This is a genomic window from Methylobacterium sp. Gmos1 (assembly GCF_053764715.1).
This window is the reverse complement of sequence record NZ_JBSNCC010000004.1, coordinates 1-56,148: the sequence shown is the minus strand read 5'-3', so window position 1 is coordinate 56,148 and position 56,148 is coordinate 1. Positions and strand designations below refer to the sequence as shown.

Below are 56,148 nucleotides of genomic sequence, written 5' to 3'. Positions count from 1 at the left end.
GGCCATCCGCGACAACCCGGCCGCCTTCGACAAGGGCCTGACGAGCCGCGGGCTGGAGGGGCTTTCGCAGGAGCTGATCGGCCTCGACGACGCGCGCAAGGCCGCGATCTCGGCGGCGCAAGCGGCCCAGGAGAAGCGCAACGCCCTCTCGAAGGAGATCGGCGCGGCCAAGAAGGCGAAGGACGAGGCGCGGGCGCAGGAACTGATGGCCGAGGTCGCCCGGCTGAAGGAGGAGGCGCCGGCGCTCGATGCGGCCGCCGATGCGGCCGGCAAGGCGCTTGCCGAGCGCCTGTCGGCGATCCCCAACATCCCGGGCCCGGACGTGCCGGAGGGCCGCGACGAGCACGACAACGTCGAGAAGAGCCGCTTCGAGGGCCGCGGTCTCGCGCAGGAAGGCCGCCAGCACTTCGAGCTCGGCGAGGCCATGGGCCTGATGGATTTCGAGACCGCCTCGAAGCTCTCCGGCTCGCGCTTCGTGGTGCTGAAGGGACAGATCGCCCGGCTGGAGCGGGCGCTCGGCCAGTTCATGCTCGACCTGCACACCGGCGAGCACGGCTACACCGAGGTGGTGCCGCCGCTTCTGGTGCGCGACGAGGCGATGTTCGGGACGGCGCAGCTGCCGAAGTTCCGCGACGACCAGTTCGCGGCGGTCCAGGGCTCGCCCGAGATGGCGCAGGAGAGCGGTGCGCCGAACCGCTGGCTGATCCCGACGGCGGAAGTCCCGCTCACCAACCTGGTGCGCGAATCGATCCTCGCCGAGGACGAGCTGCCCTTGCGCTTCACCGCGCTCACCCCCTGCTTCCGGGCGGAAGCGGGGGCGGCGGGTCGCGACACCCGCGGCATGCTGCGCCAGCACCAGTTCAGCAAGGTCGAGCTCGTCTCGATCACCGCGCCCGAGCGCTCGGCCGAGGAGCACGAGCGGATGCTCGCCTGCGCGGAAGCCGTGCTCAAGCGCCTCGACATCCCGTTCCGGGTCGTCACGCTGTGCACCGGCGACATGGGCTTTGCCTCGACCAAGACCTACGACATCGAGGCCTGGCTGCCGGGGCAGAGGACCTATCGCGAGATCTCGTCCTGCTCGGTCTGCGGCGACTTCCAGGCCCGCCGGATGGAGGCGCGCTACCGCCCGAAGGAGGGCAAGGGCGTCGCTTACGTCCACACCCTCAACGGCTCGGGCGTCGCGGTCGGCCGCGCGCTGATCGCCGTGATGGAGAACTACCAGAACCCCGACGGCAGCGTCACGGTCCCGTCGGCCCTCGCGCCCTACATGGGCGGCCTCACCCGCATCGAAGGACACCGGTGATGCGCATTCTCGTCACCAACGACGACGGCATCCACGCCCCGGGCCTGCGCTGCCTGGAGGAGATCGCCGGGCAACTCTCGGACGACGTCTGGGTCGTGGCGCCCGAGACCGACCAGAGCGGCGTGTCGCACTCGCTGTCGCTCAACGACCCCTTGCGCCTGCGCCAGGCCGGCGAGAAGCGCTTCGCCGTCAAGGGCACGCCCTCCGACTGCATCATCATGGGCATCCGCCACATCCTGAAGGAGCACAGGCCCGACCTCGTGCTCTCGGGGGTCAACCGCGGCCAGAACGTCGCCGAGGACGTGACCTATTCGGGTACGATCGCGGGCGCCATGGAGGCGACGATCCTCGGCGTGAAGGCGGTGGCGCTGAGCCAGGCCTACGGCGCCGGCGGGCGGGCCAACGTGAAGTGGCACACGGCGGCCAAGCACGGCGCCTCGGTGATCCGGCGCGTCCTGGACGCCGGGATCGAGCCCGGCATCCTCGTCAACGTCAACTTCCCCGATTGCGAGCCCGACGACGTCAAGGGCATCGCGGTGGCCGCCCAAGGGGTGCGCAACCAGGCGCTGCTCTCGATCGACGAGCGGGTCGACGGGCGCGGCAACCCGTATTTCTGGCTCGCCTTCGCCAAGGCGCGGTTCGAGCCGGGCCACGGCACCGACCTGAAGGCGATCGCCGAGGGCAAGATCTCGGTGACCCCCTTGCGCCTCGACCTCACCGACGAGCCGACGCTGACGCGCTTCGCCCAGGCCCTGGCGTGAGCGAGGACGGCGCGCCGGACGAGTCCGGACAGGAGGGCGCCGAGGCGACCTCCGGCGCGGTCGAGACCGCGGCCTTCGTGCTGGGGCTTCGCGCCCGCGGGGTGCGCGACGCCGCGGTGCTCGGCGCGATGGAGCGGGTGCCGCGGGAGGCCTTCGCGCCCCTCGCCTTCCGCGACCTCGCCCGCCGCGACCTCGCCCTGCCGCTGCCCTGCGGCCAGACCATGACGGCGCCGAGCGTCATCGCCACGATGCTGGCAGCGCTCAACCCGCAAGGGGCCCGCGTGCTGGAGGTCGGCACCGGCTCGGGCTACGCCACGGCGCTGCTGCTGCGGCTGGGCGCCGCCGAGGTGGTCAGCCTCGAGCGCTACGCCACGCTCGCCCGCAACGCCCGCTCGCGCCTCGACGCGCTCGGCTTCGGCGCCGCGATGGTCGCCCTCGCCGACGGCTGCGCCCCGCCGGAGGAGGCCGGCACCTTCGACCGCATCCTGGTCAACGGCCTGCTCGCCGACCTGCCCCAGGCTCTGATCGAGCGCCTGAACCCGGGCGGGCGCCTCGTCGGGGCGCTCGGCACGAAAGCCGGGCCCCGCCTCGTCGCCATCGCGCAGGAGGCCGACGGACCGTGGCGGCAGGTGCGCGAGACGCCGCTGCGCATCGGCCCGCTGACACCCGGCCTCGCGGCCCGCCTCTGACAGGCCGCTCCCCGCCCCGCCTAAGCCGGAATCCGGCCCTCAGGGTGAAGGCGAATATCCGCCTCGCAACGGAAGCTTAACCTGAATCCGGTTTGAATCCGCCCCATAGGGTTGCGTGGATGTACGGGTGCGTCGATGCCGGATCGCGGGACAGGCAAGGGGATGCGGGCGCTGTCGCGCTTCGCCCTCATCGGGCTGATCGGGGGCGCGTCTGCGGCCTGCAGCACCGATGCGGTGCGGCTCGACCCGTTCTCGAACCCGTTCTCATCGAGTGCGAGCGGGGATCCGGGCGCCACCGGCAGCCTGCCCGAGGGCGGGGCGGTGGCGCCGGCGGTGCGCGCGACGCCGATCCAGTCGCGGCCGCTCTCGGCCCCGCTGGCCGCCGCGCCGCTCTCGAACCGCCAAGGCGCGGCGATGTCCTCGGTTCCGGTGCAGACGCCGCGCGTCGCCGCGGCGGCCCCGGTGACCGGCGGGACGGCCGGCTGGTCGGCCGCCGGCGGCACCACCATCACGGTCGGCGCCAATGACAGCCTGAACCAGATGTCGACCCGATTCGGCGTGCCCTCCGCGGCGATCCTCCAGGCCAACGGCCTGTCGAGCGCCGCGCAGGTCACCGCCGGCCGCCAGATCGTGATCCCGGTCTACCACGCGGGCGGTGCCCCTGCGATGAGCGCCCGGGCGGTGCCGGCGGCGCCCGCGCCGCGGGTGCCGGTCGCCGAGGCGCGTCCCGCCGAGCCGGTGCGCCGCGAGCCCCCGCGCCCCGAGCCGGAGCCCGAGCCGGCCCGCAAGCCCCACGCCCGCCCCGGCCAGGCCGAGGCGAAGCCCGTGGCGCCCGCCGCCGCCGAGCGCGCCGCCAAGCTGAACCACCGCAAGCCCGAGCCGCGGGACGACGACGAGGAGAAGGTCGCCGCCAAGCCGCAGCGGCCCGAGCCGAAGGTCGCCGCCAAGCCGGAGCCCAAGTCCGTCGCCAAGGTCGCCGCGCGTCAGCGGGACGACGACGAGGACGACGCCGTCGCGGCAAAGCCCCAGAAGCCCGAGCCGAAGGCCGCCAAGGTGGTCGAGAAGAAGCCCGAGCCGAAGGTCGTCGAGAAGGTAAAGCCCGAGGTCAGGAAGGTCGCCGAGGCGAAGGCCGAGCCGAAGAAGTCCGAGGCTCCCAAGCCCGAGGTCAAGAAGGTCGAGGCCAAGGCCGAGGTGAAGAAGCCGGAGCCGAAGCAGGCCGAGGCACCGAAGCCCGAGGTCAAGAAGGTCGCCGAGGTGAAGCCTGCGCCGGCGCCGAAGCCCGAGCCGGCCAAGCCGGTGAAGGTTGCGGCGCTGCCCGAGAAGGCGCCCGAGCCGGCTCCCGCTCCGGCCGTCGCCCCGGCGGCGCCCGCGCCCGATCCGCAATCGAGCTTCCGCTGGCCGGCCCGCGGCCGGGTGATCTCCGGCTACGGCTCCAGCGGCAACGAGGGCATCAACATCGCGGTGCCCGAGGGCACCCCCGTGAAGGCCGCCGAGGAGGGCACCGTGGCCTATGCCGGCAGCGACGTGAAGGGCTACGGCAAGCTGGTCCTGGTGCGCCACGCCAACGGCTACGTCTCGGCCTACGCCCATAACGGCGAGATCGACGTGCGGCCCGGCGAGAAGGTGAAGCGCGGCCAGACCATCGCCAAGTCCGGCGCGTCGGGCAACGTCACCTCGCCGCAGCTCCACTTCGAGATCCGCAAGGGCGCGACCCCGGTCGATCCGGTGCCGCATCTGGCAAGCAACTGAGCCTGAGTGGATTTCGCCGAAGTGGTTGCCGGTTCGGCGCCAAAAATCTGCGGCAGAATAAGAACCTAAGCGGACGAAGCGTTGGCCTGCCAATGCAAGTCTGCCGTTCCATCGTGATGAGGGCGGGGCGCGAGCGTCCCGCCCTTTTTGCGTCGGCGGAACACTTCCGGGATCAGGTCCGCTCGCCCCGCACGATCGGCCCCGACCGCCACCTCCCGATGAGGGGTTGCGGCTCGGACCGAAGGAGGCCCGCATTGCGCCGTTCCCGCGTGCCCGACGGGAGCCGCCGCAATGCGGTTTTCCCCAATGCCGCCTTCGATTGTTCTGAGTTTTCTTCCCGTGATCTCAGCTGATCCGATGGCGCCTCGGGCCCGCGGGCCGGCCTGCGGGCCCGACCGCACCGGCGCGACGGCCGGGCGCCGGCAGCGGACGCGACGGAAGGTCCGGGTCCCGGCGCGGGACTCCTGCTTGGACTCCTGTGTCGCCCGCGTGTAGAAGCCGGCTGATCCCAGTCATCGACTTCCGCTCCGGCGCTCCGGCCGGGCGGTCCCCGACGAACCCCGAGGCCATCATGAGCGTGGGCACCGCCGCCACTTCCCGGTCCAACTCGTTCTTCTCCGCGTCGCTGGCCGATGCCGATCCGGAACTCGCCGGCGCCGTCGCCAAGGAGCTCGGACGCCAGCAGCACGAGATCGAGCTGATCGCCTCGGAGAACATCGTCTCGCGCGCCGTGCTCGAGGCGCAGGGCTCGGTGCTGACCAACAAGTACGCCGAGGGCTATCCGGGCCGGCGCTACTACGGCGGCTGCGAGTTCGTCGACATCGCCGAGAACCTCGCTATCGAGCGCGCCAAGCGCCTGTTCGGCTGCGACTTCGCCAACGTGCAGCCGAATTCCGGCTCCCAGGCGAACCAGGCCGTGTTCATGGCGACCATGCAGCCCGGCGACACCTTCCTCGGCCTCGACCTCGCGGCGGGCGGCCACCTCACCCACGGCGCGCCCCCGAACGTCTCGGGCAAGTGGTTCAAGCCGGTCTCCTACACCGTGCGCCGCGACGACCAGCGCGTCGACATGGAGCAGGTCGAGCGCCTGGCCCAGGAGCACAAGCCGAAGGTCATCATCGCCGGCGGCTCCGGGTACCCGCGCCACTGGGACTTCGCGAAGTTCCGCGAGATCGCTGACAGCGTCGGCGCGGTGTTCTTCGTCGACATGGCCCACTTCGCGGGTCTCGTGGCGGGCGGCGCGCACCCCTCGCCGTTCCCGCACGCCCACGTCGTCACCACCACCACCCACAAGACCCTGCGCGGCCCGCGCGGCGGCATGATCCTCACCAACGACGAGGCGCTGGCCAAGAAGCTCAACTCGGCGATCTTCCCCGGCCTCCAGGGCGGGCCGCTGATGCACGTCATCGCCGGCAAGGCGGTGGCCTTCGGCGAGGCGCTGCGGCCGGAGTTCAAGGCTTACGCCCGTCAGGTGGTCGAGAACGCCAGGGCACTCGCCGACACCATCATCTCGGGCGGCTACGACATCACCTCGGGCGGCACCGACAACCACCTGATGCTGGTGGACCTGCGCGCCAAGGAGCTGACCGGCAAGGCGGCCGAGGCCGCGCTGTCGCGCGCCGGCATCACCTGCAACAAGAACGGCGTGCCGTTCGACCCCCAGAAGCCGACCATCACCTCGGGCATCCGCCTCGGCACCCCGGCGGCGACCTCCCGCGGCTTCGGCGTCGCCGAGTTCAAGAAGGTCGGCGAGCTGGTCGTTCAGGTTCTCGACGGCCTGCACCGCGCCGGCGAGGCGGGGGATGCGGGTGCCGAGGAGGCGGCCAAGCGCGAGGTGCACAGCCTCACCGATCGCTTCCCGATCTACGGCTGAGCTGTGAGAGCCTGATCTCCCGGCTTCCCCTTCCGCCGGGAGCGCTCTAGAACACGCCCCTTCCGGGGCCGGTCCCGCGCGGGGCCGGCCCTTTTTCGTACACAGAGGAACGGGCGGCCGATGCGGTGCCCCTATTGCGGCGGCCTCGACACGCAGGTGAAGGACTCGCGGCCGAGCGACGACAGCTCGGCGATCCGGCGCCGGCGCACGTGCTCGGATTGCGGCGGCCGCTTCACCACCTTCGAGCGGGTGCAGCTGCGCGAGCTCGTCGTCGTCAAGCGCTCGGGCCGCAAGGTGCCGTTCGATCGCGACAAGCTCCAGCGCTCGGTCGAGACCGCTTTGCGCAAGCGCCCGGTCGAGCCGGAGCGGATCGAGCGGCTGGTCAGCGGCGTCACCCGCCGGCTCGAGAGCACCGGCGAGGCCGAGGTGACGAGCGAGGCGATCGGCGAGGCGGTGATGGAGGGGCTGAAGGGCCTCGACGACGTCGCCTACGTGCGCTTCGCCTCGGTCTACAAGAATTTTCGCGAGGCCCGCGACTTCGAGGAGCTGCTGGGCCACCTCGCCGCCGGCGCGGCCCAGGCCGCGACCGACGAGGCGCCCCAGCCGGAGGAGGCGCCGCCGGCCCGGCGGCCGCGGAGCCGCGCGTCGTGAGCGCCCCGGATTCCCGTCAGGACGAGATCGACCGGCGCCACATGCGCCTCGCCCTCGCTCTCGGCCGGCGTCATCTCGGCCGGGCCTGGCCCAACCCCTCCGTCGGCGCGGTGCTGGTCGGCGGGCCGCCGGGGGCCGAGCGCATCCTGGCGCAGGGCGTGACGCAAGCAGGCGGCCGGCCGCACGCCGAGCGGGTGGCGCTGGCCGCCGCCGGCGAGGCCGCCCGCGGCGCGACGCTCTACGTGACCCTCGAGCCGTGCTCGCATCACGGCCGCACCAGCCCGTGCGCCGATGCCACGATCTCAGCCGGGGTCGCCCGGGTGGTGAGTGCGATGGACGATCCCGATCCCCGGGTCGCCGGCCGCGGCCATGCCCGGCTGATCGACGCCGGCATCGCCGTCTCGGTCGGGCTCCTCGGCGCGGAGGCCGCGCGCGACCAGCGCGGGCACGTGAGCCGGATCACCCTCGGGCGCCCGGCGGTCTTCCTCAAGCTCGCCCGCACGGCGGACGGCTACGCGGCGGGCGGGGAGGAGCGGCTGATGATCAGCGGGCCGCGGGCCAACGCCGAGATCCATCTGCAGCGCGCCCATTGCGACGCGATCATGGTCGGCGTCGGCACGGTGCTGGCGGACGATCCCCAACTCACCGTGCGCCTGCCCGGGATGGCGGCGCGCTCGCCGCTGCGGGTCGTCCTCGATCCCTGCCTGCGCACGCCTCCCACCGCCGGCCTCGTGCGCACCAGCGCCTCCGTCCCGACGCTGATCCTCGCAGGTCCGCAAGCCTCCGAGGCGGCGGCCGACGCCCTGGGCGCCGCCGGCGCCGAGGTGCAGAGGGTGCCGGTGACGACGGAAGGGCGCATCGATCTCCCCGCCGCCCTGCGCTTCCTCGGCGCCCGCGGGCTGACCCGGGTGTGCTCGGAAGGGGGACCGACGCTCGCCGACGCGCTCGCGCGCGACAACCTCGTCGACGAGTGCCTGCTCGTCACGGGCGATCTGCGCCTCGGCCGGCCCGGCCTGCCGGCGGTCGGCCCGCACCTCGCCGCGCGCCTCGCCTCCGCAGACTTCGCGGTGGCGGAGGACTACCGGATCGGCACCGATCGCTTCACCTGCCACGTACGGAGCCCGTAGATGTTCACCGGCCTCGTCTCGGATGTCGGCCGCGTCGCCGCGGTCTCCGGCGATTCCAAACTCAGGCGCATCGCCATCGACTGCGCCTACGACCCCGCCGGCATCCTGATCGGCGCCTCGATCGCCTGCTCGGGGCCCTGCCTCACCGCCGTCACGGTGACGCCGCGCGCGGGCGGCTGCACCTTCGAGGTCGATGCCGCCGCCGAGACCCTGGCCCGCACCACCGTAGGGGAGTGGGCGCCTGGCACGCGGGTGAACCTGGAGCGCTCGCTGAAGATCGGCGACGAGCTCGGCGGCCACCTCGTCACCGGCCACGTCGATGGCCTCGCCGAGATCGTCGCCCGCGAGGCGGTGACGGGGCAAGGGACAGGCCAAACCGGCGACGTCTGGGTCCCGAGCGAGCGCTTCGTGCTCCGGGCGCCGCCCGCCCTGTCGCGGTTCATCGCCGAGAAGGGCTCGGTCTGCCTCGACGGCACCTCGCTCACCGTCAACGGTGTCACGGGCGACACCTTCACGGTGCTGCTGATCCCCCACACGCTCGCCGTCACCACCTGGGGCGAGCGGCGGGTCGGGGACCGGCTCAACCTGGAGGTGGACCTGATCGCCCGCTACGCGGCGCGGCTGACGGAGGCGCGGGCGGCGGTGGAGGCTGGTTGAGGACCGGGGGTGATTGCGCGGCAGACTCGTGACAGGATGTGGTCTGCCGGTGCGATCAGCTTCCGACTGCTCGACGATGCCTGTGCCGATCCGGTCGGCACGGTCGAAGTCGTCACGCCGACCGGAACGCTGCTCGTGATGGCGGAACCGCGGATCGTGGGGCGGACGTTCTTCGCTGAGCGCATGCACATGCATGGGGTAGGCTTCGGGGCGAACGCGATCGGGCCGGCGGCCTTACGTATGCTGGCAGAGAGTTTCCTGCTGGAGATGGATTGCGATGAACTCATCGTTGAAGGAGCGGTTCGCACGACCGGGGCCAATCCAGGCCATCGACCGCGTCCCCTTCGGTTCACCCGGCGCCCTCGTCCTGCGGACTCATCCGGATCTGACGACAGTTAAAACCGTCTCGGCGGCGCTCTCCCTGTGTCGGCGCGGCGCGTCGATGCTGGAGGCCAAGCGCGCACTGGAGGCGATGCTGGAGGATGGTTGCGCGGCGATCCATCTCCCCAAGGTCGAAGATTCGGCTGTTCTGGCCCAGGAACTGGCTGCCAGCGGCGTGATCGTGACGCCCAACCTTCAGCCGATGGTCGATGTCCGGAGCTTGCGGAGCCAGCTCGGCTTGTCCCTCGATGACTTCTCGCTCCGCTACGGACTCGATCGCGAGACCGTTGCCGACTGGGAGACCGGCCGCGCCATGCCCGATTCGACGGCCCGCAGCTATCTGCGGGTGATCCAGAAGCTTCCGGAGGAAGCACGCAGGGCCGTGGCCGAGGCGAGCTGACCGTCACGCGGTACGGCCCGGGCGGGAGAGCCGCGCGGCGAAGAACTCGGCCAGGGCCTCGACCTTCGCCGGCCGTGCCTGCGCGCTCGGCGTGACGAAGGAAAGCGCGCCGCCCGGCAGGTGCCAGTCCGGCAGCAGCGCCTCCAGGCGTCCGTCGGCGAGGTACTCGGCGGCGATGAAGTCCGGCAGTTCGGCCACGCCGAGCCCGTCGAGCAGCACCGGTATCAGGGCGTCGGCATTGGTCACCCGCAGGGGACCGGCAGGCACGACGCTCGCCTCGGCGCCGGCCGGCCCGGTGAAGCGCCAGACGTCCCGCCGGGCGCGGTAGGCGTAGCCGAGGCAGTGATCCGGCCTCAAATCCTCCGGATGATCCGGCCGGCCGTGGCGCGCCAGGTAAGCGGGCGCCGCCACGACGAGGGCCGCGACTGGCATCAGCCGCCGGGCGACGAGCGCGGAATCCGGTAGGGCGGCGATCCGCAGGCCCGCGTCGAACCCCTCGCCGACGAGATCCACCGTCGCGTCCGAGAGGTGCAGGTCGACGGCGAGTTCCGGGTACAGGCGCAGCAAGTCCGGCAGCAGCGGCGCGACCCAGCGCAGCCCGAACGACATCGGCACCGCGAGCCGCACCGTGCCGCGCGGCCGACGCGACAGCTCGCGCGCCGCGTCCTCCGCCCCTTGCGCCTCGCGAAAGGCCCGGGCGGCGCCCGCCACCACCTGCTCGCCGAGAGCAGTGAGCGCCAGCCGGCGCGAGCTGCGGTTGACGAGCCGCCCGCCGAGCCGCGCCTCCAGCCGGCTCACCGCCCGGGATACGGTAGCGACCGAGACGCCCGCCTCGCGCGCCGCGCCGGCGAACGAGCGCTCCTCCGCGACCTTGGCGAAGAGGGCGAGCCCCTCGAAATCCGGCAGCCTCGACATCGACAGATCTGCAACGATGGTTTGCGACCGTCGCCATATCGCAAGCACTGACGCGGGTCCATGGTCCGGGCCACACACCCGAACGGGAGACATGGATCATGACGAACAGGCTCACCGACAAGGTCGCCGTAGTGACCGGCGGCACCAGCGGCATCGGGCTCGCCACCGCCAGGCTGTTCGCACAGGAAGGCGCCCGGGTCTTCGTCACCGGCCGGCGCCGGGCGGAGCTGGACAAGGCCGTCGCGGCGATCGGCCCCGCGGCCACCGGCGTGCAGGCCGACGCCTCGACGCTCGCCGACCTCGACCGGCTCTACGCGCAGGTGAGGGAGGAGGCCGGCCGCATCGACGTGCTATTCGCCAATGCCGGCGGCGGCTCGATGCTGCCGCTCGGCGAGATCACCGAGGCGCAGTTCGACGACACGTTCGGCCGCAACGTGAAGGGCGTGCTGTTCACGGTGCAGAAAGCGCTGCCGCTGCTCGCGCCCGGCGCCTCGGTGATCCTCACCGGCTCGACCGCGGGCACGGAGGGCACGGAGGCCTTCAGTGTCTACGCCGCCTCGAAGGCGGCGGTACGGGCGCTCGCCCGCAACTGGATCCTCGACCTGAAAGGCCGCGGCATCCGGGTGAACACGCTGAGCCCCGGGGCGACCCGCACGCCCGGCCTCGTCGGCCTCGCCGGCCCGGACGCGGCCCAGCAGCAGGGCCTGCTCGATTTCCTCGCCTCGAAGATCCCGATGGGCCGGGTCGGCGAGGCCGACGAGATCGCCCGGGCGGCCCTGTTCCTCGCCTCGGACGATGCGAGCTTCGTCAACGGCATCGAGCTGTTCGTGGATGGCGGGCAGGCGCAGGTCTGACCGGGCGCTGCGGAGATCCTGGTGGGGCCACCCGGTTCGCCGGGCGGCCTGACCCAACGATCATGCCGTCGCCGCGTCGAGCGTGCGCGCCACCCAGGTTTCCAGACTGATCCCGGCGCGCAGCGCCGCACTCGCCGCCGCTTTGTGAGTCTTGGGATCGACGCGCACCACGAGACGTCCGGAGAACGGCTCTTCCGGTTCCTCTCCCCGGGCGCGGCAAAAATCTACGTAGTCGTCGATGCTCTCGGCGAGAGCCTGCTTCAACTCGTCGACCGACCGGCCCTGAAAGGTAATCACGTCGCGCAGGTTGATGACTTCGCCGTGGAAAAGACCAGCCTCGTCGTCGTACTCGACGACCGCTTGATAAGGCCCATGGTGCATGATGGTCATGGTTCGATACCCGCTTCGAGCAGGAAGCGTCGAACCGATTTCACGGCGCCGCGATCCGTTTCCTTCTGCGGATGCGGCCGATGAAACACGGCACGGACGCCTGACAGAGCGACCCGCACCCGCGATCCTCGACCTTCCTGTACCTCACCGCCGCAGGCGGTGAAGAGAGCTTCGATATCGACCCAATCGATGTTGGCCCGAACCGGGTCGGCGAAGATGGCTTGCAAGGTGGTGCGATGCTTCCCGCTGAGGCTCATATCGTAACCGGCCTTCCAACCACCAACAAGGATCCGCTCTCGAACAGCGACAGGCCCGCCAAGCTAAAAGCGGGGGGCTATCCGGATCCCGGTTGCATCAAGCGCCTGTCCACGAGGAGAGTTCGCCTCTTCGAAGCGCCAGGGTCGGACCGCTTCGGTGTCATGGAAAGGATTGTGACGGTCCAATCGGGGATGCCGAGCAACGGGGCATCCATGACACCGACGAGCACGGTGACGCTTCGGCGCTGGAGTTCGGTGACCGTAGCGAGCACCTGGTCACAGAAATCCCTCCGACGGACTGGTCCTCCGACACCGACGACGTCCGCGCTCATGACATCAGGACCTGTGACCATGGAAGCCAAATCCAGCCATCCGGTCAACTCCTCGACCAGTCCGTCGTAGGTCGACCCGAGTTCTGGGCGGTGGATCAGATAGGCTTGCGTGGCGGCGACCATGCGGACCTGACGACGGGTCTGGAATTCGCGCATCGCGACCGATGCGAGGTGGCCCCAGACCTCGACGAGGTCGTTGATCGCCTGCTCTTTCGAGATCGTCACGCGTAGCTTCGTGAAGGCGCCGGGTTTGTGACCGAATGCCCGCGCGATCCGGTCGAGACTCTCGGAGCCAACTGGCTCGGCGCGCTCGACTCGCTCGATGGTCGAGAGTGAGACTTGCGCGAAGTCGGACAATGTCTCTTTCTTCCATTGCCGGAGTCCTCGACCCATTCGGGTCACCATCGCCACGAGTTCTGTGGCCGGAGCCGCGGCAACGCCAGGCGCGCGCGCCGGCATCGCCGCCACGCGCTCGACGATCTCCTTGGTCTTCACGTCCATCCTCCGTTCGACTTGGGGAAGATGGTCTGGACGATCCGCACAAAGGAGCCCGAAAAACCCTTCAGGATGTCCATGCGGCCGAGGCAGGGCTCTCGCACGGGAGTGACGGAACCGGAAGGTCCCAGGACCGCCGTCGAAAGACGGCGGTCCTGGGTAGTTCTGGGTCGTCCGATGCCGCGCTTCGAAACTCGCCGGGGGCCCGGCTGCAAATTCAGCTATGCGCCAGGATCGCCAGCAGCAGCAGGGCGATGATGTTGGTGATCTTGATCGCCGGGTTCACCGCCGGGCCGGCGGTGTCCTTGTAGGGGTCGCCGACGGTGTCGCCGGTCACCGCGGCCTTGTGGGCGTCGGAGCCCTTGCCGCCGTGGTGGCCGTCCTCGATGAACTTCTTGGCGTTGTCCCAGGCGCCGCCGCCCGAGGTCATCGAGACCGCGACGTAGAGGCCGGTGAGGATCACGCCGAGCAGCATCGCGCCCACCGCCGCGAAGGCTTGGCCCTTGCCGGCGATGGCCTGGATCACGAAGAACAGCACCACCGGCGACAGCACCGGCAGCAGCGAGGGCACCACCATCTCCTTGATCGCCGCCTTGGTCAGCATGTCGACGGCGCGGCCGTAATCGGGCCGCTCGGTCCCCTGCATGATGCCGGGCTTCTCGCGGAACTGGCGGCGAACCTCCTCGACCACCGCGCCCGCCGCGCGGCCGACCGCCGTCATGGCGATGCCGCCGAACAGGTACGGGATCAGGCCGCCGAGCAGGAGGCCGACGACCACGTAGGGGTTCGACAGCGAGAAGTCGACGGTGACGCCCTGGAAGTACCGGTACTGCGTCGCCGAGGCGTTCTTGATGAAGTAGTTCAGGTCCGAGGTGTAGGCGGCAAACAGGACCAGCGCGCCGAGGCCCGCCGAGCCGATGGCGTAGCCCTTGGTGACCGCCTTGGTGGTGTTGCCGACGGCATCGAGCGCGTCGGTGGACTTGCGGACCTCCTTCGGCAGCCCCGCCATCTCGGCGATGCCGCCGGCATTGTCGGTGACCGGCCCGAAGGCGTCGAGGGCGACGACGACGCCGGCGAGCGCCAGCATGGCGGTGACCGCGATGGCGATGCCGAACAGGCCGGCGAGCGAGTAGGTGACGATGATGCCGGCGACGATCACGATCGCCGGGAGCGCGGTCGATTCGAGCGAGATCGCCAGGCCCTGGATCACGTTGGTGCCGTGGCCAGTGACCGAGGATTGGGCGATCGACTTGACCGGCCGGTAGTTCGTGCCGGTGTAGTACTCGGTGATGACGACGATCAGCGCCGTGATGACGAGGCCGGCCACCGCGCAGAGCAGCAGGCTGAGCGAGGTGAAGCTGTCGCCGCCGGCGGTGGTGAAGCGGGTCGAGAAACCGCCGAACATCACCAGGTTGAGGCCGGCGATCGCCGCGATCGAGAGCGCGCCGGCGCCGATCAGCCCCTTGTAGAGCGCCCCCATGATCGACTGGTTCGAACCGAGCCGCACGAAGAACGTGCCGATGATCGAGGTGATGATGCAGGCCGCTCCGATCGCCATCGGGTAGATCAGCATCGTCTCGAGCACGTTGCGCCCCGCCACGTCGGTCTGGCCGGCAAAGAAGATCGCCGCCAGCACCATCGTGGCGACGAGGGTGACGGCATAGGTCTCGAACAGGTCGGCGGCCATGCCGGCGCAGTCGCCGACGTTGTCGCCGACATTGTCCGCGATGGTGGCGGGGTTGCGCGGGTCGTCCTCGGGGATCCCGGCCTCGACCTTGCCGACGAGATCGCCGCCGACATCGGCGCCCTTGGTGAAGATGCCGCCGCCGAGACGGGCGAAGATCGAGATCAGCGAGGCGCCGAAGCCGAGCGCCACCAGCGCGTCGATCACCTCGCGGCTCGACGGGTTCAGGCCGGCGAAGCGGGTGAGGTAGGTGTAGTAGAGCGCCACGCCCAGGAGCGCGAGGCCGGCCACCAGCATGCCGGTGACCGCACCCGACTTGAACGCCACCGACAGGCCGGCGCCGAGCGACTGCGCCGCCGCCTGCGCGGTGCGCACGTTGGCCCGGACCGAGACGTTCATGCCGATGAAGCCGGCGACGCCCGACAGGACCGCGCCGATGAGGAAGCCGACCGCGACCTTGAGGCCGAGGAACCAGGCGAGGAGCACGAACAGCACCACGCCGACGGCCCCGATCGTGGCGTATTGGCGGCGCAGGTAGGCCTGGGCGCCCTCGGCGATCGCGCCGGCGATCTCCTGCATGCGCTGCGTGCCGGCGTCGCGCCGCATGACGTCGTTGATGGTGACGATGCCGTAGGCAACGGCGCAGAGGCCGCCCAGGATGATGAGCAGGAGTGCGGTCATTCTACCGTCCTTGATTGTCGGGCATTCCCGCGACGTCGGACGGCCGAGATGGCGAGCGGCCGTGAACGCGCGACGCGGGCCTCCCTCCCTGTTGAGCGGACCCGCGTGGCGCGGATCCACGCTCACAGTGGTGCCAAACTTCCCATCCGAGCGCAAACGCTCCCAAGCTTCATCCGCCTGAGACTTTCGATGTCGCCCTTTCTCCGTCGTCGGAGCGGGTCTAGAAGTGGCTGAACGATGCGGTGCGGAAGCGGCGCTCGCTGCCGTCGGCGGCGCGGAAGACCGGGGGGGCGCTGCCCTCCGTCACCGTGCCGATCGCGGTGAGCGGCACGCCGGCCCGCGCGGCGGCCTCCTGGAGCGCCGGGACCTCGGCCGGATCGACGGCGCAGAGGATCTCGTAATCGTCGCCCCCGGTGAGCGCGACGTCGAGGAGGTCCGGCTTCACCGCCAGCGCCGCCCGCGCTGCATCGGAGAGCGGGATTGCCGCGATCTCGACCTCGGCGCTGAGGCCGGCGGCCCGCATCATCTTGGCGAGGTCGCCGACGAGCCCGTCCGACACGTCCATCGCCGCCCGGGCATGCGCCCTCAGCGCCGGCGCGAGGGCGAGGCGGGCCTGCGGATGCAGGTAGCGGTCGACCAGGGTGGTGCGGGCCGGGAAGGACAAAGCTTCGCCCCAGGACGTCGCCGGCTTTGCCCGGAGCCGGAGGCCGAGCGCCGCGTCGCCGATGCTGCCCGAGACGAGGAGCCGGTCGCCGGCCCGCGCCGTGCTCCGCCGCACCATGGTGCCGGAGGGCACCTCGCCGAGCGCGGTGATGCCCAGAAGCGTCGGGCCGCCCGCCCGCACGGTGTCGCCGCCCAGCAGCGGGCAGCTCGCGAGAGCCGCGGCCTCGCTCAGGCCCGTGCAGAACTCGGCGAGCCAGGCTTCGTCCCAGGCGTCCGACAGGGCGAGGGTCAGGAGGAAGCCCCGCGGCTCCGCCCCCTTGGCGGCGAGGTCGGACAGGTTCACGCCGAGCGCCTTGCAGGCGATCGAGGCCGGCGGGTCGTCCGGGAAGTAGTGCACGCCGGCCACCACCGCGTCGGTGGTGAGCACCAGGTCGTGGCCCGGGCTCGGGGTCAGCAGGGCGGCGTCGTCGCGCAAGCCCAGCCCGCCGGCGCCGGCGAGCGGCGCGAAGTAGCGGGCGATCAACTCGTCTTCCGTGGGGCGGGGCAGGTCGGGGCGTGCCATCGCGGGGGCGGTCTCACGGCAGGGGACGGGCGGCGGTCAAAACCGCGATCGGCCCGAACCTCGGCCGATAGCTAGAGCGCAGGCCGGCGGACCCGCAATGGCCTAACGCAACAAACGGGAGAATTATCCCAAATTTCCGGAAGGTCCGGCCCTCCGGACCGGCAATGCAGCGGCGCCTCGACCGCCGCCGGAGCCGTCAGCCGGCGCGCGAGCCCTTGCTGAAGTCGTCCGGGCGCACGGCGCGACCGACCTTGTCGAGCACCGCATTGACGAGGCCCGGCTCCTCGCCCTCGTAGAAGCTGTGGGCGACGTCGACGTACTCGGAGATCGCGACCTTCACCGGCACGTCGCGGCGGAACATCACCTCGTAGGCGCCGGCGCGCAGGATCGCGCGGACCACCGCCTCGAGCCGGCGCAGGGGCCAGCCGGCGGCGAGCGCCGCGTCGAGGCGCTGGTCGATCGCCCGCTGCTCGTCGACGGTGCCGCGCAGGAGGTCGCGGAAGAAGGCGGTCTCGGCCGGCGGGTGCTCGACCTCGTCGATCACCTGGCCGATCCAGAACGCCTCGAACTCGGCCAGCGCGTCGATCACGCCCTTGCCGGAAATCTCCATCTCGTAGAGGGCCTGGACCACCGCGAGGCGGGCGCCGCTGCGCTCGGCGGGCTTCATCTCACTCGGTCTCCGGGTTGCGGCGGGGGGTGAAGCCGATGGTGCGGTCCTGGCGGTTCGCGTCCTGCGCCCGGCGCAGCGCCAGCACGGCCAGGGCCGCTTCCGCCGCGCCGCCGCCCTTGTTCATCTCGGCGACCCGGGCGCGGGCCTGCGCCTGGGCCTCGGTCTCGACGGTCAGGATGCCGTTGCCGAGCGGCAGGCGCAGCACGACGGAGAGGTCCATCAGCGCCCGGGCGCTCTCGCCGGCGACGATGTCGTAGTGCCCGGTCTCGCCGCGGATGACGCAGCCGAGCGCCACCACCGCGTCGTAGGGCTTGTGCGCCCGGGCGGCGGCCTCGAGCAGGATCGCGACGGTCTGCGGGATCTCCAGCGCGCCCGGCACGGTGACGACCACCGCCTCGGCCCCGGCCGCGGCGATCGCCGCCGTCGCGCCGGCGAGGAGCTCGTCGGCGATGTCCTCGTAGTAGCGGGCCTCGACGACGAGCACCCGGGCTCCGGGGAGCTGGGGGCGGTCGGCACCGCTGTCTCGGCGTGGCGTGACCATGGCGACTTCTTACATCTCGAACGGGCACCGGCTCGCGCACGGCCGCGGCGCGGCCTCGCTGCGGTGCATCACCGGTGGGGGAGGGGAGCACTAGACCAGAAGAGGGCCCTCCCACAAGGGCTTGGGGCTCCGCAGATCGTCGCTCCTTGCCAAGCGCGGACAATCCGGTCATCCCGGGCACCAGAGCCGGGCCCTCACAACCCGGCCGCAGCGAGACCGTGGCTCCAAGAATTGTGGCCCCGAGATATGGCCCAACGACGACAGGCCGGGAGGACAACGCCGTGACGACCGACATCGAAGCCCGTACCATCAGGCGCATCAGCTGGCGCCTGATCCCGTTCCTGATCGTCTGCTACTTCGTCGCCTATCTCGACCGGGTCAACGTGGGCTTCGCCTCGCTGACCATGAACCGGGATCTCGGCATCTCGGCCACCGCCTACGGGCTCGGCGCCGGGCTGTTCTTCATCACCTACTTCATCTTCGAGGTGCCCTCGAACCTGGCGCTGGAGAAGTTCGGCGCGCGGCGCTGGATCGCCCGCATCATGCTGAGCTGGGGCGTGATCTCCGGCGGCATGGCCTTCATCGGCGGCGAGGCCAGCTTCTACATCATGCGCCTGCTGCTCGGCGCGGCCGAGGCCGGCTTCTTTCCGGGCATCATCTTCTACCTGACCCTGTGGTTCCCGGCGGCCTACCGGGCGCGCATCGTCTCGCTGTTCATGGTGGCGATCCCGCTGTCGAGCGTCATCGGCTCGCCGATCTCCGGCCTGCTGCTCGAACTCGACGGCGTGCTCGGCTTCAAGGGCTGGCAGTGGCTCTACGTGATCGAGGCGCTGCCGGCGATCGTGCTCGCGGTGATGACCTACTTCTATCTCACCGACCGGCCGGCCGACGCCAGGTGGCTCGCGGCGGACGAGCGCGAGTGGCTGGAGCGGACGCTCGCCAACGAGGCCGCCCGCAACCCGCGCCGGGGTCACGTGCCGCTGACCCAGGAGATCCTCAACCCGCGGGTGCTCGCCATCGCGGTGGTGTATTTCGGCGCCGTCGCGCTGCTCTACGCCTTCGGCTTCTTCCTGCCGCAGATCTTCAAGGGCTTCGGGCTCACCAACGCCCAGACCGGCTTCGTGATGATCATCCCCTACGCGGTCGGGACGGTGGGCATGCTGTGGTGGGGCAAGCGGTCGGACGCCAAGCGCGAGCGCCGCTACCACCTCGCCGCGGCGCTCGCCTGCGCCTCGCTCTGCACCATCGGGGCGGCCCTCGTCGGCGATCCGGTTCTGAAGGTGGTGCTGTTCTCGGGCGCGGCGCTCGGCATCTTCGGGGCGCTGCCCATCACCTGGACGCTGCCGACCGAGACCCTGTCGGGGGCGGCGGCCGCCGGCGCCATCGCGGTGGTGAACTCGATCGGCAACCTGTCGGGCTTCGTCGCCCCCTACGCCGTCGGCGCGATCAAGGACTGGACCGGCAGCTTCACCGGCGGCCTCCTCCTGATCGCCTGCGCGGGCATCGTCGGCATGATCACCGTGCTGCGCCTGAGCCATAGCAGCGCAGCCGCGGGCCCCGGCCGCGTCGGCGCACCCGCCGAGTAGCGCGTCCGCGAGGTACCGGGACGGCCCGGGGGGGTCGTCCCGGTGCGCCGCAACACACTCGCGGGAAATCTGGAATTCCTCCGGATCGGGGCGCCTTTTCGCCCTTTATTCCGAGGCTTGACCGTGCAACAGAGCTAGCCGCGCGGCGACGCCCGGTCGCATTGCCGCCACGAGTGGGGAGGTGCTTCGGTCCGGCAGGACCGGGGTCCGAAAAACCCCGCCGACCCTTCCCGCGGGCCTCGACGCCTTGTGAAGAAGATTCGGGCGCCGCGCGAGCGGCGGCCCGCGCCGTCAACGATTTTCGGGAGAGCCGGAACTTGGCCACCACCGTCGCCCCATCCGACGCCGCGCATCCCCACGGGTCGACCCGCCGGGACTTCCTGTTCCTCGCCACCGGCGCGGGCGCCGTGGTCGGTGCCGCGGCCCTGGCCTGGCCGTTCGTCGCCTCGATGGCTCCCGATGCCGAGACGATCGCCGCCGGCGCGCCCATCGACGTCGACCTCACGCCGATCGCCGACGGCCAGATCGTCAACGTGTTCTGGCGCGGCAAGCTGATCTTCGTGCGCCACCTCACCGAGAAGGAGGTCGCCGACATGAAGGCGGTCGCCCCGGCGAGCATGATCGACCCGGCGCCGTTCCTCGGCCGCGTCAAGGACGGCCACGAGCGCTGGCTCGTGACCTACGGCAACTGCACCCATCTCGGCTGCGTGCCGATCGCCAACGCCAACGGCCACGAGGGCTGGGGCTGCCCCTGCCACGGCTCGCAGTTCGACGCGGTGGGCCGCGTGACCCGCGGCCCCGCCCCGATCAACCTGCCGATCCCGCCCTACGCCTTCCAGGGCGACACCAAGGTCCGCATCGGCGAAGGCGCCACCGCCTAGAATCCGCCGATCGTGAAGCAACGCCAGACGCGGGCTGCCCCATGAGCGCACACGCCACAACCTACGTTCCCAAGAGCCGCTTCGCGAAGTGGTTCGAGGCCCGGCTGCCGATCGCAGGCCTGGTCCATTCCTCGTTCATCGCCTTCCCGGTGCCGCGCAACCTGAACTACTTCTGGACGTTCGGCGCTATCCTGATCGCGATGCTGGGCTCACAGATCATCACCGGCGTCTGGCTGGCGATGCACTACCAGCCCTCGGCCACCGAGGCGTTCAACTCCGTCGAGCACATCATGCGCGACGTGAACTACGGCTGGCTGCTGCGCTACATGCACGCCAACGGCGCCTCGATGTTCTTCATCGCGGTGTACGCGCACATGTTCCGCAACCTCTATTACGGGTCGTACAAGGCCCCACGCGAGGTGCTCTACATCCTCGGCGTCATCATCTACCTCCTGATGATGGCGACCGCGTTCCTCGGCTACACCCTGCCGTGGGGCCAGATGTCGTTCTGGGGCGCCACTGTCATCACCAACATCCTGGCGGCGATCCCGGTCGTCGGCGACACGATCCAGAGCCTGCTCTGGGGCGGCTACTCGGTCGGCAACCCGACCATCAACCGCTTCTTCTCGCTGCACTACCTCCTGCCGTTCATGATCGCCGGCGTCGTCGTCTTGCACGTCTGGGCGCTGCACGTCACCGGCCAGAACAACCCGACCGGCATCCCGATCAAGTCGGGCAAAGACGCGGTGCCCTTCACCCCCTACGCGACCATCAAGGACGTGTTCGCGGTGGTGGTGTTCTTCGCCTTCTTCGCCTACTGGATCTTCCTGCAGCCGAACTACCTCGGCCACGCTGACAACTACATCCCGGCGAACCCCGCCGTGACGCCGGCGCACATCGTGCCCGAGTGGTACTTCCTGCCCTTCTACGCGATCCTGCGCGCGGTGCCGGACAAGCTCGGCGGCGTGATCCTGATGTTCGGCGCGGTGATCATCCTGGCGCTGGCGCCGTGGCTCGACACCTCGCGGGTGCGCTCGGCCAACTACCGGCCGATCTACCGCCAGTTCTTCTGGGTCTTCATCTTCTGCTGCTTCCTGCTCGGCTGGCTCGGCTCGAAGCCCCCGGAGGGCGGCTACGTGCTCGCCTCGCGCATCGCCACCTTCTACTACTTCGCCCACTTCCTGATCGTGATGCCGCTGGTCGGCCTCTTCGAGACGCCGAAGCCCCTGCCGGGCTCGATCCTCGAGAGCGTCACCGGCCCGGGCAAGCAGGTCGGCTCCTCCGGCATGCCGGCCGGCGCAGCCGCTGCGCCTCCGACCAAGGGCTGAGACAGGCCCCGGGCGGGCGGGTGCTCCACGCATCCGCCCGCGCCACATCGCGATGAAGCACTAACGACGCCGCAAGGGGCATCGAGGGGAATGATCAGAAAACGCGCTCTCGGGACACGCGCCCTCCTGGCCGCCGCGCTCGCCACGTTCCTGTCGGCCGGCGCTGCCTCGGCCGAGGAGCACGGCCCGCTGCCGACCCGCGAGAAGTGGACCTTCTCCGGGATGTTCGGCACCTTCGACCAGGCGCAGCTGCAGCGCGGCTTCCAGGTCTACCGCGAGGTCTGCTCGAACTGCCACAGCCTGAACTACATCCGCTTTCGCAACCTGGAGCAGGAGGGCGGTCCCGACTTCTCTGCCGCCCAGGTCAAGGCGCTGGCGGCCGAGTACAAGGTCAAGGACGGCCCGAACGATTCCGGCGACATGTTCGAGCGGCCCGGCCGCCCGGCGGACAAGATCCCGGCGCCGTTCCCGAACGAGCAGGCCGCGGCCTCCGCCAACGGCGGCAAGGCGCCGCCGGACCTGTCGCTGATGGCCAAGGCCCGCACCTTCGCCCGGGGCGGCCTGTGGTTCATCATCGATTGGCTGCCCTTCATCGGCTACACCGAGCAGGGCCCCGACTACATCCACGCCCTCCTCAACGGCTACAAGGACGAGGTGCCCAAGGGCGTGACCGTGCCGGACGGCGGTCACTACAACGAGTACTATCCGGGCCACGTCATCGCGATGCCCAAGCCCCTCAGCGACGGTCAGGTGACCTACGCCAAGGGCGCGAACGGCCAGCCGGTGGCACCCGAGACGATCGACCAGTACTCGCGCGACGTGACCGCGTTCCTGATGTGGACGGCCGAGCCCCACCTGCTCGCGCGCAAGTCGCTGGGCCTGCGGGCGATCCTGTTCCTGCTCGTGCTGGCCGGCCTGCTCTACTACGTGAAGAAGAAGATCTGGGCCGACGTCGGCGGCGAGACGCACGGGCTGCAGCCCGAGCTGCACAAGACCAGCTGACGCAGAGCCTGCAACCCTTCCAGAGGCCCCGCGAGGGGCCTCTTTTCGTTACAGGAGAACCCTGATGGTCAAGGCCGTGCTCGGAGTGATCGGTGGGTCGGGCGTCTACGACCTGCCCGGGCTGGAGGACGTGCGCGAGGAGGCGGTCACCTCGCCCTGGGGCGAGCCCTCGGACGCGTTGCGCATCGGCCGGATCGGCGGGACGCCGGTGGTGTTCCTGGCCCGCCACGGCCGCGGCCACCGGCTCTCGCCGTCCGGCATCGACTATCGCGCCAACATCGACGTGATGAAGCGCGCCGGCGTCACCGACATCGTGGCGCTCTCGGCCTGCGGCTCGTTCCGGCAGGAGCTCTATCCGGGCCTGTTCGTCCTCGTCGACCAGTTCGTCGACCGCACGGTCGGGCGGACCTCGTCGTTCTTCGGCAACGGCTGCGTCGCCCACGTCTCGATGGCCCATCCGGTCGGTCCCGGCCTCCAGGCCCGCATCCTGGCGGCGGCCGAGGCCGAGGAGATCGCGGTGAAGAAGGGCGGCACCTACGTCTGCATGGAGGGGCCGCAATTCTCGTCCTACGCCGAGTCGCTCAATTACAAGGCGCAGGGCTACGACGTGATCGGCATGACCAACATGCCGGAGGCCAAGCTCGCCCGCGAGGCCGAGATCACCTACGCGACGATCGCCATGGTGACCGACTTCGATTGCTGGCATCCGGAGCACGACGCCGTCGACGTGGCGTCCGTGGTGGCGGTGGCGCGCGCCAACGCCTCGAAGGCCGCGCGCCTGGTGAGCCGTCTCGCCCGCGATTTCCCGGCCGAGCGCGAGCCCTGCCCGGCGCGCTCCGACCGGGCGCTCGACGGGGCGATCATGACTGCGCCGACCCACCGCGATCCTGCGCTCATGGCCAAGCTCGACGCGGTCTGCGCGCGGGTGCTGGCTGAGGTGTGAGCCTCGTCGTCCCAGGGTCGAACGGGGAAAGGCGTAAAACCCGCATCCCCCCTGGCGTTTCCGCGGGCTGCCTTTTAACAAGGCAGCCCGTTTCCGTTGGCGATACTCCTCTTCCGATGACCGAGACCACCCTCCGCGCCGGCCACGTCGACCGCCGCACTGCCGAGACCGACGTCAGCGTCGCGCTCACCCTCGACGGCACCGGCAAGGCCAGCATCGCGACGGGGGTCGGCTTTCTCGACCACATGCTGGAGCTCTTGGCCCGCCACGCCCTGTTCGACCTGGAGGTCAAGGTGACGGGCGACCTCCACGTCGACCAGCACCACACCACCGAGGATTGCGGCATCGCGCTCGGCCAGGCCTTCGCCCAGGCGCTGGGCGACAAGCGCGGCATCCGCCGCTACGCCGACCTGCACCTGCCCATGGACGAGGCACTGACCCGGGTCGCCGTCGACATCTCGGGCCGTCCGTTCCTGGTGTTCCGCACGCAGTTCGCCCGCGAGAAGATCGGCGTCTTCGACACCGAGCTGGTGCGCGAGTGGTTCCAGGCCTTCGCGATGAATGCCGGGATCACCCTGCACGTCGAGACCCTGTACGGCGACAACCAGCACCACATCGCCGAGAGCTGCTACAAGGGACTGGCACGTGCCTTGCGGCACGCCGTCGAGGTCGATCCCCGCGAGGGCGGCCGGGTGCCATCGACCAAAGGCTCGCTCTAGAGCCCTTCGCCGCAACGACGGATCCCGGGGGGAACCGGATGACCACCTACACCCTGCACGTGCCCGACGAGGTCGATCCCGGCGAGCCGGAGGCGCTCGACCGCGCCAAGCTGGTGCCGGACGCCTTCGTGTGGCCGGCCTTCTGGTTCTCGGCGCTGTGGTTCTTCTGGCACCGGCTCTGGCTTGCCGGCCTCGCCGTGCTGGCGGCCGAGATCGTGGTCTGGCTCGCCGGTCTCGCCCTGGGGTTGAATCCGGTGGCCGGCTTCGCGATCGCGCTGCTCCTGTCCTGGCTCGTCGGGCTCGAGGCCTCGTCGCTGCGGCGCTGGACCTATGCCCGCACCGGCCGCCCGATCCGCGACGCGGTGACCGCCTCGGATGCCGCGGAGGCCGAGGTGAAGTTCGTCGCCCGCTGGCTGCGGGAGGAGGGCGCGCGGATCGCGACCCCCGTCGCCCGGCCGGCGACCCCGGCCAGCACCCGCGCCGAGAGCCCGGCCCTCGGCCTGTTCCCGGAGGCGCACGGATCCCGGTGAGTGCCGCAACCACCCCATCGAGCGCCCTGTTGACCGACGTCACCGCGACCTGGGAGGATCTCCGTTGAGCGCGGACACCGTCGCCATCATCGATTACGGTTCGGGCAACCTGCACTCGGCCGCCAAGGCCTTCGAGCGCGCCGCCCGCGAGACCGGGACCGGCGCCCGCATCGTCGTCACCTCCGACCCCGAGACCGTGGCTGCGGCCGACCGGGTCGTGCTGCCGGGCGTCGGCGCCTACGCCGATTGCCGGCGCGGGCTCGACGCGGTCTCCGGCATGGTCGAGGCGATGACCGAGGCGGCGCATGCCCGCGGCCGGCCGTTCCTCGGCATCTGCGTCGGCATGCAGCTCCTGGCGAGCCGCGGCCTCGAATACGAGATCACCCCCGGCCTCGGCTGGATCCCGGGCGATGTCGCGCCGATCACGCCCTCCGATCCGGGCCTGAAGGTGCCGCATATGGGCTGGAACACGCTCCAGGAGCGCTCGGCCCACCCGCTCCTCGACGGCATCCCGACCGGGGCGGACGGGCTGCACGCCTATTTCGTGCACAGCTACGCACTGGCGGCGGCCGAGCCCGGCGACGTCGTGGCGACCGCCGATTACGGCGGCGCGGTCACCGCGATGGTCGCACGCGGCACCATCGCGGGCACCCAGTTCCACCCCGAGAAGAGCCAGACCCTCGGCCTGCGGCTGATCGGCAACTTCCTGCGCTGGCGGCCCTGACGCCACGGCGCTTCCACATCCTCAAGCCTTGCGGTGACGACGCGTGATCCTGTTTCCGGCCATCGATCTCAAGGAAGGGCGCTGCGTCCGCCTCGTGCAGGGCGACATGGCGCAGGCCATCGTGTTCAGCGACGATCCGGCGGCGCAAGCCGGGACGTTCCAGGAGCAGGGTTTCTCCTGGCTCCACGTGGTCGACCTCGACGGCGCCTTCGCGGGTGCCCCGATGAACGCCGCAGCGGTCGACGCGATCCTCGCCGCGGTCACGATCCCGGTGCAGCTCGGCGGCGGAATTCGCGAGATGCGCACCGTGGAGGGCTGGCTCGCCAAGGGCGTGAGCCGGGTCATCATCGGCACCGCGGCCGTGAAGGACCCGACCTTCGTGCGCGAGGCGGCGCGCCGCTTCCCCGGCAAGATCGCCGTCGGCATCGACGCCAAGGACGGGCGGGTCGCGGTCGAGGGCTGGGCCAAGACCTCGACGGTGACGGCGGAGGAGCTCGGCCGCCGCTTCGAGGATGCCGGGGTCGCGGCGATCATCTACACCGACATCGCCCGCGACGGCATCCTCAAGGGCCTCAACATCCCGATGACCTTGGGCCTCGCCCAGGCGGTGAAGATCCCGGTGATCGCCTCCGGGGGGCTGGCCTCGATCGAGGACGTGCACCGCATCCTGGAGCCCGACTGTGCGGGGCTCGCCGGCGCCATCACGGGACGGGCTCTCTACGACGGCCGGATCGACCCGAAGGAGGCGCTAGCCGCCATCGCGCGGGCGAAGGCCGCGCAGGGCGGGAGCCAGCCGACGGCTTGAGGCGGGCGAGGTCGCCGCGTGATAGGATCGCGGCGGCTTGATCCAGAGGCGTGAGACACGTGACCGCGGCGACCACAGAGCCCCGCTCCGACGACGTCCAGGCCCGCACGGCCTACGCGGACGATCTCTATGGCTGGGCGATGGAGCAGGCGGCGGCGCTGCGCGCCGGGCACTTCTCGGCCCTCGACCGTGAGAACCTGGCCGAGGAAATCGAGAGCCTGGGCCGGTCCGAGTTCAACGCCCTGGTCGAGGCTTGGCGGTCGGTGCTGCTGCACGTGCTGAAGGTCGATTACCAGCCCGAAGGCAGGCTGCGGGACTGGGCCCTGACGATCCAAGGCCAGCGCATCCAGGCCGCCGACCTCCTGGCCGACAGTCCTGGCCTGACGCTTCGCCTCGAAGAGGCGTTGGCCCGCGTCTATCGTGGCGCCCGCCTCGACGCCTCGCGGGAGACCGGTCTGCCGCTGCGAACCTTTCCCGAGACATGCCCCTACACGCGCGACGCCATGCTCACGCGCGAATTTCCCGTCGACTCGAACTCCTGAAACGGCGCCCGTGCTCAAGACCCGCATCATCCCCTGCCTCGACGTCAAGGACGGCCGCGTCGTCAAGGGCGTGCAGTTCCTCGAACTGCGCGACGCCGGCGACCCGGTCGAGGCCGCCAAGGCCTACGACCGCGCCGGGGCCGACGAGCTCTGCTTCCTCGACATCACGGCGAGCCACGAGGACCGGGGCATCCTCCTCGACGCGGTGAGCCGCACGGCGGAGGCCTGCTTCATGCCCCTCACCGTCGGCGGCGGGGTGCGCAAGGTCGAGGACATCCGCACGCTGCTGCTCGCCGGGGCCGACAAGGTCTCGATCAACACCGCGGCGGTGAACGACCTGGAGCTGGTGGCGCGGGCGGCGGAAAAATTCGGCGCCCAGTGCATCGTCGTGGCGATCGACGCCAAGCGCGTCTCGAGCGAGGGCGAGCCGCCCCGCTGGGAGATCTTCACCCATGGCGGCCGCAAGCCCACCGGGATCGACGCGATCAATTTCGCCCGCCTCGTGGCGGAGAAGGGGGCCGGCGAGCTGCTGGTCACCTCGATGGACCGCGACGGCATGCGTTCGGGCTACGACATCGGCCTGACCCGGGCGATCAGCGACGCGGTGCACGTGCCGGTGATCGCGTCCGGCGGCGTCGGCGGCCTCGACGACCTCGTGGCCGGCGTGCGGGACGGCGGGGCGAGCGCGGTGCTCGCCGCCTCGATCTTCCATTTCGGCCAGCACACCGTGGCTGAGGCCAAGGCCCACATGGCGGCGGCGGGCCTCGCCATGCGGCTCGATCCGACGCCCTGACCTCTTCCGCAAACACCGCGGGGCAGGGTGCGGGAAGGCGCTTGACCGCCCGGCTCGGCCGGCCCCAGGGTTTACCCGGACACATCAACGGCCGCCGCATGACCTCGTTCACCCTCGCCGACCTCGACCGCATCGTCCGCGAGCGCGCCGCCGCCGCGCCGGAGGAATCCTACACGGCGAAGCTCGTCTCCGGCGGGCCGGCGCGGCCGGCCAAGAAGCTCGGCGAGGAGGCGGTCGAGGCGGCCATCGCGGCCGTGCAGGGCGACCGCGAGGGGCTGACGGCGGAGGCCGCCGACGTGCTCTACCACCTGCTCGTGGTGCTGCGCGCCGCCGAGGTGCCGCTGGAGGCGGTGATGGCGGAGCTGGAGCGGCGCACCGCCCAGAGCGGCATTGCCGAGAAGGCGTCGAGGAGGCCCGCATGACCGAGCCAGGCATGAACGGCGCCGTCCCAGCCCCCACCCTCGGCGCGGCGCAGCTGGCGGCGAGCCTCGACGAGGCGACCGACCACCTCTCGCCCTACCGGGTCTTCTCCCGCGAGGAATGGGCGCATCTGCGCGCCGACACGCCGCTCACCCTCACGGCCGAGGACGTGATGCGGCTGCAATCGCTCAACGACCCGATCTCGCTCGAGGAGGTCATCGCGATCTACCTGCCGCTGTCGCGGCTGCTCTCGCTCTACGTCGCGGCGACGCAAGGGTTGTTCAAGGCGACCCAGCGCTTCCTCCTCGCCGAGCGCGAGGTGAAGGTGCCCTACATCATCGGGGTCGCCGGCTCGGTCGCGGTCGGAAAATCGACCACCGCCCGGGTGCTGAAGGCGCTGCTCGCCCGCTGGCCCAACACCCCGAAGGTCGACCTCGTCACCACCGACGGGTTCCTGTTCCCGAACGCCGAGCTGAACCGCCTCGGCCTGATGGAGCGCAAGGGCTTTCCCGAGAGCTACGACAGCCAGACGCTTCTGCGCTTCCTTGCCGACATCAAGGCCGGCAAGCGCCACGTCGCGGCGCCGCTCTACTCCCACCTCGTCTACGACGTGGTCCCGGGGGAGACCACGGTGGTCGACCGGCCCGACATCCTGATCGTCGAGGGGCTGAACGTGCTCCAGCCCGCCCGCCTGCCGCGGGACGGCACCGCGATCCCGTTCGTCTCCGACTTCTTCGACTTCTCGGTCTATCTCGACGCGCACGAGGACGACCTGCACCGCTGGTACGTCAACCGCTTCCTGCGCCTGCGCAACACGGCCTTCCGCGATCCGCTGTCGTATTTCCGCAAGTACGCGGAGATCTCGGAGGACGAGGCGCTGAACATCGCCGACGGGTTGTGGACCCGCATCAACCTCCTGAACCTGCGCGACAACATCGTGCCGACGCGCCAGCGCGCCAGCCTGATCCTCGCCAAGGGCGCGAGCCACCGCATCGAGAGCGTGGCTTTGCGGCGGTTGTGAGCGCCCGGTCGATCGTCGGAACGGGCCATCTCGAAGGGGGTTGCGGTGCGCCATCTCATCCCGGGGCCGTGTAGCGGAACCCGGGACGACGCCGAGGAGGCAAGACGAGGGCGGACATCCATCGAGCCCTCGGGATCGTCCCGGCCGGGCATCCGCCTTCGTCCGGCGATCACGCCTCGTCGTCCTCGTCCAGCGGATAGGCCGCCTCGACGACGTAGGGCCCGCCGCCGACAGACTCGCGTGCCGAGTACAGGGCGACGCGACGCGCCGTGAACGAGAGCCGAGAGAAGACGGGCTGCATCGCCAGGTATTGCGCCACCCCGTCCGGGCCGGCGCCGCGCTTGAGCCGGGCGAGGGTGACGTGCGGCGTGAAGCGCCGCGTGTCGGGGGCGATTCCGAGCTGGCGCAGGATGCGCTCGTGCTCGGCCTGCAACTCGGCGAGGTCGGGATCGGGCACGACGCGGGCAAACAGCGCGTGCGGCTTCTCGCCGCCGAACACCGCCAGTTCGTCGAGGACGAGGGTCAGGGGGGGGCGGGGCCGGATCTCGGCCAGGGCGTCGGTGATCTCGTCAGCGAGGCCGCCATCGACGTCACCGATGAAGCGCAGGGTGACGTGGTAGTCGGCGGGCTCGACCCAGCGGGCGCCCGGCAGGCCGCCGCGGAAGGCGCTGAGCGCCAAGCCGGTCTCGGACGGGACCTCGATCCCGGTGAACAGGCGCGGCATGGCGCTCACGCCCCCTTGCGCAGGCGCGTCAGGAAGTCCTCGACGCTCGGCAGGATGCCGGCGACGACGCGGGCGACGCCGGCCCGCGTCGGGTGCAGGCCGTCGGCGAGGTTGAGGGCGCGGTCGCCCGCGATCCCGTCGAGGAAGAACGGGTAGAGGATCAGGCCATAGCGCTCGGCCAGCCGCGGGAAGATCCCGTCGAAGCGCTTCACGTAGTCCGGCCCGAGATTCGGTGCCGCCCGCATGCCGGCGAGCAGGACCGGGATGCCGCGGGCCTTGAGCTTGGCGATGATCGCGTCGAGGGCCTTCTCGGTCACCGCCGGGTCGGTGCCGCGCAGCATGTCGTTGGCGCCGAGCTCCAGGATCACCCCGTCGGTCCCGTCCGGCACCGACCACTCGACACGGTCGAGCCCGCCCGTCGCGGTGTCGCCGGAGACGCCCGCATTGGCGATCGTCACGGCCTGGCCCTTCGCCTTGAGCGCCGCTTCGAGCTGGACCGGGAAGGCGGCGTCCGCCGGCAGGCCGTAGCCCGCCGTGAGGCTGTCGCCGAGGGCGACGAGGTTGAGGGGGCGCGGTTCGGCGCGCAGCGGCGTCACGAGCGTCATCACCAGCGAAACGACGAGAAATGCGAGCGCCGCGCGGCGGCCATCATGGCGAAGCATCGATGCGCGGCCCATATCGGGCCGGCGGGCCGCCTGTCCTGCGTAGGTCCGTCCCAACACTCAACCTCCGGCGGCGGCCCCAGTGGTCGCCGCGCTTCAAGATCGGTTCTTCCCCCATGACCGACAAGGCCACCGCACCGGCGATCGCGCTCGAGGGCGTCGATCTCAGCCTCGGCCGCGGCGCCGCCCGGGTCCACATCCTCAAGGGCATCTCGCTCAGCCTCGCTCCGGGCGAGGCGGTCGGCCTCGTCGGCCCCTCGGGCTCGGGCAAGTCGACGCTGCTGATGACCATGGCGGGGCTGGAGCGGCCGGATTCCGGAAGGGTCGTGGTCGAGGGCACCGACCTCGCCGGGCTCGACGAGGACGCGCTGGCGCGCTTCCGCGGCCGGCGCATCGGCATCGTGTTCCAGTCCTTCCACCTCGTGCCGACGATGACGGCGCTCGAGAACGTGGCGCTGCCGCTCGAACTGGCGGACGCCCCCGACGCCCACGCCCGAGCGGCGCGGGAGCTGGAGGCGGTCGGCCTCGGGCACCGCCTGCACCATTACCCGGCCCAGTTGTCGGGCGGCGAGCAGCAGCGCGTCGCCATCGCCCGGGCGGTGGCGCCCGAGCCCGCGATCCTGGTCGCCGACGAGCCGACCGGCAACCTCGACGAGGCGACCGGGGCGCAGATCGTCGACCTGCTCTTCGCACTCAAGCGCGACCGCGGCGCCACCCTGGTGCTCGTCACCCACGATCCCGGCCTCGCCCGCCTGTGCGACCGCACGGTGCGGCTGCGCTCGGGGCTGATCGACGAAGCGGTGAGCGCGTAGATCTCATGCACGGCAGCCTTTCCGAGCTTCCCGCCCAGCTTCCCGGCGTCACGCCCGGTCGTCCCTCGCGCCTGCCGCTGACCCTGCGCCTGGCTCTGCGCGAATTGCGCGGGGGCCTGCGCGGCTTCACGGTGCTGCTTGCCTGCATCGCCATCGGGGTCGCCACCATCGCGGGCGTCGCCTCGCTGTCGCGCTCGCTCTCCGACGGGCTCGCCCGCGAGGGGCGAAAAATCCTCGGCGGCGACGTCACCTTCGGGCTGGTCCACCGCGAGGCGAGCCCGCAGGAGAAGGCCTTCCTGGAGGCCCGCGGCCGCGTCTCGGCGGTGGGCTTCACCCGCGCCATGGCCTCGGCGGGCGAGAAGGGCGCGGCCCTGGTCGAGCTGAAGGCGGTCGGGCCCGATTACCCGGCGGTCGGCGAGCTGACGACCGAGCCGCCGATGCCGCCTGCCGAGATCTTTTCCGCCACGAACGGCGTTTACGGCGCGGCGGCAGACGCGGCGCTGCTGGCCCGCCTCGACCTCAAGGTCGGCGACCGGCTCACCGTCGGCGGGGCCGAGATCGTGCTGCGCACGGTGCTGACAGCTGAGCCGGACAAGATCGCCGGCGGCATCGGTTTCGGGCCGCGCCTGATGGTGTCGCTCGACGCGCTCAGAGCCACCGGCCTCGTCCAGCCCGGCAGCCTCAACCGCTTCGTCTACCGGGTGACGCTGCCGGCCGGCGACGACGCGGCGGTGGAGCGCACGATGGCCGAGGCCCGCAGCGCCCTGCCGGAGGCCGGCTGGGAGATCCGCTCGCGCCTCAACGCCGATCCGCGCTTTGCCCGCAGCATCGAGCGCTTCACCCAGTTCCTGACGCTCGTCGGCCTCACCGCGCTCCTCGTCGGCGGCGTCGGGGTCGCCAACGCGGTCCGGGCCTTCGTCGAGCGCAAGCGGGCCTCGATCGCGACCCTCAAGAGCCTCGGCGCGCCCGGGAGCCAGGTGGTCGGCATCTACCTGACCCAGGTGATGCTGATCGCCGGGATCGGCATTCTCGGCGGCCTTCTCGTCGGCGCGGTGCTGCCCTTCGCCCTCGATGCGGCGTTCGGGTCGCTGCTTCCGCTGCCGCTCAACCCCACCCTGGCGCCGGGCGAGCTCGCGATCGCCGCCCTCTACGGTGTGCTCACGGCGCTCGCCTTCGCCATCGGCCCGCTCGGCCGCGCCCACGACGTCGCGGTGTCGGGCCTGTTTCGCGACACGGTTGATCCCGACCGGCGCTGGCCGCGGCCGCGCTATCTCGCGGTTCTCGGCCTCGCGCTCGCCGGCCTCGTCGCGCTGGCGCTCACCACCGCCTACGACCGCTTCGTGGCGCTGATCTTCATCGTCGCGGCCGGCCTCGCCTTCGGGCTCCTGCGCCTCGTCGCCGTCGGGCTGATGGCGCTGGCGCGCCGCCTGCCGCGCCCCGGCAGCGCCGCGCCGCGGCTGGCGCTCGCCAACCTCCACCGGCCCGGAGCACTGACGCCCTCGATCGTGCTGTCGCTCGGCCTCGGCATCACGCTGCTCGTGACCTTGAGCCTGATCGACGCCAACATCACCCGGACGCTGACCCGCTCGCTGCCGGCCAAGGCCCCGAGCCTGTTCTTCCTCGACATCCCGAGCCGCGACTCGGAAGCCTTCGACCAGTTCCTCGGGCGCGCCGCGCCGCGGGGTAAGATCGAGCGCGTGCCGATGATGCGCGGGCGGATCACGGCGTTGAACGGCGTGCCGGCGGCCCAGATCAAGGCGAGCGAGGAGGCCGCCTGGGTGCTCGACGGCGACCGCGGCATCACCTACGCCGAGGACCTGCCCGACGGCTCGCGGATCACCGCGGGCCAGTGGTGGAAGGGTGACGAGGCGAAGAAACCGCTCGTCTCCTTCGACGACCAGCTCGCCCGCAGCCTGAACCTCAAGGTCGGCGACCGGGTGACGGTGAACGTGCTCGGGCGCAGCCTGACCGTCACCATCGCCAACCTGCGCCACGTCGAGTGGCGCAACCTCGGCATCAACTTCGTGATGGTGTTCTCGCCCGGCACCTTCCGGGGTGCGCCGCACAGCGACCTCGCGACGCTCACCCTGCCGGAGGGGCCGGATGCCGCCCTGGAGGCGCGGATCCTGCGCGATGCGGCCAAGGAATTCCCGTCCGTCAGCAGCGTGCGGGTGAAGGACGCCCTCGACGCGGTCAACGACCTCGTGGCCAAGCTCGTCTTCGCCATCCGCGGCGCCAGCGGTGTGGCGGTGGCCACCAGCCTGTTCGTGCTGGCGGGCGCGCTCGCCGCCGGCCACCGGGCCCGGCTCTACGACGCGGTGGTGCTGAAGACGCTCGGCGCCACGCGGGCCCGGCTCCTCGCCGCCTACACGATGGAGTACGGGGCGCTGGGTCTCGCCACCGCCGTGTTCGGCCTCGTCGCCGGGACGCTGGCGGGCTGGGTGATCCTCACCAAGGTCATGCATCTCGATTTCGCCCTCGACCTGTCGGGGGCGCTGCTCGCGGCGCTGCTCGCGGTCGTCGTGGCGGTCGGGCTCGGGCTCGCCGGCACCTGGCGCATCCTAGGCCAGAAGCCGGCGCAATACCTACGAAATCTCTAGGGGTCTTAATCCATAAGTATCCCTGCGGCGTAGGGACCCCGGTTTTTGGTGTGCCGAGGCCGGCTATCGCTCCGGCACCGCCCTTGTGCCGGCTGATCGAGGTCCACATATTCCGGTCAAGGCGAGCGGACCCGCGAGGGCCCGGGCGCCAATCCGACGCGTCAAGCGTCCGAGGGTCGCGTGAGAGCCTCGCACCAGGAACATCCACGCTAGAGAGCTTCCGAAGGAATCTCCCATGGCATTCGAGAACAGCCCGTTCCGGCAGGGCAACGCGAACGGCTTCGGCGGCCCCACCGGCTACGCTCAGAGCCAGGTCCAGGTCGACCAGGGCCTGCGCGCGTTCATGCTCGGCGTCTACAACAACATGATCATCGGCCTCGGCATCTCCGGGCTGGTGGCCATCGGCATCAACAAGCTCGCGGTGGCGACCTCGCAGGCGGACGCGGTGGCGCGGATCGGCTCGATCCCGCTGACCAGCTTCGGCCGCACGCTCTACGCCACGCCGCTGATGTGGGTGATCGCGCTCGCGCCGCTCGCCTTCATCTTCCTGTTCTCGTTCCGGATGGACCGGATGTCGGCCGCGTCGGCCCGCACCACCTTCTTCGCCTTCGCGGCGGTGATGGGTGCGTCGCTCTCGACGCTGCTCATCCGCTACACCGGCGCGAGCGTGGTCCAGGTGTTCTTCATCACCGCGGCGGCCTTCGGCGGCCTGAGCCTCTACGGCTACACCACGACCCGGAGCCTGTCGGGCATCGGCTCGTTCCTGGTGATGGGCCTGATCGGCCTCGTCATTGCCAGCCTGGTCAACATCTTCCTGGCCTCGAGCGCCCTGCAATTCGCGATCTCGGTCATCGGCGTGCTGATCTTCGCCGGCCTGACCGCGTACGACACGCAGAAGCTCAAGGAGATGTACCTCTACGGCAACTTCGACGGCGAGACCGCCGCCAAGGTGTCGGTGGTTGGTGCCCTGACGCTGTACCTGGACTTCATCAACATGTTCCAGTTCCTGCTCTCGCTGATGGGCAACCGGAACAACTAAGCCTCCCCGGGGCGGTGCGCCGCCCCGGTCCGCCTACGAGAAGCCCCGGCACCATGGCCGGGGCTTCTTGCGTTGAGGACCCCGTTGACGATGCAAATTCCCTGACTTAAGTCAGCGATATGCCGATCGACGCCATCAGCCGCATCCGCCGCTTCAACCGCGCCGTGACCGCCGAGGTCGGGGCGCTCGACACCTCGTTCCTCGGGCGCGGCCGGCCCCTCGGCGCGGCACGGGTGCTCAATGCCATCGGCCACGGTCGCGGCGAGGTCGGGGCGATCCGTGACTATCTTGGGCTCGATTCCGGCCTGCTGAGCCGGCTCCTGCGCGGGCTGGAGGAGGAGGGGCTGGTCGTCACCCTGCCGCATCCGGACGACGCCCGCCGCCGGGTCGCCGCCTTGACCGAGGCCGGTCGGCAAGAGTTTTCCGCCTACGAGGCCCTGTCGAACGACCGGGCCGAGGCGCTGCTCGCGCGCTTTCCCAAGGGCGACGAGCTTTTGCGCGCCATGGACCTGGTCGCCACGGCGCTCGGCCGCGAGCGGATCACGGTCGAGGAGACCGATCCGCGCTCCGGAGCGGCTCTGCACTGCCTGAGCGAATACTACGCCGAGTTGGGGCGGCGGCTCGCCACCGGCTTCGACGTCTCCCTCTCCCGCGACCCGGAGGCGGCCGACATGATGCGCCCGCGCGGCGCCTTCCTGGTCGCCCTGTCGGACGGGCTGCCGATCGGCTGCGTCGGCCTCAAGGGCAAGGGTGGGGACATGGCCGAGATCAAGCGGCTCTGGGTCTGCACGTCCGCCCGCGGCCTCGGCCTCGCCCGCCGCCTGATGGAGGCCGCCGAGACGGCGGCGCGGCAGCTCGGCATCACGACCCTGCGCCTCGATTCGAACAGCGCGCTGACCGAGGCGTTGCAGCTCTACCGCCGCACCGGCTGGGTCGAGATCGACCGCTTCAATGACGATCCGTACCCGGATTATTTCTTCGAGAAGCGGTTGTAAGGAGTGGTCGAGCGAGCCGGACAGGCTCTGCCGTTGCACCGTCTGGCCGCCTCGAAGCCGGTAGGGTAGGGGTGGGCACCACGCCCGCCGCGATCACCGCATGCCGCTCAGCCCCCTCGTCGCCGTTCCCCTCGCCGCTTGCCTGTCGTCCGGGCTGATCGTCGCCTTACGGCCGCTGCTCCAGCGCTACGCCCTGGCGCGGCCGAATGCCCGCTCCAGTCACAGGATCCCGACCCCGCAGGGCGGCGGCATCGCCGTGGTGGCGGCGGCGCTCGCGGTGATGGTCCTGCTCGGCGGCGTGTCCGGGGGCGAGGTCGCGGCGCTGGCAGCGGGGGTGGTGGTGCTCGGCGTCGTCGGCGCCGTCGACGACATCCGGCCCCTGTCGGTGCGGGTGCGGCTGCCGCTCCAGGCGGCCTGCGTGGTGCTGGTCCTCACCGCCGCGGGCGGGCAGCTGGTGCCCGAAATCCCGCTCTGGCTCGAGCGCGGCGTCGCGGTGCTGGCCGGGCTGTGGTTCGTCAACCTCACGAACTTCATGGATGGGCTCGACTGGATGACGGTGGCCGAGATGGTGCCGCTGCTCGGCGCGCTCCTGGCTTTCGGTCTCGCCGGCCGCCTGCCCGCGGACGCGACCCTGGCCGCGGCGGCGCTCCTCGGCGGGCTCCTCGGCTTCGCGCCGTTCAACCGGCCGGTGGCGAAGCTCTTCCTCGGCGATGTCGGCTCGCTGCCGATCGGGCTCATCGTCGCCTGGCTGCTCTACCGCCTCGCCGGGGAGGGGGGGCTCGCCGCCGCGATCCTGTTGCCGCTCTACTACCTCGCCGACGCGACCCTGACCCTCGGCCGCCGGGCACTCGCCGGGGAGCCGGTCTGGCAGGCGCATCGCAGCCATTTCTACCAGCGCGCCACCACCAACGGGCGCTCGGTGCCGTTCGTGGTCGGGGCGGTCCTCGGCCTCAACCTCGCCCTGGCGCTCCTCGCCGCCGCGACCCTGGTGCTGCCGGGCTGGACGGCGTCGCTCGTCGCCCTGGCCCTTGGCGCCGGGCTCGTCGCCGGCCTGCTCCGGCTCTTCGCCCTGCCCGCCATCCGGAACGCCGCCGCATGACCGCTCCCCTCGTCGCCCTCACCGGCTCGACCGGCTTCATCGGCCGCCACCTCCTGGCGGCGCTGACCGCCCGCGGCTACCGGGTGCGGGTGTTGTTGCGCCGGCCGATCGCGCTGCCGCCGGGCATCAGCGGCGCGGTGGTGGGCGACATCGCCCGGCCGCAGAACATGGCGGCGGCGCTCTCGGGCGCCGACGCGGTGGTGCACTCGGCCGGCCTCGCCCACGCCATGTCGGGGGCGCCGGAGGACGATTACCGCACCTTCAACACCGAGGCGACCCGCGGCCTCGCCCAGGCGGCGGCCCGCGCCCGGGTGCGCCGCTTCGTGTTCCTGTCCTCGATCCGGGCGCAGGCCGGCCCGTCCGCCGCCGGCCTCCTCACCGAGGCCGATGCCCCCGTCCCGACCGACGCCTACGGCCGCTCGAAGCTCGCCGCCGAGGAGGCGCTGGCGGGCATCGACATCGATTACGTGTCGCTGCGGCCGGTGCTGGTCTACGGCCCGGGCCAGAAGGGCAACATGGCGGCGCTGATGCGGCTCGCCGCGGCACCGTACCCGCTGCCCCTCGGGGGACTCGCCGGGCGGCGCTCGCTGGTCTCGGTCGAATCGCTCGGCGACGCCGTCGACGCGGTGCTGCGGGCGCCCGATCCTCTGCGCCGGCCGCTGATCGTGACCGAGGCCGAGCCGTTGCGTGTCCCGGAGATGATCGCGGCCCTGCGCGCCGGCCTCGGCCGCCGGCCGGGCCTCGTGCCGGTGCCGCAGGCTCTCCTCGACCTGGGCTTGGCGCTGACCGGGCGTGCCGAGATGCGTGAGCGCTTGAGCGGCTCCCTCGTCGCCCGCGCGGCGGGGCTGGAGGCGCTGGGATGGACGGCGCCGGTCGAGACCCGCGGCGGCCTCGAAACCCTGGCCCGGACCGGCGGCTGACGACGGGGCGCCCGGCTAAGTGCACCTCACGAAACGTCCGCTGCGCTGGCGCCGCCACATCGAGCGACGCCGGTGACCGCCAGTTTCGTGCGAGACACTAATCCCGGAACGCGCCGACGATCATCGCCCCGAGGCCCCAGATCCCTCGCGCGACCGCCACGATCATCTCGAGGATGTCAGGCAGCTCCCACCAGGGGAAACCGTCCTTCTTCTCACGGTCGTCCTCGGACCTGTCCTCTGTCTCCCGCTCCTCCACTGCCCGCCACTCCGACTCAGAACCGCCGCGAACGGATCACGGCGGCCCGATCGGCCGCCGTGGAGAGCATCGGGCCGCCTCGGGACAGAGACGGCATCAATCCTCCGCGTCGTCCTCGTCGGATTGGCGGATGCCGTAGCGGTTCTCGAGGTTGACGGTGGCGCGCGGCGCCCGCTCGGCCGGATCCCGGGGCGCCGCGTCGCGCGGGCCGTCCGGACCGAGGGCGCGGGCCGGACGGGCCGGGCGATCGCCCTGATCGCGGCCGATGCGCGGAATCAGCTGCACGATGTCGACGAAGTCGTCGGCCTGGCGCCGCAGTTCGTCGGCGACCATCGGCGGCTGGGTCTGCACGGTCGAGACCACGGTCACGCGCACGCCGCGGCGCTGCATCGCCGCCACCAGCGGCCGGAAGTCGCCATCGCCGGAGAACAGCACCATGTGGTCGATGTAGGGGCTGAGCTCCATGGCATCGATCGTCAGCTCGATGTCCATGTTGCCCTTGATCTTGCGGCGGCCGGTCGAGTCGGTGAATTCCTTCACCGGCTTGGTGACGACCCGGTAGCCGTTGTAGTCGAGCCAGTCGATCAGCGGCCGGATCGAGGAATATTCCTGGTCCTCGACCAGGGCCGTGTAATAGAAGGCGCGAACGAGGTTCTCGCGGGCACGAAAATCGGCCAGAAGCTTGCGGTAATCAATGTCGAAGCCGAGGGCCTTGGTGGTCGCGTAGATATTGGCGCCGTCGATGAACAGGGCGCTGCGGGACGGACTGGGCATCATTTATCCTTGGACGCACGGTACGGCCGCGCGGGAAGAATCACTTGCGAGAAAAGCCGCCATGAGCAAAGCAACTGCCCCCTGAGTATCCAGGCGGAGGCAATCGGCGCGGGTGCCGCACACCGCGTAGCGGCCGCAATGCGTCCAGCTAAATATGCGCCGCCGCGCCTGTCAAGCGGCGGCGCGACGGGTCGAGGGCGCGAGCGCGCGAAGGGGGCGTCAGGCCCCCGGCAGGGCGCGGCTGCCGGGTTTCACCGCGGGGATCGCGGCGAGTTCCGGCGGCAGCTGGTCGGCCGGGTAGTTCGGGATGTCGAGGGTGACGAGGGCGACCAGCGGCAGGCCGAGATCGGCCTTGCCGCCCGAGCGGTCGATCAGGCAGGCCGCGCCCACCACCTCGCCGGGCTCGTCGGTCAGGGCCGCCAGGCACTCGCGGGACGACAGGCCGGTGGTGACGATGTCCTCGACCATCACCGCGCGGGCGCCCTTCGGGATCTGGAAGCCGCGGCGCAGGGTGAACGGCTTGCCCGGGTCGCGCTCGACGAAGATCGCCTTGGCGCCGAGCGCCCGGGCGGTCTCGTAGCCCGGCACGATGCCGCCGACCGCCGGCGAGACGACGTAGTCGATCCGGCCGTAGCGGTCCGCGATGCGCTCGGCCAGGGCGGCGCAGACCCGCGCGGTGCGCACCGGATCGGTGAAGATCGCCATCTTCTGCAGGAACACCGCGCTGTGCAGCCCGGAGGAGAGCACGAAATGGCCCTCCAGCAGGGCGCCGGCGGAGCGGAATTCAGCGAGGACGTCGTCGGAGGTCATGGCACCCTTCAGTGGTCGTAGGAGGATCACTGAGCCGGGGCTTGTGGCAGCCTGCCTGCCCCGGTGCAATCCTGCCCGGTCAGCCGGCTAGAGAGCTTCACGATCGCGCTGCAATCGCGAAGCTCTCTAGGTTGTTGATTTGGCAGCATTTTCTGCGACGAACCGGTTTCCACCTCGTCAGAAAACGCTCTATCCGTTCACCCGGTCGACCCGGCTCACCACGCGCTTGGCCCGCAGCTCCGACACGATGGCGTTGAGGTGCTTGAGGTCCCAGACCGCGAGGTCGATGGTGACGTCGGTGAAGTCCTGGGTGCGGCGCTTCATCGAGATGTTGTCGATGTTGCCGTCGTGGTCGGCGATCACCTGGGCGATCTGGGCGAAGCTGCCGGGCTCGTTGATCGATTGCAGGGCCAGCCGAGCCGGGAAGCGCTGGTTGGAGGCACCGTCCACGTCCCAGCGCACGTCGAGCCAGCGGTCGGGCTCGTTGTCGAAGGCGGCGAGCGCCGGCGACTGGATCGGGTAGATGGTCACGCCCTCGCCCGGCGTCAGGATGCCGACGATCCGGTCGCCCGGTACCGCGCCGCCCTCGGGGGCGAAGCGCACCAGGAGGTCGCGGTCGAGGCCGCGGATCGGGATCGCGCCCTCGTCGGGCGCGCCTTCCTTGCCGGGAGTCTTGCCCGGCCAGGTCAGGCGCACCGTCTGGTCCTTGTCGAGGGACAGGCGGCCGGCGCCGTTGACGTGCGGGCGCGGCTGGCCCGGGCCGGCCTGGCTCGCGGCAGCACCCCGGCGCTCGTCCTTGTAGTCGGGGTAGACCGCCTTCACGACGTCGCCGGAGAACATCTCGCCCCGGCCCACCGCCGCGAACACGTCCTCCGTCGACTGGCGGGCGAGCCGCGGCAGCGCGCCGCGCAGCTTCTCGTCGGAAAAATTCTTGCCGGCCCGCTCGAAGGCACGATCGAGGATCTGCCGCCCGAGGCCCGCATATTGCCGGCGCACCGCCGAGCGGGTGGCGCGGCGGATCGCGGCGCGCGCCTTGCCGGTGACCACGAGGGATTCCCAGGCCGCCGGCGGGATCTGGCCGTCGGCCCGGGCGATCTCGACCTCGTCGCCGTTCTGCAGCTCGGTCAGCAACGGGGCGATGCGACCGTTGATCTTGGCCCCCACCGCGGTGTTGCCGACGTCGGTGTGGACCGCGTAGGCGAAGTCGATCGGCGTCGCGCCGCGGGGCAGGGCGATCAGCCGGCCCTTCGGGGTGAAGCAGAAGACCTGATCCTGGAACAGCTCGAGCTTGGTGTGCTCCAGGAACTCCTCGGGGCTGTCGCCCTCGGCGAGCAGCTCGATGGTGCGGCGCAGCCACTGGTAGGCGCCGCTCTCGGTCGCGAGGTGCGGCGCGCCGTCCTTGTAGAGCGCGTGCGCGGCGATGCCGTACTCGCCGATCTCGTCCATCTCGGTGGTGCGGATCTGCAATTCGACGCGCTGGCTCTTCGGCCCGATCACGGTTGTGTGGATCGAGCGGTAGTCGTTCTGCTTCGGCGTCGAGATGTAGTCCTTGTAGCGCCCCGGCACCATCGGCCAGGTGGTGTGGACGACGCCGAGCGCGCGGTAGCAGGTGTCGACGCTGTCGACGATGACCCGGAAGCCGAAGATGTCGGACAGCTGCTCGAACGCGACCGACTTGCGCTCCATCTTGCTCCAGATCGAGTAGGGGCGCTTCTGCCGGCCCTTGACGATGGCGGTAATGCCGGCATGCGCGAGCTTGGCGACGAGGTCGCGCTCGATGCTCTCGACCAGCCGCTCGGACTTGGCCGAGAGGTCGGAGAGGCGCTTGGCTATCGTGGCGTAGACGTCGGGCTTGAGGTTGACGAAGGAGAGGTCTTCCAGCTCCTCGCGTAATTCCTGCATGCCCATGCGGCTTGCCAGCGGCGCGTAGATGTCGAGCGTCTCCTGCGCGATGCGGGCGCGCTTCTCCGCCGGCATGTGCTGGAGGGTGCGCATGTTGTGCAGCCGGTCGGCGAGCTTGACGAGCAGCACCCGCACGTCCGCCGCGATCGCGAGCAACAGCTTGCGGAAGTTCTCGCCCTGCGCCGCGCGCTTCGAGACGAGGTCGAGGCGCTTGATCTTGGTCAGCCCGTCGACGAGCTTGCCGATCTCGGGGGTGAAGACCCGGTTGATCTCGTCGAGGGTGGCGGCGGTGTCCTCGACGGTGTCGTGCAGCACCGCCGCCACGATGGTGGCGTCGTCGAGCCGAAGATCCGTGAGGATGGCCGCCACCTCGAGCGGGTGGGCGAAGAACGGATCCCCCGAGGCGCGCTTCTGCGTGCCGTGCGCCCGCATCGCGTAGACGTAGGCCCGGTTCAGCAGTCCCTCGTCGGCGCCGGGATTGTAGGCCTTGACCCGCTCGACGAGCTCGTACTGGCGCATCATCCGCCGTTGGTCTCCTTGAGCGCGACAGGGCGCCGGCACGCGGCCGGCGCGGGGGCGTCGCGGCGTGCCGAAAGGATCCGGTTGCGCTGAACGCCGACGACGCTTGTGGAGGTCCGAGGACCAATATCGAGCCGAACGGGCGGCCGCGCCAGCCCCTAAACGCCGCGGCAGCCCCGCTTCCGTGCCGCAGCGCAAAAAACCTCACGAAAAAACCCGGCCTCCCGGCCGGGTCTCGCCGGCCCCTCGGCCGGATTCGGATATTTTTGGAGGGGAGGGCGCGGCGGCCCTCCCGGACAAAGGGCTCAGTCGCCCTCTTCTTCCGTCTCGGTCGGGGGCGCGAGGTTCTCGAGGCCGCGCAGCAGGTCGTCCTCGCTCATCCGGTCGAACTGGATGTCGTCGCCGTCGCCCGAGGATTGGGGCGCCACGGCGGCGGCGGCGGGCGAGCTGGAGAGCAGCGGCACCGTCTCGGCCTCCGGCTCGTCGACCTCGACGTATTTCTGGAGCGAGTGGATCAGCTGCTCCTTGAGGTCGTCCGGCGTGATGGTCTCGTCGGCGATCTCGCGCAGGGCCACGACCGGGTTCTTGTCGCGGTCGCGGTCGATGGTGAGGGGAGCGCCGGAGGAGAGCAGGCGGGCGCGGTGGCCGGCCAGCAGCACCAGCTCGAAGCGGTTCTCGACCTTGTCGATGCAGTCCTCAACGGTGACGCGAGCCATGCGCGACCCCTTCCTTAGGTATACGAAAATCTCGGAGTGTCGGCCTCCCTACACGAGATGCCGTTTTGCAACAAGCGTGCGATGAGACCGCGTCCCCCGCCTCGCGACAGGCTTAATGTTTCTGAGTGATTGCGCGACGGCGGGTGCACGGTCATCCCTGCGCGGCGGCCCGGTGCCCCGGGCCGGCAGGTCGGGGGGAAGCCGCGGATCAAGGAGACGACCCGATGACGAAGAGTCTGAGCCGGCGTCACCTGCTCGGCTGCGGCTGCACCCCTGGGCGCCGCGATCGCCGCCACCGCCGTGCTCCCGCCGGGCCTCGCCCGCGCGGCGGCGCCGACGACGAAGCGCACCACGCTCACGCCCGACCAGGCCCTCGAGCTGATGAAGGAGGGCAACCGGCTGTTCAAGACCGACAGCCCGTTGAACTCCGTCCAGGGCCGCGACCGGCGGATCGAGATCGCGCTCGGCCAGACGCCGTTCTGCGTGCTCGTCAGCTGCTCGGATTCCCGCGTCTCGCCCGAAATCCTGTTCGGCCGCGGCCTCGGCGAGCTGTTCATCGTGCGCAACGCCGGCAACACCGTCGACACCACGGCGCTCGGCTCGATCGAGTACGCGGTGGCCAAGCTCGGCGTGCCGCTGATCCTGGTGATGGGCCACAGCCGCTGCGGCGCCGTCGAGGCGGCGGTCGACGTGGTGAAGAACAACACGGTCCTTCCGGGCGCCATCGGCCAGATGATCGAGCCGATCGTGCCGGCGGTGCTCGGCGTGCGCGACAAGCCCGGCGACCTCGTCGAGAACGCCGTGCGGGCGAATGTCGGCCGGGTGGTGCGGCGCCTGCGCACCGCCTCCGATCCGGAACTGCTGACGCCGCTCGCCGAGAAGAAGCTCCGGATCGTCGGCGCGGCCTACAGCCTCGATACCGGCGAGGTCGATTTCTTCGACGAGGCGTGACGCCGGAAGAATCTCAGCATCGAGGGGACCCGACCCGGCGGCGCATGCCGGCGAAGGGCTCTGCGATTTTTGCGCGCCGGCCACGCTTGACTATGGCCGGCGCCTCTGCGACTGGCGCCGCCCAATCGCTGCGTCGCGCAGCCGCACGCCGCGGTTCGCGAGCCGCAGATCGCAGCTCTCAAGGGCAGGAAGCACTCCGCACGTGTCGCGCGCCTTCATCTTTCCGGGCCAGGGCAGCCAGGCCGTCGGCATGGGCTCCGCCCTAGCCCAGGATCATGCCGCCGCCCGCGCGGTCTTCGCCGAGGTCGACGAGGCCCTGGGCCAGAACCTCTCGCGCCTGATGTTCGAGGGCCCGACCGAGGAGCTGACCCTCACGGCGAACGCCCAGCCGGCCCTGATGGCGTCGAGCATCGCGGTGCTGCGGGTGCTGGAGGCCGAGCGCGGCCTCGATCTCGCCCGCGACGTCGCTTTCGTCGCCGGCCACTCGCTCGGCGAGTACAGCGCGCTCGCCGCCGCCGGCAGCCTGTCGCTCCCGGATGCCGCGCGCCTGCTGCGCCTGCGCGGCGAGGCGATGCAGGCGGCGGTGCCGGTGGGCTCGGGCGCCATGGCGGCGCTTCTCGGCCTCGACGTCGAGGCGGCGGCCGAGGTCGCCGCGGAGGCGCGCCAGGGCGACGTGTGCGACGTCGCCAACGACAACGGCGCCGGCCAGGTCGTGGTCTCGGGCCACCGCGCCGCGGTCGAGCGGGCGGTGGCGCTGGCTCAAGGGCGCGGCGCCAAGCGCGCGGTGATGCTGAACGTCTCCGCCCCCTTCCATTGCGGCCTGATGGCGCCCGCCGCCGAGGCGATGCACGCGGCCTTGGACGCCGTCACCCTGCGTCCCGCCGCCGTTCCGGTGATGGCGAACGTGCTGGCATCCCCGATCAGCGAGCCGGCGGCGATCCGCGACGCCCTGGTCGCGCAGGTCACCGGCACCGTGCGCTGGCGCGAATGCGTCGCCGCGATGGCGGCGGCTGGCGTCGACACGTTCTACGAGATCGGCACCGGCAAGGTTCTGTCGGGCCTCGTCAAGCGCATCGCTTCGGGAGCCTCGGCCACGCCGGTCGGCACCCCGGCCGAGGTCGCGGCCTTCACGCTCTGAGAGAGAGTTTTCGCATGTTCGACCTCAGCGGCCGCAAGGCCCTCGTCACCGGCGCCACCGGCGGTCTCGGCGGCGCCATCGCCCGGGCCCTGCACGCGCAGGGCGCCCACGTGGCGGTCTCGGGCACGCGGCGCGAGGCGCTGGAGGCGCTGGCGGGCGAACTCGGCGAGCGCGTCCACGTCCTGGAGGCCAACCTCTCCGACACGGCGGCGGTCGAGGCCCTGGTGCCGGCGGCGGAGGCCGCGCTCGGCGGTCTCGACGTGCTGGTCAACAATGCCGGCATCACCCGCGACAACCTCTTCCTGCGGATGAAGGACGAGGAGTGGGACAGCGTGATCGCCGTGAACCTGACGGCGGCGTTCCGGCTGTCGCGGGCGGCGGTGAAGGGCATGATGAAGCGCCGCTACGGCCGCATCGTCAATGTCGGGTCGGTGGTGGGCGCCACCGGCAATGCCGGCCAGGGCAACTACGCGGCGGCCAAGGCCGGCCTCGTCGGCCTGACCAAAGCGCTCGCCGCCGAGGTGGCGAGCCGCAAGATCACCGTGAACTGCATCGCGCCGGGCTTCATCACCTCGCCGATGACCGACGTGCTGAACGACAAGCAGCGCGAGGGCATCCTCGCCACGGTGCCGATGGGGCGCCTCGGCGAGGGTGCCGAGATCGCCGCGGCGGCGGTGTACCTCGCCTCCGACGAGGCGGCCTACGTCACCGGGCATACCCTGCACGTCAACGGCGGCATGGCGATGTTCTAGGCCGTCCCGCGTCATTCCCCAGGCGGGAGGCACGGTTTCTTAACCGGGGGTGAAGCGGCCCTCGCCAGGGCGGAATCCCTGTGTTAAGCACCCGCCGGCCGTGCAAGGGGATTGACGGATCGGCCGTCCGCGGCTTTTCCACGACATGCGCGACCGGTGCTCCCGGCCGCATCACGACCTTTCCCCCGGGGCTCCGCCCGCACGCGGCGGCTCCGACCAGTTCCACGAGCAGTAACTTAAGGACCTACACGATGAGCGATATCGCGGACCGGGTGAAGAAGATCGTCGTCGATCACCTGGGCGTCGAGCCCGAGAAGGTGACCCCGAACGCGAACTTCATCGACGATCTGGGCGCCGACAGCCTCGACACCGTCGAGCTGGTGATGGCGTTCGAGGAAGAGTTCAACGTCGAGATCCCGGACGACGCCGCCGAGACGATCCAGACGGTCGGCGACGCGATCAAGTTCCTCGAGAAGAACGCCGCCTGAGCGCCGCGTTCCTCCGCTTGAAAAGGTAATACGCTTCCGTCATGGGATCGGGTCGGGATAACGCGATGCGTCGAGTCGTCGTCACGGGCCTCGGGATGGTGTCGCCGCTGGGCAGCAGCGTCGACGTCACGTGGAGCCGCCTCATCGAGGGGCAAAGCGGTGCCGCCCGCGTCGAGGCCTTCGACGTGTCGGATCTGGCGTGCAAGATCGCCTGCTCGATCCCCCTCGGCGACGGCAGCGACGGCACCTTCAATCCCGACAAGTGGATGGAAGCCAAGGAGCAGCGCAAGGTCGACCCCTTCATCGTCTACGCGATGGCGGCGGCCGGCCAAGCGCTCGACGACGCCGACTGGCACCCGACCTCGCACGAGGACCAGTGCGCCACCGGCGTCCTCATCGGCTCCGGCATCGGCGGCATCGGCGGCATCTACGATGCCGCGGTGACGCTGTTCGAGAAGGGGCCGCGGCGGATCTCGCCGTTCTTCATTCCCGGCCGGATCATCAACCTGGCCTCGGGCCAGGTCTCGATCGCCCACGGCCTGAAGGGCCCGAACCACGCGGTGGTGACGGCCTGCTCCACCGGCGCCCACGCGATCGGCGACGCGGCGCGCCTCGTCGCGCTCGGCGACGCCGACGTGATGCTCGCCGGCGGCGCCGAATCGCCGATCAACCGGCTCTCGCTCGCGGGCTTCGCCGCCTGCCGGGCGCTCTCCACCGGCTTCAACGACGAGCCGCAGCGCGCCTCCCGCCCCTACGACCGCGACCGCGACGGGTTCGTGATGGGCGAGGGCGCCGGCGTGGTGGTGCTCGAGGAGTACGAGCACGCCAAGGCCCGCGGCGCCAAGATCTACGCCGAGGTGGTCGGCTACGGCCTCTCGGGCGACGCCTACCACATCACCTCGCCCTCGCCGGACGGCGACGGCGCCTACCGCTGCATGAGCGCGGCGGTGAAGCGCGCCGGCATCGACCCCTCCGAGATCGACTACATCAACGCCCACGGCACCTCGACCCCGCTCGGCGACGAGCTCGAGCTGAAGGCGGTCGAGCGCCTGCTCGGCAATGCCACCGACGTCGCGATGTCCTCGACCAAGTCCGCCACCGGGCACCTGCTCGGCGCCGCCGGCGCGATCGAGGCGATTTTTTCCGTGCTCGCCATCCGCGACGGCGTCGTGCCGCCGACCCTCAACCTCGATAACCCGTCGGTCGAGACCGCGATCGATCTCGTGCCGCACAAGGCGCAGAAGCGGACCGTCGACATCGCCCTGTCGAACTCCTTCGGCTTCGGCGGCACCAACGCCTCGCTGATCCTGCGGCGGGTGTGAACGATCACTGCGGGCCTGTCCAAGTCCTCTGTCCGGTCTGACGCCCTCCGCGTCATCCCGGGGCCGCGCAGCGGAGCCCGGGATCCAGAACCGCTGGTGGACAAGAATGAAGCGGAACGCCGTCCGCTTTATCCTGAACGATCCGCGGTTCTGGATTCCGGGCTCCACTGCGCGGCCCCGGAATGACTCGGAGGATGCCAATGACGGCCGGGCGAACCGGAAACCAGCCCCAAAGCGCATCGCAAATTCGATCAAGGCCCCTCTCGCCCGCGCGGAGGGGCTTTCTCGCATGTGGCTTACCGGGCGCCTCGGCTCCATTTCGCCATAAAACTTGCTAGGGTCGCGGTCGCTCTTCCGCCCCATCGGGCCGGCACGCGCGTCCACCGGCCGGCTCCGCGGACGCGCCACGACAGGACCGCCATGTTTCGCAGATCGAAGACGCAGGACCCGGCGCCGAGCGCGCCGGAGCCGGTCAGCCCGCCGAACCGGCTCGCCCCGCGCAGCCCGAGCGAGGCGATCAAGCCCACCGCGGCCCCGCCGCCGCCCGAGAAGCCGGTGCGCGAGCGCGGCGGCCTGCTCTCCGCGGTGAGCGGCTTCCTGACCCTGTTCGTCATCCTCGGCCTCGGCGCCATCCTGGGCCTCGTGGTGCTGGAGCGCCAGACCAACGAGGCCGGGCCGCTGCCCGCCGACAAGGTCGTGGTAGTGCCCCGCTCCAGCGTCGGCGAGATGGCGGACCTGCTCCAGCGCGAGGGCGTGATCGCCCATCCGATGCTGTTCGAGCTCACCGCCCGCTTCGGCCGGAAGGCGGCGCTCAAGGCCGGCGAGTACAACTTCAAGGCCCATGCCAGCATCGACGACGTGGTCGACGTGCTGGTCCAGGGCCGGCCGGTGCAGCACGCCATCACCTTCCCCGAAGGCCTGACGAGCGAGCAGATCGTCGCCCGCCTCAACGACAACGACATCCTGACCGGCGACATCAACGAGACCCCGCCGGAGGGCTCGCTGCTCCCCGACACCTACAAGTTCGAGCGCGGCGATTCCCGCCAGAAGATCCTCAACCTGATGCGCACCAAGCAGCGCGAGGTGCTGAACCAGATCTGGGCCCGGCGCTCGCCCGACGTGCCGGTGCGTACTCCCCAGGAGATGGTCACCCTCGCTTCCATCGTCGAGAAGGAGACCGGCCGGGCCGACGAGCGCCCGCGGGTCGCCGGCGTGTTCGTCAACCGCCTCCAGAAGCGCATGCGGCTGCAATCCGATCCGACCATCGTCTACGGCCTCGTCGGCGGGCGCGGCACCCTCGGGCGCGGCATCCTGCGCTCCGAGATCGACCGGGTGACACCCTACAACACCTACGCGATCGAGGGCCTGCCGCCGGGGCCGATCGCCAATCCGGGCCGCGCGGCGCTCGAGGCGGTGGCCAACCCCTCGCGCACCAAGGACCTGTTCTTCGTCGCCGACGGCACCGGCGGCCACGTCTTCGCCGAGACCCTGGACGCCCACAACCGCAACGTCGCCCGCTGGCGCCAGGTCGAGAAGGCGAAGGCCGCGGCCGATCCGGGCTCGCAGATCGGCGTCGACAAGGTCGAGCCGCCGCCGCAGGCCGACCCCTCGGCGCTGCCCCCGCGCACCGACCTGCCCGGCGGCGGACCGATGGCCTATGACGGCGGGACCACGAATCCGGGCACCCGCTCGCGCGCCTTCGACGCCTCGGAGGGGACCGCCCGCGATCCCCTGCGCAACAAGACCTTCGACCTGAACTCGCCGAAGACCGTGCCGGTCCTGTCCCAGCCGAAGGCCGGGCCCGGGTCGCGGTGACCCTTGGTTTTGACCCTTGGCTGACCCGCGTCGGCGCGCCGGCGCAGGTCCACCCGAATCCTCGTTCCGATCGCGGGTTTCTCGCAAAAACCGGCGAATCCCGCGAACCCTGCCCAGAGTGCCCCGATGCCCATCGCCAGCATGACCGGCTTTGCCCGCGAGGCCGGAACCACCGGACCCGCGCAATGGGCCTGGGAGCTCAAGAGTGTCAACGGCCGCGGGCTGGAGGTCCGGGTCCGGGTCCCGGCCGGCCTTGACGCCGTCGGCGAGGAGGCCCGGGCCCTGGTGCAGAAGCGCCTGAACCGCGGCACCTGCCACCTCACCCTCACCCTGTCGCGCGCCGAGGCGGCGCCCCGGGTGCGCATCAACGAGACGCTGCTTGCCTCCCTGGCGGAGGCCGTGACCCGGGTGCCGATGCCGCTCGGCATCACGCTCCCCTCAGTCGACGGGCTGCTCGGCGTGCGCGGCGTGGTCGAGGTCGAGGAGGAGACGGCCGACGACGAGGCGCTGCGGCGCGACCTCGCGGCGGCCGCCCACCGGCTGGTCGAGGCCCTGGCGGAGGGCCGCCGTGCCGAGGGGCGAGCCCTCGCGACAATCGTCGGCGGCCAGATCACCGCCATGGCCGACCTCGTCGAGGCGGCGGAGGCCTGCCCGGCCCGCCGGCCGGAGGCGGTCAAGGCGCGCCTCTCCGCGCAGGTCGCGGCCCTGATGGACGCCGGCAGCTTCGATCCGGCGCGCCTGCACCAGGAGGCGGTGCTGCTCGCCGCCCGGGCCGACGTGCGCGAGGAGATCGACCGCCTGCGCGCCCACCTCGCTGCCGCCCGCGAGCTCCTCACCGCCGGCGGCGCCGTCGGGCGCCGGCTCGATTTCCTGGCCCAGGAGCTCGGCCGCGAGGCCAACACGCTCTGCGCCAAGGCCAACGACGTGTCGCTCTCCCGCATCGGCCTCGACCTCAAGGCGGTGGTGGAGCAGTTCCGCGAGCAGGTCCAGAACGTCGAGTAGCGGAGATTTGTCCCCGCCCCGTCGTCGCTTCCCGGTTGCGCCCCCGCCGGACGGGCGGCATTGGAGAGGTCCCGGGCAATAGATCCCGGCGGAGAGCCGGTTCCGCCGGCGAAAGGGTGAAGCAGCGCGATGGTGTCGAACGTGGGCTCCGAACTCCTGACCGCACCGGTGGCGCGCCGGGGCCTAGTGCTGATCCTCTCCTCGCCCTCGGGCGCCGGCAAGACCACGCTGACCCGGGCGCTGGCCCAGCGGCCCGAATGGGGCCTGGAGCTGTCGGTCTCGGTCACTACCCGGGCGCGCCGCCCGTCCGAGATCGACGGCCAGCACTACCGCTTCATCGACCGCGACGCCTTCGAGCGCCTGCGCGAGCGCGACGACCTGCTCGAATGGGCCGAGGTGCACGGCAACTACTACGGCACGCCGCGGGGCCCGGTGGAGAAGGCGCTCGCGGCCGGCCGCGACATGATCTTCGACATCGACTACCAGGGCACCCGGCAGGTGCGGGGCAAGCTGCGCGACGACGTCGTCACCATCTTCATCCTGCCGCCCAGCCTCGCCGAGCTGCGCCGCCGCCTGGAGCGCCGCGCCGAGGATTCCGCCGAGACGATCGAGCGCCGGCTGCTCAACGCCCGCACCGAGATCGAGCGCTGGTCGGAATACGACTACGTGCTGGTCAACGACGACCTCGACCGCTCGTTCAAGACCCTGGAGGCGATCCTGGCCGCCGAGCACCTGCGCCGCGAGCGCCAGGTCGGCCTCGCGGGCTTCGTCGGCGGCCTCCTCGCCGAGGGTCGGACGGCCGCCCCGACAGTGTGACGTGCGGGAACGAATCGTCTGCGATGCAAGTTGCCGGAGGGTTCGACCCGCGACGTCGCGCTCGTGCTGCGCCGGGCTGCCCGAGGAAGTGAGCGATGCGTGACCTGGCCTGCGACGTGGCGGTCATCGGGGCCGGCACGGCGGGACTCGCGGCCCATGCCGCGGCCACCAAGGCGGGCGCCCGCGCGGTCCTGATCGAGCGCGGCCCCGGCGGCACCACCTGCGCCCGGGTCGGCTGCATGCCCTCGAAGCTCCTGATCGAGGCCGGCCGCGCCGCGCACGACGCGCGCGAAACCTCGCCGTTCGGCGTTGCGGCCGGCGAGGTCCGGGTCGACGGGGCTGCGGTGATGCGGCGGGTGCGGCGCCTGCGCGACGATTTCGTCGCCTCGGTCTTCGAGAGTGTCGGGCGCATCCCGCAGGATCTGCGCGTCGCCGGCACCGCGCGCTTCACCGACCCGACCACCCTCGTCGTCGACGACCACACCCGGATCGCCGCCGGCGCGGTGGTGATCGCCACCGGCTCGACCCCGAGCCTGCCGCCGCCCCTGCGGCCGGCCGCCGACCGCGTCCTCACCACCGATACCCTGTTCGAGATCGAAGCCCTTCCCGACAGCCTCGCGATCCTCGGCGCCGGCCCGGTCGGGCTGGAACTGGCCCAGGCCATGGCCCGCCTCGGCGTGCGGGTGACGCTGCTCGATCCCGCCGGCGCCGTCGGGGGCGCCCGCGACCCGAAGGTCGCGGCCTGTGCCGCCGAGCTGATCGGCGCCGAGTTCGATCTCAGGCTCGGCGCCACCGTCGAGACGGCCGAGCCCGCCGGCGACGGGGTGCGGCTGACCTGGCGCCTCGAATCCGGCGAGCGGGACGGGGCTACGGTCTCGCGCGTGCTCGCCGCCGCCGGGCGCCCGCCCAACCTCGACGCCCTCGACCTCGCCGCCGCCGGACTCGCCCTCGACGAGGACGGGCTGCCGGACTTCAACCCGCGCACCCTCCAGTGCGGTACCGCCCCGATCTTCATCGCCGGCGACGCCAACCAGGAGCACCCGGTCCTGCACGAGGCCCAGCGCCAGGGCTGGATCGCCGGCGGCAACGCCGCCCGCTTCCCCCAGGTCGAGGCGCCGCCGCCCTGGCCGGCCTTCGCGCTGGTCTTCACCGATCCCCAGATCGCCGCGGTCGGCCGGGCCTTCGACGCGGGAAGCGCCCGCGACTGGATCATCGGCGAGACCTCCTTCTCCGATCAGGGCCGCGCCCGGGCGATGGACCGGGCCGCCGGCCTGATCCGGGTCTATGCCGAGCCCGACGGCCGGCTCGTCGGTGCCGCGATGGTCGGGCCGGGGATCGAGCATCTCGCTCACCTGATGGTGATCGCCGTCCAGGAGGGCTGGACCGCCGCGACCTTCCTCGACCGGCCGTTCTACCATCCCACCCTGGAGGAGGGGCTCCAGGGCGCCGTCAAGGCGATCGCCGAGCGGACGGGCGGCACGCGGTGACGCGCCGTCAGAGAGCTGCGGGGCGACCGCGCGTTGCGGTTCCGTTCAGGGGCGGTAGACGTTAAGGTGCGGACCCTGTCGCCGGAGGCGCCGCCCTCCCGGGCCATCGATTCGTTGGATACCCCTTGACCTTGCCCGATCAGACGACGGCCCCGACGATCGACCTCGACGCGCTCGCGCCGCACGAGCTTGATCGCCTGCGCCAGGGCGTGATCCAGATCGACGGGTCGGGCGTCATCCACCTCTACAACCGGTCCGAGAGCGCGTTCTCCGGCCGTCCGCCCGAGCGGATGGTCGGCCGCAACTTCTTCACCGACGTCGCCCCCTGCACCCACCTGCCGCACTTCTACGGCCGCTTCCGCGAGGGCGTGCGCCGGGGCCGGCTCGACCACACCTTCTCGTTCGTCTACGGCTTCGACCCGCGGCCGATGCAGGTCCGGATCACCCTGCGCCAGGCCGCCGCGCCGGACCGCTACTGGATCATCACCGAGCCGGTCGAGCCGCTGGAGCACGGGCACAGCCGCGAGGCGGTGCTGGCGGCGGTCAACCAGCGGGTGCGGGCCGAGCCGGTCGACCCACGCCTGTGCGAGCAGGAGCCGATCCACGTTCCCGGGGCGATCCAGCCCCACGCCGTCCTGATCGCGGCGGACCTCGACACCCTGGCGGTGGTCGCCTGGAGCGGCAACGTCCGCGACGTGCTCGATCGGGACCCCCTCGGCCTCGACCTTCACACCCTGCTCGGCGCCGGGCTCGCCGAGCGGATCCGCGTCGGCCTCCAGGGCGATGACGTCGATTCCGGCCACATCATACGCCAGCGCGTCACGCTGCCCGGCGCCGACGGGCTGCCGGTCGAGCTGGCGGCCCACCGCAACGGCGACCGGATCATCGTCGAGTTCGAGCTGGCGCCGGCCCATCCGGAGGATTTCCGCTCGGCGAGCCAGCTCGACACCGAGCTCGCCATCAGCCGCCTGCGCGGCGCCGGCACGCTGGAGGACGCCGCGGCGGTCGCGGCGCGCGAGACCCGGGCGCTGACCGGCTTCGACTGCGTGCTCGTCTACCGCTTCGATGCGGACTGGAACGGCGCCGCCATCGCCGAGGACAAGGACCCGGCCTGGACCCGAAGCCTCTTCGGCCTGCACTTCCCGGCCTCCGACATCCCGGCCCAGGCCCGCGCCCTCTACACCCGCTCGAAGAGCCGCTTCGTCATCGACCGCGACTACGTGCCGGTGCCGCTCGTGGCGACGCCGGCTTCCGCCAACGCGCCGATCGACCTCACCTTCGCCCAGGCGCGCAGCCTGTCGCCGATCCACCTCGAGTACCAGCGCAACCTCGGGGTGAACGGGTCGATGTCGATCTCGATCCTGGTCGAGGGGCGGCTGTGGGGCCTGATGATCGGCCATCACCGCCGGCCGCACTACGTCGCGCCCGAGACCCGCGCCGCCGCGACCGTGCTGGCCGATGCCTTCGCGATGCGGGTCTACGAGCTGGAGAGCCGGCGCCTGTGGCAGGAGCAGCAGGCCCACCTGGCGCTGGAGAGCGAGCTGGTGCGCGAGCTCGCCCGCTCCGACGACTTCGTCAGCGCGCTGACCGAGAACGCCCACACCGTCCTCGATCTGTTCGCTGCCGGCGGCGCCTCGACCGTCTCGGACGACGCGGTGCGCAGCCTCGGCCGGACCCCGCCGCCCGACGCGATCCTGGCGATCGCCGCCTGGCTGCGCGCCACCCTGCCGGCCGACCGGACCAGCTACGCGACGGCCGAATTCGCCGCCGCCCATCCGCCGAGCGCGCCTTACGCCAAGACGGCCAGCGGCCTGCTCGCCGTCTTCGTTGATTCCGAGCGGCGCCACCTGCTGCTATGGTTCCGGCCCGAGGTGCCGAGCACCGTCACCTGGGGCGGCGACCCGCGAAAGCCCGTCCTCGCGGGAAGCGGGCCGGTGGCGGTGCTGCCCCGGCGCTCGTTCGAGCGCTGGGTCGAGGAGCGCCGCGGCGTCTCCGAGCCCTTCGCGTCCTGGCAGGTCGGCATCGCCGAGGCCCTGGCCCAGGCGGTCGAGGGCGTCGTCCTGCGCCAGAGCCGCAAGATCACCGAATTGACCGGGTTGCTCGCCGACAAGGAGCGCCTGCTCGCCCAGAAGGACCTGCTCACCCGCGAGATCGACCACCGGGTCAAGAACTCGCTCCAGATCGTCTCGGCCTTCCTGCAGATGCAGCGCCGCCAGGTGAGCGACCCGGCCTCGCAGGCCGCCTTCGCCGAGACCGCCGCCCGGGTGATGAGCGTGGCGCGGGTCCACGACAGCCTCTACCAGGCCGAGAGCGTCGAGGAGGTTGATCTCGGCCAGACGATCGAGAATCTCTGCGCCGATCTCGCCGGCATGGCGGGGGAGGGGCACGCCGTCGACCTCGACGCCGAGCCCGGCCTGATGGTCCCCTACCGCAAGGCGGTGGCGCTCTCGCTCATCGCGACCGAGCTCATTACCAACGCCTTCAAGTACGCCTTCGCGGAAGCGGGCGGGCGCGTCGCGGTCTGCGTCTCCGGCGAGACCGAGGGCCGGGTGCGGCTGTCGGTCTGCGATGACGGCAAGGGCCTGCCGGTCGACTGGCCCGACGCCCCGGCCCGGGGTACCGGCCTCGGCATGAAGCTCGTCCGGGCGATGCTCGACCAGATCAATGCCCGGCTGGAGGTGGAGAACCGCCCGGGCGCCTGCTTCACGGTCACCGCGTGAGCGACATCCTGGAGCGCCTGCGCGCCGGGACGCAGGCCGCCCACGAGGCGATCGAGCGCGACCTCGCCTGGGAGACTCGCGTCGCGACCCGCGAGGGCTACCGCGCGCTGCTCGCCCGGTTCTGGGGGTTTCACGCCGCGCTCGAGCCGGCCCTCGCGACGGTCCTGCACGACGACGCCTTCCTCGATCCGCGCCGGCGCCTCGCGCATCTCGCCGACGACCTGCGCTTCCTCGGCCTCGACGACGCGGCGATCGCGGCGCTGCCCCGCCCGCACCTCGCGCTGCCGCGCGACCGGGACGAGGCCTTCGGCGCCCTCTACGTCCTCGAAGGCTCGACCCTCGGCGGCCAGGTCATCGCCAAGCATATCGGACGCCAGCTCGGGCTCACCCGTGACGGTGGCTGCCGCTACTACGCGGCTCACGGCCGCGAGACCGGTGCGATGTGGAAGGCGTTTCGCCTGCGTCTCGCCGAGGAAGCGGCGCGCGGCCGGCCCGAGACCATCGTCGCCTCAGGCATCGGGACCTTCGACGCCATGCGGCGCTGGCTCTGTGCCAAGCCCGTCTCGGTCCCGAACGAGGAGGGGAGGGACCCTGTCGCGAAAGTTGCGCGGCGGGGTTGACGGGTCCGAAGGCACCCCGTATACCCCAGCCCATCGGCGCCGGCCGCTTCCGCGGCCCGGGCGCTGAACCGTCTTCGAGACAGTCTGGGCCGGCGAGCCTGACCTTGGTCAGGCGCTGGTCCCGTCGTCGCCGATGACAGCCGGATCGCTCCGGCCCGCTCTTTGACAAGTTCATACGAGAAAGAGAAGCGTGGACGGCGTCGTCCCTGCGGGCCGGTTCTTCGGAACCGGTCGTGAGTAGGATGATGCTGGTCTGACGTTTCGGTGCTCACACGATCAG

General features: G+C 71.2%; 55 protein-coding genes (1 of these 55 only partly in view). 40 read left to right on the top strand and 15 right to left on the bottom strand.

All coding sequences use genetic code 11. The features are described 5' to 3' along the window. The 9 genes from serS to ACS5PV_RS09315 form a co-directional block, all read left to right on the top strand. A protein-coding gene (gene serS, locus ACS5PV_RS09355; protein WP_455395070.1) for a serine--tRNA ligase crosses the window boundary here: on the top strand, positions 1–1,303 show its 3' portion. The gene continues 14 nt to the left of window position 1, outside the view; 1,303 of the gene's 1,317 nt are visible here — the last part of the coding sequence; its start codon lies off the left edge, out of view; the stop codon is at positions 1,301–1,303. After that, the gene (gene surE, locus ACS5PV_RS09350) at positions 1,303–2,064 is read left to right on the top strand and encodes a 5'/3'-nucleotidase SurE (RefSeq protein ID WP_455395069.1); all 762 of its coding nucleotides are present in this window, start codon (positions 1,303–1,305) and stop codon (positions 2,062–2,064) included. The genes serS and surE overlap by 1 nt, the downstream gene beginning before the upstream one ends. Continuing rightward, the gene (locus ACS5PV_RS09345; protein ID WP_455395068.1) at positions 2,061–2,753 is read left to right on the top strand and encodes a protein-L-isoaspartate O-methyltransferase family protein; all 693 of its coding nucleotides are present in this window, start codon (positions 2,061–2,063) and stop codon (positions 2,751–2,753) included. The genes surE and ACS5PV_RS09345 overlap by 4 nt, the downstream gene beginning before the upstream one ends. Positions 2,754–2,915: 162 nt before the next feature. Further along, a complete protein-coding gene (locus ACS5PV_RS09340) occupies positions 2,916–4,502 on the top strand; it encodes a peptidoglycan DD-metalloendopeptidase family protein (protein WP_455395067.1) in 1,587 nt (528 codons plus the stop codon). Positions 4,503–5,073: 571 nt separating this feature from the next. Beyond that, positions 5,074–6,375 carry a serine hydroxymethyltransferase gene (glyA, locus tag ACS5PV_RS09335; RefSeq protein WP_455395066.1) on the top strand — a complete coding sequence of 434 codons (1,302 nt, stop codon included), beginning with the start codon at positions 5,074–5,076 and terminating at the stop codon, positions 6,373–6,375. Between the two features lie 120 nt (positions 6,376–6,495). After that, complete coding sequence (gene nrdR, locus ACS5PV_RS09330; RefSeq protein WP_455395065.1) at positions 6,496–7,026, top strand: transcriptional regulator NrdR; 531 nt, start codon at positions 6,496–6,498, stop codon at positions 7,024–7,026. 41 nt (positions 7,027–7,067) lie between these two features. Beyond that, positions 7,068–8,153, top strand: coding sequence for a bifunctional diaminohydroxyphosphoribosylaminopyrimidine deaminase/5-amino-6-(5-phosphoribosylamino)uracil reductase RibD (gene ribD, locus ACS5PV_RS09325; RefSeq protein WP_455395530.1), 1,086 nt, complete (start codon positions 7,068–7,070; stop codon positions 8,151–8,153). Further along, complete coding sequence (locus ACS5PV_RS09320) at positions 8,154–8,810, top strand: riboflavin synthase (RefSeq protein ID WP_455395064.1); 657 nt, start codon at positions 8,154–8,156, stop codon at positions 8,808–8,810. A 277-nt stretch (positions 8,811–9,087) separates the two neighbouring features. Beyond that, complete coding sequence (locus ACS5PV_RS09315; protein ID WP_455395063.1) at positions 9,088–9,591, top strand: helix-turn-helix domain-containing protein; 504 nt, start codon at positions 9,088–9,090, stop codon at positions 9,589–9,591. A 3-nt stretch (positions 9,592–9,594) separates the two neighbouring features. On the opposite strand, the gene ACS5PV_RS09310 is transcribed toward ACS5PV_RS09315, so the two are convergent. Next, positions 9,595–10,506, bottom strand: a complete 912-nt coding sequence (locus ACS5PV_RS09310) for a LysR family transcriptional regulator (RefSeq protein WP_455395062.1) — start codon at positions 10,504–10,506, stop codon at positions 9,595–9,597. Positions 10,507–10,604: 98 nt separating this feature from the next. Between ACS5PV_RS09310 and ACS5PV_RS09305 the strand changes: the two genes are divergently transcribed. Further along, a complete protein-coding gene (locus tag ACS5PV_RS09305; RefSeq protein WP_455395061.1) occupies positions 10,605–11,360 on the top strand; it encodes an SDR family NAD(P)-dependent oxidoreductase in 756 nt (251 codons plus the stop codon). A gap of 60 nt (positions 11,361–11,420) precedes the next feature. Here the strand turns inward: ACS5PV_RS09305 and ACS5PV_RS09300 are convergent, their stop codons facing one another. The 7 genes from ACS5PV_RS09300 to ribH all read right to left on the bottom strand — a co-directional run bounded on the left by ACS5PV_RS09300 (position 11,421) and on the right by ribH (position 17,635). Continuing rightward, a complete protein-coding gene (locus ACS5PV_RS09300; protein ID WP_455395060.1) occupies positions 11,421–11,750 on the bottom strand; it encodes a type II toxin-antitoxin system HicB family antitoxin in 330 nt (109 codons plus the stop codon). After that, positions 11,747–12,007, bottom strand: a complete 261-nt coding sequence (locus tag ACS5PV_RS09295; RefSeq protein WP_455395059.1) for a type II toxin-antitoxin system HicA family toxin — start codon at positions 12,005–12,007, stop codon at positions 11,747–11,749. Before ACS5PV_RS09295 ends, ACS5PV_RS09300 begins: the two co-directional genes overlap by 4 nt. Before the next feature lie 77 nt (positions 12,008–12,084). After that, entirely contained in the window at positions 12,085–12,834 is a 750-nt protein-coding gene (locus ACS5PV_RS09290) for a hypothetical protein (protein WP_455395058.1), read from the bottom strand. A gap of 217 nt (positions 12,835–13,051) precedes the next feature. Next, positions 13,052–15,199 (bottom strand): sodium-translocating pyrophosphatase, encoded by a 2,148-nt coding sequence (locus ACS5PV_RS09285; RefSeq protein ID WP_455395057.1) that lies wholly within the window; start codon positions 15,197–15,199, stop codon positions 13,052–13,054. 220 nt (positions 15,200–15,419) lie between these two features. Beyond that, positions 15,420–16,424 carry a thiamine-phosphate kinase gene (gene thiL / locus ACS5PV_RS09280; RefSeq protein ID WP_455395056.1) on the bottom strand — a complete coding sequence of 335 codons (1,005 nt, stop codon included), beginning with the start codon at positions 16,422–16,424 and terminating at the stop codon, positions 15,420–15,422. Positions 16,425–16,620: 196 nt separating this feature from the next. Next, a complete protein-coding gene (gene nusB, locus ACS5PV_RS09275; RefSeq protein WP_455395055.1) occupies positions 16,621–17,091 on the bottom strand; it encodes a transcription antitermination factor NusB in 471 nt (156 codons plus the stop codon). A gap of 1 nt (position 17,092) precedes the next feature. Further along, positions 17,093–17,635, bottom strand: coding sequence for a 6,7-dimethyl-8-ribityllumazine synthase (gene ribH / locus ACS5PV_RS09270; RefSeq protein WP_455395054.1), 543 nt, complete (start codon positions 17,633–17,635; stop codon positions 17,093–17,095). A gap of 281 nt (positions 17,636–17,916) precedes the next feature. On the opposite strand from ribH, the gene ACS5PV_RS09265 reads away from it, so the two are divergent. The 13 genes from ACS5PV_RS09265 to coaA all read left to right on the top strand — a co-directional run bounded on the left by ACS5PV_RS09265 (position 17,917) and on the right by coaA (position 28,929). Continuing rightward, on the top strand, positions 17,917–19,221 hold the full coding sequence (locus tag ACS5PV_RS09265; RefSeq protein ID WP_455395053.1) for an MFS transporter: 1,305 nt from the start codon (positions 17,917–17,919) through the stop codon (positions 19,219–19,221). Positions 19,222–19,538: 317 nt separating this feature from the next. Further along, entirely contained in the window at positions 19,539–20,102 is a 564-nt protein-coding gene (petA, locus tag ACS5PV_RS09260) for a ubiquinol-cytochrome c reductase iron-sulfur subunit (RefSeq protein ID WP_455395052.1), read from the top strand. A 41-nt stretch (positions 20,103–20,143) separates the two neighbouring features. Continuing rightward, positions 20,144–21,430 carry a cytochrome b gene (locus ACS5PV_RS09255; protein ID WP_455395051.1) on the top strand — a complete coding sequence of 429 codons (1,287 nt, stop codon included), beginning with the start codon at positions 20,144–20,146 and terminating at the stop codon, positions 21,428–21,430. Positions 21,431–21,520: 90 nt separating this feature from the next. Then, positions 21,521–22,432, top strand: a complete 912-nt coding sequence (locus tag ACS5PV_RS09250; protein ID WP_455395050.1) for a cytochrome c1 — start codon at positions 21,521–21,523, stop codon at positions 22,430–22,432. Between the two features lie 64 nt (positions 22,433–22,496). Further along, the gene (locus tag ACS5PV_RS09245) at positions 22,497–23,375 is read left to right on the top strand and encodes an S-methyl-5'-thioadenosine phosphorylase (RefSeq protein WP_455395049.1); all 879 of its coding nucleotides are present in this window, start codon (positions 22,497–22,499) and stop codon (positions 23,373–23,375) included. Between the two features lie 116 nt (positions 23,376–23,491). Next, positions 23,492–24,094, top strand: coding sequence for an imidazoleglycerol-phosphate dehydratase HisB (gene hisB, locus ACS5PV_RS09240; protein WP_455395048.1), 603 nt, complete (start codon positions 23,492–23,494; stop codon positions 24,092–24,094). A gap of 38 nt (positions 24,095–24,132) precedes the next feature. Then, positions 24,133–24,624 (top strand): DUF2628 domain-containing protein, encoded by a 492-nt coding sequence (locus ACS5PV_RS09235; protein ID WP_455395047.1) that lies wholly within the window; start codon positions 24,133–24,135, stop codon positions 24,622–24,624. 64 nt (positions 24,625–24,688) lie between these two features. Next, positions 24,689–25,348 (top strand): imidazole glycerol phosphate synthase subunit HisH, encoded by a 660-nt coding sequence (gene hisH, locus ACS5PV_RS09230; protein ID WP_455395046.1) that lies wholly within the window; start codon positions 24,689–24,691, stop codon positions 25,346–25,348. Positions 25,349–25,391: 43 nt separating this feature from the next. After that, a complete protein-coding gene (gene hisA, locus ACS5PV_RS09225) occupies positions 25,392–26,153 on the top strand; it encodes a 1-(5-phosphoribosyl)-5-[(5-phosphoribosylamino)methylideneamino]imidazole-4-carboxamide isomerase (protein WP_455395045.1) in 762 nt (253 codons plus the stop codon). Between the two features lie 59 nt (positions 26,154–26,212). Continuing rightward, positions 26,213–26,695 (top strand): DUF29 domain-containing protein, encoded by a 483-nt coding sequence (locus ACS5PV_RS09220; protein ID WP_455395044.1) that lies wholly within the window; start codon positions 26,213–26,215, stop codon positions 26,693–26,695. Between the two features lie 10 nt (positions 26,696–26,705). Then, positions 26,706–27,488 (top strand): imidazole glycerol phosphate synthase subunit HisF, encoded by a 783-nt coding sequence (gene hisF / locus ACS5PV_RS09215; RefSeq protein ID WP_455395043.1) that lies wholly within the window; start codon positions 26,706–26,708, stop codon positions 27,486–27,488. Between the two features lie 98 nt (positions 27,489–27,586). After that, positions 27,587–27,910 (top strand): phosphoribosyl-ATP diphosphatase, encoded by a 324-nt coding sequence (locus ACS5PV_RS09210; protein ID WP_455395529.1) that lies wholly within the window; start codon positions 27,587–27,589, stop codon positions 27,908–27,910. Beyond that, positions 27,907–28,929 carry a type I pantothenate kinase gene (gene coaA, locus ACS5PV_RS09205; protein WP_455395042.1) on the top strand — a complete coding sequence of 341 codons (1,023 nt, stop codon included), beginning with the start codon at positions 27,907–27,909 and terminating at the stop codon, positions 28,927–28,929. Before ACS5PV_RS09210 ends, coaA begins: the two co-directional genes overlap by 4 nt. A 169-nt stretch (positions 28,930–29,098) precedes the next feature. Here the strand turns inward: coaA and thpR are convergent, their stop codons facing one another. Next, entirely contained in the window at positions 29,099–29,653 is a 555-nt protein-coding gene (thpR, locus tag ACS5PV_RS09200; protein ID WP_455395041.1) for an RNA 2',3'-cyclic phosphodiesterase, read from the bottom strand. A gap of 5 nt (positions 29,654–29,658) precedes the next feature. Continuing rightward, a complete protein-coding gene (locus ACS5PV_RS09195) occupies positions 29,659–30,315 on the bottom strand; it encodes an arylesterase (RefSeq protein WP_455395040.1) in 657 nt (218 codons plus the stop codon). Positions 30,316–30,431: 116 nt separating this feature from the next. Between ACS5PV_RS09195 and ACS5PV_RS09190 the strand changes: the two genes are divergently transcribed. The 6 genes from ACS5PV_RS09190 to ACS5PV_RS09165 all read left to right on the top strand — a co-directional run bounded on the left by ACS5PV_RS09190 (position 30,432) and on the right by ACS5PV_RS09165 (position 37,780). Beyond that, on the top strand, positions 30,432–31,127 hold the full coding sequence (locus ACS5PV_RS09190) for an ABC transporter ATP-binding protein (protein ID WP_455395039.1): 696 nt from the start codon (positions 30,432–30,434) through the stop codon (positions 31,125–31,127). A gap of 5 nt (positions 31,128–31,132) precedes the next feature. Further along, positions 31,133–33,727: an ABC transporter permease gene (locus tag ACS5PV_RS09185; protein WP_455395038.1), complete on the top strand. Its 2,595-nt coding sequence runs from the start codon at positions 31,133–31,135 to the stop codon at positions 33,725–33,727. 235 nt (positions 33,728–33,962) lie between these two features. Then, positions 33,963–34,766 (top strand): Bax inhibitor-1/YccA family protein, encoded by an 804-nt coding sequence (locus tag ACS5PV_RS09180; protein WP_455395037.1) that lies wholly within the window; start codon positions 33,963–33,965, stop codon positions 34,764–34,766. A gap of 119 nt (positions 34,767–34,885) precedes the next feature. Further along, positions 34,886–35,761, top strand: coding sequence for a bifunctional helix-turn-helix transcriptional regulator/GNAT family N-acetyltransferase (locus ACS5PV_RS09175; RefSeq protein WP_455395036.1), 876 nt, complete (start codon positions 34,886–34,888; stop codon positions 35,759–35,761). A gap of 100 nt (positions 35,762–35,861) precedes the next feature. After that, on the top strand, positions 35,862–36,860 hold the full coding sequence (locus tag ACS5PV_RS09170) for a glycosyl transferase (protein ID WP_455395035.1): 999 nt from the start codon (positions 35,862–35,864) through the stop codon (positions 36,858–36,860). Then, positions 36,857–37,780, top strand: coding sequence for an NAD-dependent epimerase/dehydratase family protein (locus tag ACS5PV_RS09165; RefSeq protein WP_455395034.1), 924 nt, complete (start codon positions 36,857–36,859; stop codon positions 37,778–37,780). Before ACS5PV_RS09170 ends, ACS5PV_RS09165 begins: the two co-directional genes overlap by 4 nt. Positions 37,781–37,877: 97 nt before the next feature. On the opposite strand, the gene ACS5PV_RS09160 is transcribed toward ACS5PV_RS09165, so the two are convergent. From ACS5PV_RS09160 to rpoZ, 5 genes are all read right to left on the bottom strand, one after another. Next, entirely contained in the window at positions 37,878–38,036 is a 159-nt protein-coding gene (locus ACS5PV_RS09160) for a hypothetical protein (RefSeq protein ID WP_455395033.1), read from the bottom strand. Between the two features lie 96 nt (positions 38,037–38,132). Continuing rightward, positions 38,133–38,810: a LabA-like NYN domain-containing protein gene (locus ACS5PV_RS09155; RefSeq protein ID WP_455395032.1), complete on the bottom strand. Its 678-nt coding sequence runs from the start codon at positions 38,808–38,810 to the stop codon at positions 38,133–38,135. A gap of 219 nt (positions 38,811–39,029) precedes the next feature. Continuing rightward, a complete protein-coding gene (gene pyrE / locus ACS5PV_RS09150) occupies positions 39,030–39,620 on the bottom strand; it encodes an orotate phosphoribosyltransferase (RefSeq protein ID WP_455395031.1) in 591 nt (196 codons plus the stop codon). 189 nt (positions 39,621–39,809) lie between these two features. Continuing rightward, positions 39,810–42,044, bottom strand: a complete 2,235-nt coding sequence (locus tag ACS5PV_RS09145) for a RelA/SpoT family protein (protein ID WP_455395030.1) — start codon at positions 42,042–42,044, stop codon at positions 39,810–39,812. Between the two features lie 302 nt (positions 42,045–42,346). Then, positions 42,347–42,757 carry a DNA-directed RNA polymerase subunit omega gene (rpoZ, locus tag ACS5PV_RS09140; RefSeq protein WP_455395029.1) on the bottom strand — a complete coding sequence of 137 codons (411 nt, stop codon included), beginning with the start codon at positions 42,755–42,757 and terminating at the stop codon, positions 42,347–42,349. Positions 42,758–43,057: 300 nt separating this feature from the next. Here rpoZ and ACS5PV_RS09135 point away from each other — a divergent pair, with 300 nt between their 5' ends. The 11 genes from ACS5PV_RS09135 to ACS5PV_RS09085 all read left to right on the top strand — a co-directional run bounded on the left by ACS5PV_RS09135 (position 43,058) and on the right by ACS5PV_RS09085 (position 55,868). Then, positions 43,058–43,708, top strand: coding sequence for a carbonic anhydrase (locus tag ACS5PV_RS09135; protein WP_455395028.1), 651 nt, complete (start codon positions 43,058–43,060; stop codon positions 43,706–43,708). 202 nt (positions 43,709–43,910) lie between these two features. Then, positions 43,911–44,846 carry an ACP S-malonyltransferase gene (gene fabD, locus ACS5PV_RS09130; protein ID WP_455395027.1) on the top strand — a complete coding sequence of 312 codons (936 nt, stop codon included), beginning with the start codon at positions 43,911–43,913 and terminating at the stop codon, positions 44,844–44,846. A gap of 14 nt (positions 44,847–44,860) precedes the next feature. Next, the gene (gene fabG / locus ACS5PV_RS09125; protein WP_455395026.1) at positions 44,861–45,598 is read left to right on the top strand and encodes a 3-oxoacyl-[acyl-carrier-protein] reductase; all 738 of its coding nucleotides are present in this window, start codon (positions 44,861–44,863) and stop codon (positions 45,596–45,598) included. 251 nt (positions 45,599–45,849) lie between these two features. Then, positions 45,850–46,086: an acyl carrier protein gene (locus ACS5PV_RS09120; protein WP_236992436.1), complete on the top strand. Its 237-nt coding sequence runs from the start codon at positions 45,850–45,852 to the stop codon at positions 46,084–46,086. Positions 46,087–46,151: 65 nt separating this feature from the next. Further along, on the top strand, positions 46,152–47,408 hold the full coding sequence (gene fabF / locus ACS5PV_RS09115) for a beta-ketoacyl-ACP synthase II (protein WP_455395025.1): 1,257 nt from the start codon (positions 46,152–46,154) through the stop codon (positions 47,406–47,408). Positions 47,409–47,828: 420 nt separating this feature from the next. After that, positions 47,829–49,223, top strand: coding sequence for an endolytic transglycosylase MltG (gene mltG, locus ACS5PV_RS09110; RefSeq protein WP_455395024.1), 1,395 nt, complete (start codon positions 47,829–47,831; stop codon positions 49,221–49,223). 126 nt (positions 49,224–49,349) lie between these two features. Then, positions 49,350–50,225: a YicC/YloC family endoribonuclease gene (locus ACS5PV_RS09105; protein ID WP_455395023.1), complete on the top strand. Its 876-nt coding sequence runs from the start codon at positions 49,350–49,352 to the stop codon at positions 50,223–50,225. Between the two features lie 129 nt (positions 50,226–50,354). Then, the gene (gene gmk, locus ACS5PV_RS09100; protein ID WP_455395022.1) at positions 50,355–51,041 is read left to right on the top strand and encodes a guanylate kinase; all 687 of its coding nucleotides are present in this window, start codon (positions 50,355–50,357) and stop codon (positions 51,039–51,041) included. A gap of 95 nt (positions 51,042–51,136) precedes the next feature. After that, entirely contained in the window at positions 51,137–52,528 is a 1,392-nt protein-coding gene (locus tag ACS5PV_RS09095) for a dihydrolipoyl dehydrogenase (protein ID WP_455395021.1), read from the top strand. 125 nt (positions 52,529–52,653) lie between these two features. Further along, positions 52,654–55,248 (top strand): histidine kinase dimerization/phosphoacceptor domain -containing protein, encoded by a 2,595-nt coding sequence (locus ACS5PV_RS09090; protein WP_455395020.1) that lies wholly within the window; start codon positions 52,654–52,656, stop codon positions 55,246–55,248. Then, positions 55,245–55,868, top strand: coding sequence for a biliverdin-producing heme oxygenase (locus ACS5PV_RS09085; protein WP_455395019.1), 624 nt, complete (start codon positions 55,245–55,247; stop codon positions 55,866–55,868). The genes ACS5PV_RS09090 and ACS5PV_RS09085 overlap by 4 nt, the downstream gene beginning before the upstream one ends. Positions 55,869–56,148: the final 280 nt, after the last annotated feature.

Excerpts from the sequence above, each read along its gene's own strand:
- ACS5PV_RS09155 (WP_455395032.1), bottom strand. The coding sequence starts at position 38,810 with ATGCCCAGTCCGTCCCGCAGCGCCCTGTTCATCGACGGCGCCAATATC.
- ACS5PV_RS09245 (WP_455395049.1), top strand. The coding sequence starts at position 22,497 with ATGGTCAAGGCCGTGCTCGGAGTGATCGGTGGGTCGGGCGTCTACGAC.
- thiL (WP_455395056.1), bottom strand. The coding sequence starts at position 16,424 with ATGGCACGCCCCGACCTGCCCCGCCCCACGGAAGACGAGTTGATCGCC.
- nrdR (WP_455395065.1), top strand. The coding sequence starts at position 6,496 with ATGCGGTGCCCCTATTGCGGCGGCCTCGACACGCAGGTGAAGGACTCG.
- ACS5PV_RS09170 (WP_455395035.1), top strand. The coding sequence starts at position 35,862 with ATGCCGCTCAGCCCCCTCGTCGCCGTTCCCCTCGCCGCTTGCCTGTCG.
- ACS5PV_RS09285 (WP_455395057.1), bottom strand. The coding sequence starts at position 15,199 with ATGACCGCACTCCTGCTCATCATCCTGGGCGGCCTCTGCGCCGTTGCC.
- pyrE (WP_455395031.1), bottom strand. The coding sequence starts at position 39,620 with ATGACCTCCGACGACGTCCTCGCTGAATTCCGCTCCGCCGGCGCCCTG.
- ACS5PV_RS09190 (WP_455395039.1), top strand. The coding sequence starts at position 30,432 with ATGACCGACAAGGCCACCGCACCGGCGATCGCGCTCGAGGGCGTCGAT.
- fabG (WP_455395026.1), top strand. The coding sequence starts at position 44,861 with ATGTTCGACCTCAGCGGCCGCAAGGCCCTCGTCACCGGCGCCACCGGC.
- ACS5PV_RS09105 (WP_455395023.1), top strand. The coding sequence starts at position 49,350 with ATGCCCATCGCCAGCATGACCGGCTTTGCCCGCGAGGCCGGAACCACC.
- ACS5PV_RS09250 (WP_455395050.1), top strand. The coding sequence starts at position 21,521 with ATGATCAGAAAACGCGCTCTCGGGACACGCGCCCTCCTGGCCGCCGCG.
- nusB (WP_455395055.1), bottom strand. The coding sequence starts at position 17,091 with ATGAAGCCCGCCGAGCGCAGCGGCGCCCGCCTCGCGGTGGTCCAGGCC.
- ACS5PV_RS09195 (WP_455395040.1), bottom strand. The coding sequence starts at position 30,315 with ATGCTTCGCCATGATGGCCGCCGCGCGGCGCTCGCATTTCTCGTCGTT.
- ACS5PV_RS09180 (WP_455395037.1), top strand. The coding sequence starts at position 33,963 with ATGGCATTCGAGAACAGCCCGTTCCGGCAGGGCAACGCGAACGGCTTC.
- ACS5PV_RS09310 (WP_455395062.1), bottom strand. The coding sequence starts at position 10,506 with ATGTCGAGGCTGCCGGATTTCGAGGGGCTCGCCCTCTTCGCCAAGGTC.
- ACS5PV_RS09145 (WP_455395030.1), bottom strand. The coding sequence starts at position 42,044 with ATGATGCGCCAGTACGAGCTCGTCGAGCGGGTCAAGGCCTACAATCCC.
- ACS5PV_RS09320 (WP_455395064.1), top strand. The coding sequence starts at position 8,154 with ATGTTCACCGGCCTCGTCTCGGATGTCGGCCGCGTCGCCGCGGTCTCC.
- rpoZ (WP_455395029.1), bottom strand. The coding sequence starts at position 42,757 with ATGGCTCGCGTCACCGTTGAGGACTGCATCGACAAGGTCGAGAACCGC.
- ACS5PV_RS09300 (WP_455395060.1), bottom strand. The coding sequence starts at position 11,750 with ATGACCATCATGCACCATGGGCCTTATCAAGCGGTCGTCGAGTACGAC.
- ACS5PV_RS09295 (WP_455395059.1), bottom strand. The coding sequence starts at position 12,007 with ATGAGCCTCAGCGGGAAGCATCGCACCACCTTGCAAGCCATCTTCGCC.
- coaA (WP_455395042.1), top strand. The coding sequence starts at position 27,907 with ATGACCGAGCCAGGCATGAACGGCGCCGTCCCAGCCCCCACCCTCGGC.
- ACS5PV_RS09315 (WP_455395063.1), top strand. The coding sequence starts at position 9,088 with ATGAACTCATCGTTGAAGGAGCGGTTCGCACGACCGGGGCCAATCCAG.
- ACS5PV_RS09340 (WP_455395067.1), top strand. The coding sequence starts at position 2,916 with ATGCGGGCGCTGTCGCGCTTCGCCCTCATCGGGCTGATCGGGGGCGCG.
- ACS5PV_RS09095 (WP_455395021.1), top strand. The coding sequence starts at position 51,137 with ATGCGTGACCTGGCCTGCGACGTGGCGGTCATCGGGGCCGGCACGGCG.
- ACS5PV_RS09255 (WP_455395051.1), top strand. The coding sequence starts at position 20,144 with ATGAGCGCACACGCCACAACCTACGTTCCCAAGAGCCGCTTCGCGAAG.
- surE (WP_455395069.1), top strand. The coding sequence starts at position 1,303 with ATGCGCATTCTCGTCACCAACGACGACGGCATCCACGCCCCGGGCCTG.
- ACS5PV_RS09235 (WP_455395047.1), top strand. The coding sequence starts at position 24,133 with ATGACCACCTACACCCTGCACGTGCCCGACGAGGTCGATCCCGGCGAG.
- fabF (WP_455395025.1), top strand. The coding sequence starts at position 46,152 with ATGCGTCGAGTCGTCGTCACGGGCCTCGGGATGGTGTCGCCGCTGGGC.
- glyA (WP_455395066.1), top strand. The coding sequence starts at position 5,074 with ATGAGCGTGGGCACCGCCGCCACTTCCCGGTCCAACTCGTTCTTCTCC.
- ACS5PV_RS09165 (WP_455395034.1), top strand. The coding sequence starts at position 36,857 with ATGACCGCTCCCCTCGTCGCCCTCACCGGCTCGACCGGCTTCATCGGC.
- thpR (WP_455395041.1), bottom strand. The coding sequence starts at position 29,653 with ATGCCGCGCCTGTTCACCGGGATCGAGGTCCCGTCCGAGACCGGCTTG.
- mltG (WP_455395024.1), top strand. The coding sequence starts at position 47,829 with ATGTTTCGCAGATCGAAGACGCAGGACCCGGCGCCGAGCGCGCCGGAG.
- ACS5PV_RS09175 (WP_455395036.1), top strand. The coding sequence starts at position 34,886 with ATGCCGATCGACGCCATCAGCCGCATCCGCCGCTTCAACCGCGCCGTG.
- gmk (WP_455395022.1), top strand. The coding sequence starts at position 50,355 with ATGGTGTCGAACGTGGGCTCCGAACTCCTGACCGCACCGGTGGCGCGC.
- hisB (WP_455395048.1), top strand. The coding sequence starts at position 23,492 with ATGACCGAGACCACCCTCCGCGCCGGCCACGTCGACCGCCGCACTGCC.
- ACS5PV_RS09210 (WP_455395529.1), top strand. The coding sequence starts at position 27,587 with ATGACCTCGTTCACCCTCGCCGACCTCGACCGCATCGTCCGCGAGCGC.
- ACS5PV_RS09185 (WP_455395038.1), top strand. The coding sequence starts at position 31,133 with ATGCACGGCAGCCTTTCCGAGCTTCCCGCCCAGCTTCCCGGCGTCACG.
- ACS5PV_RS09120 (WP_236992436.1), top strand. The coding sequence starts at position 45,850 with ATGAGCGATATCGCGGACCGGGTGAAGAAGATCGTCGTCGATCACCTG.
- ACS5PV_RS09305 (WP_455395061.1), top strand. The coding sequence starts at position 10,605 with ATGACGAACAGGCTCACCGACAAGGTCGCCGTAGTGACCGGCGGCACC.
- ribH (WP_455395054.1), bottom strand. The coding sequence starts at position 17,635 with ATGGTCACGCCACGCCGAGACAGCGGTGCCGACCGCCCCCAGCTCCCC.
- ribD (WP_455395530.1), top strand. The coding sequence starts at position 7,068 with ATGCGCCTCGCCCTCGCTCTCGGCCGGCGTCATCTCGGCCGGGCCTGG.